This is a genomic window from Desulfobacula phenolica, assembly GCF_900105645.1.
Classification (GTDB): Bacteria; Desulfobacterota; Desulfobacteria; order Desulfobacterales; family Desulfobacteraceae; genus Desulfobacula; species Desulfobacula toluolica.
Window position 1 is genome coordinate 4,111 of record NZ_FNLL01000019.1, and the last position, 44,465, is coordinate 48,575.

Consider the following 44,465-nt stretch of genomic DNA (forward strand, 5'->3'; position numbering starts at 1 on the left):
ATGAAGAGCTATAAAAATGATAGAATCACTTAATATGCACAAAAATAAACTCATAACGCTTTCTTCTGATTCCTTCTAACGCTTGGGTAACGGGCGGCAAGGGTTGCCAAAAAAGTTAAATAAAAACACATCGCTTCAAAATTTTTTTAACCTTTAAAAAAAGGAGACCCTTGACGTCCGGTTCACCCGCTGGTTGGGTTTTTTATCTTATTTTTCTCTTGCTTCCAGAATTATAGAATAAACATCAGCCCCTGGTGGTGTTTCCAAAGGATGATTACTGTGAATAAAATTACCTAAATTTAACATTATATAAATTTTTTCGGTTGGTATTATTTTTTCATACCAATCATTTCGGTTTTCCTTTTTCTTATAATATGGGAATCGAAGTGTACCACTACCGTTTTCTGCGATAAATACATTCTCACTTGGAACACCGTAAAGTTGTCCAACTGTAGAAGATGTTCCTGAAACACCTACGTATCTGGAAATAGATAAAAGTTTATTTTGAAAACCACTCGATAATTCTATATCATCAACACAAATGGTAATAACAGGATTTCGTTTGTTTTCAGCGCTTTGTAATTTTTCTTTTAATGCTTGGTAATCCTTATAGCGAAGGCGACGCTGTATTACTTTCACAGGGTCTTCGTTGGAATATCGATCATAAAAATTTCTTGTTATTTTTAGATCAAAGCATTCCCATTTTTCAAGGCGACCATGGTATATCTGTGGTGTAAAATAATGTTCATTAAATTCTCTAACAGGTTCCGACTGAGTAATAGTAGGGGGGCGTAATAAATCAGAGAAAGCTCCAAAGACCTTCGTTGGGCATATTGTTGTGTATAGTGCTAAAATACCGGCAAAAACAGTTACAGCAACAGAAGCACTTTCAATTATTTGATAAATCGGGTTACTTCTATTTCTATAAGTGATAGTTTGATCAGCTGATTCTGGATTATTGATAGTAGCCTCAAAATGGTTGCGAGAAAACAAGCAATGAAGCAATCCAACTACAACCGACATAATCGCTGCAAAACAGATAATTTGTTTAACATCTATGCTATCACCCCACTTTATAAATTCTATCCAAATATCAATCATTTTTCGCCTCTTTTTTTAAACCCAACGCTTGGGTAACGGGCAGCAAGGGTTTCCAAAAAAGTTCATTGGAAGCACATCATTTAAAAGTTTTTTCAACCTTTAAAAAGAAGGAGACCCTTGCTGTCCGGTTCACCCGCCTGTTATCTGATCAGTTCTATTTTTATCAGATTATTATGTTTTCGGGTCAGTGACTTAATTTGGAACTTGCAAGACGATTTAGACTTACACCAGCTTCTGCTGCTTTGATAGCAAGAGTACGATGAACATCTGGCGGAACACGAACCATAAATTTACCGCTATAATTTTTAATAGCGATAGGTTCAGGAATTTTTTCTTTATTCCCCTTCATATCCGTTACCACATCGGCAACTAAATTTCGGATACCTTTCAAAGCGGCCTCAGGCGTTTCAGCCAACCAGCTTAAACTTGGAAACTCTGCACACAGACCAATATACTCATCATCATCGGCTGACCAAGTTACTCGGTATGTGTAGTGATCATTTTTTATTGCCATTCTCCACCTCCAAACGCTCAATGGCTTTTAGGACTTGCTTGACTTGGTAGGCCTTCGCTTTTCCTTTAGAGTTCTGGATATTAACACGAGGGTCTCCTCTCCAAGGGGTTTTGTATACTCTATGGCTTGAGCCTGATTGTCTCGCGTCACCAAAGTAAAAATCACAAACTTTGCATAAGTCTGAAAACTTGACATCTTTTGGACTGTTTTTAAACTGCTTCAGTTTTTCAGCTATGCTTTTCATGTATAAATGATACCACTATTGATATCAATGTCAAGTTTAAAATTTGTCGATCCTCATCACTGGAATACGGTTCTAAAAGATAACGTTTGGGTAACGGGCAGCAAGGGTTTCCAAAAAAGTTAATTGAAAGCACACCATTTAAAAGTTTTTTTAATCTTTAAAAAGAGGGAGACCCTTGCTGTCCGGTTCACCCGCTGGTTAAGCCCCTTCTATTTCTTCTTCACATTCAGAATCAGTTACTTTTTCCAGTAAAAACCTTATAGGTTTCGTCAACATCCGTTTAAGTTTTAATGCACGAGAAGTAAATGCGTCTAGCTTATCTATTAACTGACCAATCTTTTGAATTACTTCTTTGTTTTGTTCTGATTCCATTTTTAAATCTTCTTGGCTAACAACAACAGCTCCAATTGTGCCTTGGAGGGCTTCTTTTAAACCTTTAGCTCCTTTTATTTTATATATAACGATGGCGTTTCTTACTTTTTGCACTTCTTCCAAAAGTGTGAGCCTTAATATGTCTGAAAAAGAACTCTGATTCAATGCGTCGAAAAGGTTATCAGTTATTTCAATGATATCTTGAAGATCTTCTTCTTCAAGTGATTCTTCTGAATAAAATTTAGTCAATTCTTCAGCGCAAAATTGAAGCCTTGTCATTGCCTCGTCTGTTAGATGCCCTTTTGCGGTTTTCCACTCTGCGTTTAAGATCAAAGGGAAAAAAGTTTTATCAATGCGATTAAAAGATGAAAGGTATAAATCATGATTCAAGCTTTCATTCATTTTTATCAAAGATTGAATCTCTTGTGACAACGTGTATAGAGCAACGACACCCTTGGTTACTATCATATCATCATTTTCTAAGCCTACCGCTTCAGCCCAAACTTCTCTTACTTTTTTCCCATCAGCTTGGCGTTTGGCCATTGATAAAATTTTATGTAATCGTCCTGCAGGATTAGATTCGTCTATCATGGGTGTATTTTCCTTTTTGGCTTAACGGTTGGGTAACGGGCGGCAAGGGTTTCCAATAAAGTTAAATAAAAGCACATCGTTTCAAAGTTTTTTAACCTTTAAAAAAAATGAGACCCTTGGCGTCCGGTTCACCCGCTGGTTGGGAGACCGAGGATTCTAATTCTTTACAGTGGTAAATGTGCCTATATATCAGATGATTGCTGCTTCAAGTCGAAACGTCTTGTAAAATAAGCTTTTGGAAAAACTCAATTTTTGAAGCTTGCAGACTGTAGAGCTTTTCCTGCAAATTTATCTGAAACTGTTGACTAAAAATTGGTGAAGCTGGGTAGGGAACTATGGTCAGTTCTTTGAGAAATAACCCCGCTAAATTAACTACAAAATCAATGATCTCAGTTTAGTGATTAGACACGTTCCACAAACGATAAAAATTAATTTCAACAATCATACTGGCTGGTAGGTCTCTCAACAGTGTCAATAAGTGGAAATTTTCCATAATATTGACGGTAATAGATGTTAAATTTTTCCACTTATCGCGATATTGAGCCATGAAAAATAGAAAATTATGTCTTGTTAAAATATTTAACTGCTCTTTTTCCACTTATTGTGCTATTATCAGCCACATCATGGAAAATAAATCAAAATTCCGTCCAAATCCAAAATTAAAATTAATGGATCAGGTCCGGGAGGTCCTGAGGTATCACCATTACGCATATCGTACCGAGCAAACCTATACTCAGTGGATATTACGTTATGTCCGTTTTTTCGGTGCCAAAACGCATCCTCGTGATCTTGATGCCCGTGATATCGAACGTTTCCTGTCTGATTTAACGCTCACTCAAAAGGTATCGGCCTCAACCCAGCGTCAAGCCCTAAACGCCCTTGTTTTTCTTTACCGAGATGTACTGGATCTTCCCCTGGATGGAAAAATTCAGCCGGTTCGTTCAAAAAAAAAATTCAACTTGCCTACAGTACTCGGCAGAGAGGAAATTATCCGACTATTCAGGCATATAAATGGAACCCACGCTTTGATGGCCAAGATCCTGTATGGTTCAGGGCTGCGGCTTATGGAATGTGTTCGCCTGAGGATCAAGGACTTTGATTTTGACCGGAAGAGAATTCATGTACTCGGCAAGGGAAACAAGTGGCGAAGTACTATTCTGGCCGACCCAATTCTTTCTGAACTGCAAACCCATATTAAAAATGTCAAGGCTTTGCATCAATGCGATCTTGAACAGGGATTCGGTGAAGTATACATTCCAGAGGCTTTAGGCCGAAAATATAAAAAGGCTGCCATGGAAACCCAGTGGCAATACGTTTTCCCATCGAAAAAACGCTCCATAGATCCCCGATCAGGTCAAGAAAGAAGACATCACGTCATGGAGTCCGGTCTTCAAAAGGCGGTAAAGAGGGCATCAGGAATGGCCGGCATTGACAAACGTGTCACCTGCCATACATTGCGCCACAGCTTTGCCACCACCATGCTGGAGAACGGAATCAACATCCGCGTGTTGCAGGAAATCATGGGCCATGCAGATGTCAAGACTACAGAGCGATATACCCATGTGATGGACAAGGATATCTCCCGTATCAGCAGCCCTCTTGAAGGTCTGGATTTATGAAGGCAGGTCTTGGTATAAAAGCAATAAGAGTCAATGCATGAATTTTCATTTGATATGAACTTTGTGTCTGATTTATTGTGTAAAAAAATGTTGCGGACAGGCTTATAGGAGATATAGCTCCGCCCCTTCGATTACTTAATTGCTATCAGCGGCATCAAAGAGTAAATAGACAGTTTTGTACTATATAAGGGGTTTTTCAGAAAATCAATAGGTAAAAACCCCTAGTTTTTTAAAAAAAATATGAATTAGGCCAGTAGGAATACAACACTGGGAATCGGTTTTTCTTTGCCTTAAAGCATTTACACAAATCAAACCGCAACGTATAATACAGGCTCAATTTTTTTTGTTTTTTAGGAGTAAGTTTTATGAAAGGCTTTAAATTTGCCGGTATTCATGCCGGGATAAAAAAAAATGATCAAAAAGACTTGGGGCTGATATATTGTGAAAAACCTTCTGTTGCAGCAGCTTTGTTTACACGGAATAAAGTTATTGCCGCACCGGTAATTCTGGGAAAAGAAAAAATTAAAATCGGTGTCTGCCGTGCAGTCCTTGCAAACAGCGGCAATGCCAACTGCTTTACGGGAAACCAGGGAATTGAAGATGCCCGTGCCTGTTCAAAAATGGTCGCAGATTGCCTTGATATTGAAGAAGATCATGTGTTGGTGTCTTCAACCGGTGTGATTGGTGCTAATTTGCCAATGGATAAATTTAAAACCGGTGTTCCAGATGTTGTACAACAGCTTTCCGAAGATAATGTGGACCAGTTTGCCGATGCCATCCTTACAACCGACACCTGCCGGAAAATTGTGAATAGAAGCGCTACAATAGACAATAAAAAATTTTCAATCATGGGGATTGCAAAAGGATCCGGTATGATCCGACCTGATATGGCAACCATGCTGGCGTATATCTGTACGGATATCTGTATTTCAGCAGATGATTTAAACAAATGCCTGAGTGCCGCCAATGAAAAATCTTTTAACCGGATTACCGTTGATGGGGATACCAGCACCAATGATACGCTGATGGCCATGGCAAGCGGTACTTCAGAAGCACAAATAAATGATGCCGGGTCTAAAAAAATCTTTCAGGACATGTTGGATGACGTCTGTTTTGAACTTGCCAAAATGGTGGTCAAAGACGGGGAGGGTGCCACCAAGCTTGCCCAGATCATTATTAAAGGTGCCCAGACAAAAAAGGATGCATTCAAGGCTGCTGAAGCCATTGCCCATTCCAATCTGGTCAAGACGGCGATTTACGGTGAAGATCCCAACTGGGGAAGGATCACTGCTGCGGTCGGTCGTTCCGGTGCCCATGTTGTTCCTGAAAAAATTGATCTTTATTTTGATGACCAGGCCCTGGTTCTAAAGGGCGACTGGCAGGGAACCGAAGCTGAAAAAAAGACCGCTCAAATCATGAAAAACAGTGAAATTACCATTACCCTGGATCTGAACCTCGGGCAAGAGACCGACAGTTTCCTGTTTTGCGACTTTAGTGAAGATTATGTAAAGATTAATGCAGATTACAGGTCTTAACCATGCGGCTTCAAAAATATCTGGCCCATGCAGGGGTTTGTTCCAGGAGGAAAGCTGAAGAATACATATTACAGGGTCATGTAAAAGTAAACCATCAGGTGGTCACAGAACTTGGAACAAAGGTTGATTCTGAACAAGACCAGGTGTTTTTTGACAATAAAAAAGTGGTTTTAAAACAGCATGTTTCAAAAATTTATATTGCTGTGAACAAACCGGAAGGGGTTGTTACATCCTGTTCACAGCAGAAAACAAAAATCATTCTTGATCTGATCAATATTGATGAGCGGGTCTATCCTGTGGGTCGGCTGGATAAAGATTCCAAGGGATTGGTGCTGCTCACCAATGACGGAGAGCTTCACAATAAATTATCCCATCCGTCTTATAATCATGAAAAAGAGTATGTTGTCACCACTGGTCACTCAATATCCGATGCTGACTTAACCCATATGGCCCAGGGGATGGTGATTGATAAACTTAAAACCAGGCGGGCAAAGGTTAAGCGTCTTTCAAAAAATAAATTCAGTATTGTATTGAAACAGGGACGAAACCGCCAGATTAGAAAAATGGTGGGCAAAACCGGGAACAAGGTTGATATTTTACAGCGAATCCGCATGGCAAATATCAACCTTGGAAATTTAAAAGAAGGAAAATGGCGCTACTTGACCCAACAAGAAATCAAGCAGTTAACTCAATGACTCAATTCCGATGGCCTTTCTTATTTTTTCAAGAAAGGGGACGGAAAATTCTCTTGCTTTCATTGCACCCTTTTTAAGTATGGCATCAATATCCGATGGATTTTTTATCAGTTCTTCATACTGCTTTCTGGGTTCTGTTAAGATATTGTCAATATATTCGAACAATTCCTGTTTCATGGTTCCCCATGCGATTCCCTGTCTGTAGCGTTCTGCAATTTCCAGGGTTTCGGATTCAGATGCAAATGCCTTGTAGATTGAAAAAAGGGTGCAGGTATCCGGGTCTTTGGGCTCATCCGGACCCAGGGAATTGGTTTGAATTTTCATGATCATTTTTCTAAGTCGTTTTTGCGTATCAAACAGCGGAATATAATTGTTATAGCTTTTACTCATCTTGCGGCCGTCAAGACCTGAGAGAACCGAAGATGTTTCATCCACGACCACTTCGGGAAGGATAAACAGTTTTTTATAAACATGGTTAAATCTGGCAGCAATATCTCTTGTCATTTCAAGATGCTGGATCTGGTCCTTGCCCACGGGTACTTTTTTGGCGTTAAACATGAGAATATCGGCAGCCATGAGAACCGGATATGAAAAAAGTCCCATGGTAATGCCTTTATCCGGATCCTTATTTTCTTGTTCTTCATTTTCTGCAACCGCAGCCTTATAAGCATGGGCACGGTTCATTAATCCCTTGGCGGTAAGGCTGGTGAGAATCCAGGTCAATTCCGGTATTTCAGGAATATCCGACTGCCGGTAGAAAACACAATGGTTATAATCCAGGCCCAGAGCGATCCATGCAGCTGCAATTTCAAGTGCGGATTGTTTTCTCAATTTCGGGTCATAATTTTTTATCAAAGAATGGTAATCAGCAAGAAAATAATAGGATTCAAGATCCTTGTTTTTACTGGTTTCAACAGCCGGTCGTATGGCACCGACATAATTACCGAGGTGGGGGGTTCCGCTGGGTGTGATCCCGGTTAAAAAATCTGCATTTTTCATGTTCAATTATTCCTGAAATAAATTATTTTAAAATGAAAGGGAAGTAACAAAAAGCTATGATTTAATCAATAAATTTGTTTTTTCAGCATATGCTGCGGCAAACTGGATTTCTTCTTTTCTTGTTTTTAATTGCCCGTCCAGTTTGGCATTTAATACCTGTTTGATTATGGCACTGAAAACAGGACCGGGTTTTAAACCGAGTTTCAATAAATCCCTGCCCTTTATATAAGGTTTTATTCCTCTTTGATGCGTATAGAAATTTGAGATGGCTTTTTTTATTTCTTCATCTTTTACCAGGGCCATCATATATAAAATGTATTCTGTCTTAAAATTAATGAGAGTCCAGTACAACTCCTGTTTCGTATAAGTTGATGAACTTTCTATAAGATTGAGCTGCTTTTCAGCCTTGTATCTTTTTTCCAGAAGAATGCCGCGTTCTCTTAACGGTACGTTGAGCCGTGTGCATATTTGTTCACATACTTTATACGAACACCGGTTCAACATCGCCATAAAATAAACCGCCCATCTTGGGTATGGTTCATCCATATAAAGAAGATCATGCCAGGACAGTATTTTATTCACCGACTCCAGCAGTTGATATGTATTTGGGATAAGGGTCAGGTCTTTATGAAGAACCTTTTCAAGGCCGTAGCTTTCCATGGTTTTAATGGCGGGAATCGGGTTTTCCTCTTCAAAGATCTGCTTTAATTCGGATAATACCCGAAGACCGCTTAAATTTTTAAAGCAATCAATGGTAATTGCATTTTTAATTAAATTTGATGTGACTTTCCCTATTTTAAACCCAAACCGGTTTGAAAATTTAATAGCCCTGAAAATACGGGTGGGGTCTTCAACAAAGCTCAAATTGTGTATGGTTCTTATGGTTTTATCTTTCAGATCCCTGTTGGCACCGAAATAGTCGATCATTGTCCCGAAATTATCAGGGTTGAGACTTATGGCCAGGGTATTGATGGTGAAATCTCTTCGTGCAAGGTCAAGTTTTATGGAGCTTTTCTCTACAATGGGCAATGCTGCCGGTGTTTTATAATATTCCAGCCTGGCAGAGGCCACATCAATTTTAAAATTATCCGGATAAATAATGACGGCTGTACCAAATTTTTTATAGGTATTGATTCTGCAGCCTTCTTTTTTTGCGTATGTTTTGGCAAATTCAATACCATCTCCTTCAACAACAATATCGATATCATCAATTTGTCTGCTCAACAACAGATCCCTGACAAAGCCTCCGACAACAAACATATTGAACCCAAGTTCATTGCCGGTTTTACCGATATTTTGTAAAAGTTGTTTTATACGGTTGTCCAGTCGTTGATACAAAATATTTTCAATCTGTCTTTTCTTGGCATTTTTCTTTATCCCCAGTTCGGTTTCACTCCTTTTGATTTCTTTGCTGTGCTGAACCAGGTAGTTTAACAGATCCGTTCGGGTAATAACCCCTTTGATAAATCCATCGTCAATAACAGGAAGAATCCTGTGCTTTCCTTCAACAATAATATTTTCAATCTGGGAGACATCGGCATCGGAAGAAATAGAGCTGACTTCGGAGTTCATATACTCTTTCACCGGAAGATGGGACAGCTTATGGTATAATATCTTTTCTATGATCTGCCGGGTAATATATCCTTCATAAGAATTTTTTTGTTTATCGACAACCAGCAGGGTATTGATGTTGTATCGTGTCATCAGGCTGCCGGCTGTTTTACAGGTAACAAGAGGCTCAATGGTTATGGCAGGCGAGGTCATCATATTTTTTACAATTTGAATCTGCTTTACTTGTTTTTGAAGACGTTCGATGAGCATCATTTCAACCTGTGCCAAGGTGCGATTTTCAACTTTTGCAGAAGCGGCAGAAGGATGACCGCCGCCGCCAAATTCCGAAAGTATTTTGCCGACATCAACTTCGGGAATCAAATTCCTTGCAATGATATGTATTTTATTGCCCATTAAAACAATAGCAAAGAAGATATCAAGATTCTCCATCCTGACAATTTTTTGAACAATTGTCGCCAGATCCGTAATGTATGTGGAAGAAGAAATGACGGACATATGGATATCAACCCCGTTTATCCTGTGAATGGTCATTTCATTTAACAATTCATTTAACCATGTCACTTGTTCGGATTTGATTTCCTTGACCACAAAACCGGCAATGGTACTGAGGCTTGCACCACATGATAAAAGAAAGGCAGCCTGTTCAAAATCAGCTTTGGTTGTTGAAGAGTAGGTAAACAATCCGGTATCCTCATATATGCCTAAGGCCATAATCGTTGCTTCTTCAGGGGTGGGGAAAATTTTTTTTTCCTGTAATAGTGAACATAATATGGTTATTGTTGCACCTGTTTGCCGGGTGATTTCCACAGAACCTTTTAAATCGCCCTCCATGGCGGGATGGTGATCATAGATATCTATTTTAATATCTTTTTTGCTTAGCAAATCAGATACCTGGGGCAGTCTGCTTGTTTGTCTTGTATCAACAATTACAAGCCTTAAGGTTTGAGAAAAATCGATGGAACCTGGGTCTGCCATGTTAAACAGGTAACTTGTGGAACTGATAAAAAAGTCCCGTAAATTTTTTTCCTGGGAACCTGGAAAAACAATAATTGAATTTGGATACAATTTTTGAGCCGCCAGCATTGAAGCGATGGCATCAAAATCCGCATTAATATGACTTGTGATAATCGTTTCTGCTGTAATGGTTTTGTTTTTTTTGCTCAAAAAATAACTCCTGTTGTAATCAATTAATAAAATTTATATAGTATATCTATTTTGATTTTACAAATGATCTGATCCTGATACATTTAATTTTTGGTATATTTAATTTTATAACGGTGGTCTTAATTTGAAACATGACAATAAGGATTGATGATGGCAACTGTGTTTGAATGGAAGGGGAAAAACCCCAAAGGAAGAAAAGTTAAGGGAGAAATGGAGGCGGAAACTTCGGAACAAGTAGAACAAAGCCTCAAAAGACGAAAGATCACCCCGACCAAAGTCAAAAAAAAACCAAAAGATATTTTCGAGAATATAGGATTTCTTCAACCCAAAGTTAAAGAAAGTGACGTCATTATATTTTCCAGACAGTTTTCCACAATGATTGATGCCGGGTTGCCGCTTCTTCAATGCCTTGATATTCTCCAGTCACAACAGGAAAATCCAACGTTTAAAAAAAACTTAAAAAAAATCAAAGGCTCTGTTGAATCTGGTGAAACTTTTGCAGATGCTTTGAAAAAATTCCCAAAAGTATTTAATGAGCTGTTCATCAATATGGTTGCAGCCGGTGAGGCCGGTGGTATACTTGATGTTATTTTGAAGAGACTGTCTGCCTATATGGAAAAAATGGCCAAGTTAAAGCGACAGGTCAAGGGCGCTATGACCTATCCGATTATAACTCTTATTGTGGCAGCTATAGTTGTTGCGGTTATCCTTGTGTTTGTAATTCCAGTTTTTTCTGCCATGTTTGCCGATTTTGGTGCAACATTACCTGCACCGACTTTATTGGTGATAGCCATGAGTGAATTTGTCATTGGCAATATCGGATATATCATTGGAGGAATAATTGCTTTCTTGTTTTTTTTCAAACGGACCTATGCCAATAAGAAAGGCCGAATTTTAATGGATGACCTGTTTTTGAGACTCCCTGTCATTGGTGTTCTGATACGCAAAGTTGCTGTGGCAAAATTTACCAGAACGACCAGTACAATGCTTTCAAGCGGGGTATCAATTCTTGAGGTACTTGAAATTGTGGCCAAAACATCCGGAAATAAAATCGTGGAATTTGCAATCCAGGACGTTAAAGCAGGAATTGCAGAAGGCCGGTCAATGGCTGACCCATTGCTTGAATCCGGTGTTTTTCCTTCCATGGTCTGTTCAATGATCGCTGTTGGAGAATCAACAGGTGCGCTGGATACAATGATGGAAAAAATTGCTGATTTTTACGATGATGAAGTGGACCAGGCCGTTAAAAATCTGACGGATATGATAGAGCCATTTATGCTCGTTTTTCTTGGAGTGGTGATTGGCGGACTTGTTATTTCAATGTATCTGCCTATTTTTACCATGGCGGGTGCAATTTCATAGAAATATGAAAGACAATTCTGTTAAAGAATCGGCAAATTTATCTCTTCAAATCAAATGGATCATTCTGTCAAGGGTCATTTTTGCCGTTATTTTGATTGTCTCCTGCCTTGTTTTTTCATCAGGAGAACACTTGTCTTTTTTTTCACAGCCATTTTTAACCTTATATAATATTGCAGCAGCCATTCTGGTTCTTTCAATCCTTTATCTTATCTGGTTAAATAAATTTAAAAACAAACTTTTTCTGGCGTATTTTCAAACAATTACGGATACGTTTATCGTCACCGCCATTATTTTTGTTACCGGCAGTTATGACAGTATTTTCACCTTTCTTTACCTGGTTGTTATTATCTACACTTCCATGTTGCTGCTTCAAAAAGGCAGCTTGATTATTGCCACAATTTCATGTCTTCAATACGGCATATTGGTTGAACTGGAATACTATAAAATCATCACGCCCTTTATGGGTCAGTTGTATCTTTCCGGTACGATTGATGAAAGTTACATTATTTATAGAATTATCATCATCATCATGGCTTGTTTTGCCGTGGCAATCTTAAGCGGCCTTTTGGCGCGTCAGTTAAAAGGGGCTAAACAGGATTTAAAAATGGTAAGGGAACACTTGAAACGGGTTGAAAAAATGGCTGCCATGGATGAAATGATTTCAGGCATAGCTCATGAGGTCAAAAATCCTTTAGCGTCTTTATCAGGATCTATTCAATTACTTCAGGAAGATACAAAACCCGGTTCTTATGAAGATCGGCTGATGCAGATAATTTTACGGGAAACAGATCGGCTTAAAAATATTGTCAATAATATCCGTTTGTTTGCAAATCCCCGTACAGACAATGCCTGTGTGATTAAAATGGCACAAATAATTGAAGAGACGGTTGCGCTTTTTTTAAATGATCCTGAACGAAATGAAAATATCAATCTTACTATGAAGTTGAATAAAGATGCCAGTGTGTTTATTGATCCATTGCATTTTACCCAGATTCTATGGAATTTATTAAAAAATGCCGCACAATCCATAAACGGTCCGGGAGAGATTAAAATTCAACTCAGATCTTCAATAACCAACCGGGTTTATTTGATTATTGAAGATACGGGTATCGGGATTAGTCAAAAAGACGGCCGTGATATTTTTGATCCTTTTTATACAACCAAACCCGATGGAACCGGTCTTGGTCTTTCTATTATCCACAGGCTGATTGATACCTACGATGGTGTGATTGACTTTGAATCAACACCTGGAAAAGGTACGGTTTTTAATATTTTTTTTAATGGAGTTGCCTCAAAAGGCAAATAACAAAATCTTGACAATTTTATGCAAACTAGGCTATTTATTCTTTCTTTTATTAAAATCAAACGACTTGCAAAATGCACTTAAGAATATGAAAGTAACTATTTATGGACAAACAAAGTAAGCTGATACAACTTCGAAAAGAAAAAATCAATGAATTGAAAGATAATGGAATTAATCTTTACCCAAATGATTTTAAACCATCATGTTCCATCAATGCACTTAAAAAAATCACTGAAGAAAACCCTGACTCTTTAGGTGAAAAAGGTGATCAATTTTATATGGCAGGAAGAATGATGGCCATTAATAAAATGGGAAAATCATCTTTTATCCGATTTAAAGACGGATCTGATCAACTCCAGGTCTATTTACAACAAAACAGGGTAGGGGATGAAACCTATTCTCTGTTTAAGAAGCTTGATATTGGTGACTTTATTGGCGTTAAAGGTCCTTTGTTTAAAACACGAACCGGTGAGTGGACCCTTCTGGCTGATGAATTCAGGTTGTTATCCAAGGCGGTAAGACCGTTGCCGGAAAAATTTCACGGGATAAAAGACCCTGAAAAGCGATACCGCCAGCGATATCTTGATCTTGTAATGAACGAGGACACCCGGCAGATTTTCATAAAAAGAAGCCAGATTGTCGCTTCCATGAGACGATTTTTTGAAGAAAAAGGGTTCATGGAAGTTGAAACACCCATGATGCAGCCGTTAGCCGGTGGCGCTGAAGCCACTCCTTTTAAAACATGGCACAATGCACTTGGAATGGAGCTGTTTTTGAGAATTGCTCCTGAATTATACCTGAAACGACTGGTTGTCGGCGGATTTGAAAAGGTCTTTGAAATTAACAGGAACTTCAGAAACGAAGGAGTTTCAACCCGACACAATCCTGAATTTACAATGGTTGAGTTTTATCAGGCCTATGCAGACTATGAACAGTTAATGGATATGACTGAAGAGATGTTTGAATCCATTGCACAGCAGGTGTCAGGTTCAACAACAATTGAATACCAGGGGCAAGCCATTGATTTTAAAAAAGGATGGCAGCGAATTCCAATGATTGAGTCACTTACGAAAATCGGTGGAATTGATCCTGAAATCATAGAGGATACCCAGGCGTTGCTTAACTTTGCGCAGGAAAACAACATACAGATTACAAAAAAAGACCGGCATGGTAAAATTTTAACAAAACTGTTTGATATTTTGGTTGAACCCAAGTTAATCCAGCCCACATTTATCACCGGATACCCTGTGGAAGTTTCTCCCTTATCCAGAAAAAGCGAGGACAATCCTGAATTGACTGACCGGTTTGAATTGTTTATTGCGGGTCGGGAAATTGCCAATGGATTTTCTGAAATCAATGACCCCGAAGATCAGCATAGCCGCTTTTTAATGCAGGTACAACAAAGAGATGAAGGAAATTCAGAAGCCCATATAATGGATTCCGAATATGTGGAAGCACTTGAGTATGGTATGCCGCCAACTGCAGGAGAAGGCATTGGTATCGACAGGCTTGTGATGCTGCTGACCGATTCCGCCTCTATTCGAGAGGTCATTCTTTTTCCTCATATGAAAAAGAATGCCTGATTAGATGACTTTTGAATTATTCATAGCCGGTAAATACCTTAAAGCAAAAAGAAAAGAAGGGTTTATTTCCCTGATTACATTTCTTTCCGTGGCAGGTGTTACCGTCGGTGTGATGGCACTTGTTGTCGTTATTGCCGTTATGAGTGGTGCTGAAACTGATTTTCGAAAACGAATATTAGGGGTTGAACCACATATCCTTTTGATGAATTACGCAGGAAAGTTTGATACCTACTCTTCTATATTAACCGACCTTGATCAAAGAGAACAGATTAAAGGTTCTACGCCGATTTTATTTGCCCAGGCCATGATCCGGTCAAGTAATGCTTTTTCCGGTGTCATGGTTCGGGGAATCGACCCTGAAAAAGGGTTTAGCCTTGTAAAAGGATTGGGGCCGGAACAATTAAAAAAACTGCTGGGCACAAAACCGGAAAACGGGAACCTTCCAGGAATAATTTTAGGTCGGGAACTTGCAAACCTTGTCGGAGTTACAAAAGGAGACAAGGTGATTCTCATGACCCCCAACGGATTTATTTCTCCCATGGGCCATATTCCCTCGATGAAACGATTTGCCGTAACACAAACATTTGATTCCGGCATGTATGAATATGACAGTACGCTGGCCTATGTTCATTTAAAAGAAGCTCAAAAACTGTCCAATGCCAAAAACAAGATTTCTGCTATTGGTATCTGGATTGATGATGTATTTAATGTCAAACCGGTTAAAGAAAGCCTTTCAGATATTTCAACTTATCCTTTTTATCTTCGGGACTGGATGGAAATCAATAAAAGCCTTTTTTCAGCCTTAAAACTTGAAAAAACAGCCATGTTTATTATTCTGACGCTGATCATACTGGTTGCAGCGTTTAATATTGCCAGTGCCCTGATTATGATGGTAATGGAAAAAACAAAGGATATCGCTGTGTTAAAGGCAATGGGGGCAACAAACAAGACCATCAGAAAAATATTTATTCTCAAAGGCATGATCATCGGGCTTATGGGGACATGTATCGGTACTGTGTCAGGAGTGGCCATTTGTTTTATTTTAAAACGATATGACTTTATCCAATTGCCGGATGCATACCCTTTTTCCACACTTCCGGTGCAGCTTGAATTTCTTGATGTCATGGTTATCGCGATTTCTGCCATTATTATTTGTTTCTTCTCGACATTGTACCCCGCGTATAAAGCGTCAAAAATGGATCCGGTTGAGGCGTTAAGATATGGATAATTCACCCATACCATTGATGTCTCTTCAATCGGTTTCAAAAGGGTTTTATTCAAAATCATCAAAAATTGAAATTCTGAATACATCTTCTTTTAACATCTACAAAGGTGAAACCATAGCAATTGTTGGGGCATCCGGTATTGGCAAGTCTACAGTATTGAATATTATCGGCACCCTTGACAGGCCTGATTCCGGTAAAATTTTTTTCCATGAAAATGATTTGCTTTTATTGGGAGATGAAAAAATTGCCGGTTTCAGAAATTCAAAACTTGGCTTTGTATTTCAATTTCATTATTTGCTTCAAGGGTTTTCAGCATTGGAAAATGTTATGATGCCAGGTTTGATTGCCCATAAAAATAAAAAAACTATTGAAAAAAGTGCCTTAAATATGCTTGAAAGGGTAGGGCTTTTATCAAGGGTTTCACATAGGGTGGAAGATCTTTCAGGAGGGGAACAGCAAAGGGTGGCACTGGCAAGAGCATTGGTTATGAAACCAAAAATACTTTTGGCAGATGAACCAACCGGGAACCTTGATCAAAAAAACAGCCGCAGTGTCCATGCGTTAATTGATGAATTGAATAAAGAGATCGGCATGACCGTTATTGTGGTAACCCATAATGATGAACTTGCCAAGATGATGAACAGAACCGTTACCATAATGGATGGAAAAATAATTCCTGTTTAACGAAGATAAAAAACAAGAGACAATATCATGAATAAATCTATTTTAAGAAAAACAGCCATAGTTATTGTTTTATTTAATTTATTGTTCAGTGGTGATCTGCTCGCAGACACTGATATCAAACTGGCGATCCTTCCTTTTTCCATTGATACCGGACAACCCGATAATCAGCTTGACACAAAAATTCCATTAATGATTTCTAAAAATCTTGAGTTGGAAGGTGTTACCGTAATATTTTCAAAAATTCAATCAGAAACCCAACCAGACATACATCAGTGGACCTTTTCACAGTTTAGAAAACATGGGATTGAATTAGGGGTTGATTATATTTTAACCGGATCCGTTTTTATGGCTGGAGACAGTGTCAGCATTGACTCAAATCTTGTAAATATTTACAAGCAGGACAGTTCTTTTTCCCTATATGCTGATGCCGACACCCTTGAAAATCTGTTTTCTGCCGTCTCCCAGCTCAGCAAAGAAATAATCGGAGAACTTTACCATAAAAAAATCATAACTGATATTGCAGTTACAGGAAATAAAAGAGTTGAAACCGATGCCATTATGCGGATTATCGATTCCAGGGCCGGTGATATTATTAAGCCTGACAATATTTCTAAAGATTTGCAGAAAATTTATGAAATGGGCTATTTTGACAATGTGGTTGTTAAAAAACAGTCCCTTGACAATGGCGTCAAACTGGTCTTTGAACTCACTGAAAAACCCACTGTCCGGAAACTAAAATTCAAGGATAATACGGTTTATGAGGATGAGGAGCTTGCAGACAGTGTAGATACAAAAACAGGTTCGATTTTAAATATTCACAAACTTAATTCTGATGTGAATCGCATGCGCTTAATGTATACTGAAAAAAATTATCAAAATTGTTCCGTAACCTATGAAATAGTACAGCTTGAGCATTCTCAGGCAGACATTGTTTTTATTTTTGATGAAGGAAAAAAAATCAAAGTTGAAAAAATCACCTTTGAAGGAAATAATTATTTTTCTGATAAAAAAATAAAAAAAGCTATGGAAACGTCTGAAAAAGGCTTTTTCTCATTTTTTACCTCTTCAGGAGATCTTAACGAGACCGAGGTTCAAAATGATGTGATAAGGATTGAATCACTATATAAAAACAATGGTTTTATTGATACAAAAGTTTCAGATCCTATTATTGATATTGGCGAAAAATCAATTTCCATTTATTTCAAAATTGAAGAAGGCATTCAATATAAGATTAAAACAATTGATATTGCAGGAGATTTAATTGCAGCCAAAGAAGAACTTTTAGAAGATATTCAATCCAAAGAAACACAGCTGTACAACAGAGAGACGATTAGAAAAGATATTCTCACTATTTCCGATTATTATGCCAACAAAGGTTTTGCCAATGCTGATATCACTCCCCTTGTGGATAAAGACGATCAGAAAAAAATGATGAGTGTCACATTTTCCATAGACAAGGGAGAACCTGTTTTTTTTAACAGGATTAATATCAGTGGTAATTTGAAAACCCGTGATAAAGTTATCAGAAGAGAAATCAAAATCATTGAGCAGGATCTTTACAGCAAAGAGAATATTCAAAAAAGCTTTAAAAATTTAAACCGCCTGAATTATTTTGATGAGATTGATGTCAAGCCGGTAAAAACAGTCGATGAAAATAAAATGGATTTAGATGTCAGAGTTGTTGAAAAAGAAACCGGCACTTTTTCAATTGGCGGTGGTGTCAGCAGCACAGAAGGTGGTTTTCTGTCAGGTTCCATCCAGGAAAGAAATCTTTTTGGAAAAGGCCAAACCTTAAAAATAGGTGCCCAGCTTTCTGAAGAGTCCGTTCTTTATGATATCAGCTTTTTTGAACCTTATATTATGGATACGGCTGTTTCTGGCGGGGTCCAACTGTATAAAGAAGATAAAGAGTATGACTATTATGACAAGGAAGCATTAGGTATAACATTAAAGTTGGGATACCGGCTTTTTGACTATACTACAATCGGTATCAATTATAATATTGAAGATTTTGAAATAACAGATATTCAAGTTGCAGACACAAACATGACACCCGGCTCTTTTCTAACCAGCAGCATAAAACCTTTTTTGCAATATGACTCCAGGGATGATTTTTTCTTGCCCACGGAAGGATCAAAACATAAACTTTCAATTGAATATGCCGGAGAGTTTTTGGGTGGTGACATTGATTACACAAAATATCTTGTTGAAACAGGTATCTTTTTTCCTCTTTTCTGGAAATTTACAGGTGCTTTGCATGCGGAAGCAGGATATTTGGATGACCGAAGCAGCGATGACATTGATATTGATTTTACCAAATTTTACCTGGGAGGTATGAATTCCATCAGAGGATTTGATAAATTTGACATCAATGCTTCACAGGCGGGTGAAAAGGATAGGGGCGGAGAAAAATATCTTCAATTTAATGCAGAAATAACATTTCCTTTGACGGAAAAATATAAAGTTGCGGTTGTTTTCTTTTATGATCGCGGTGATGTATATAGAACCAGTGAAAATTTTGACCTTGGAGATCAATTCTCAAGTTTCGGTACTGGGATGCGATGGAATTCTCCGATAGGGCCATTAAGAGTTGAATATGCCTGGGTCATTGATGGTAAAAACATAAAAAACAGTGGCGACGGACAATTTGAATTTTCCGTTGGCGCATCTTTTTAAATTTAAAAATTCTGGGGGCTTTAATGAAAAGAGCAGTAATTATTTTAAGTATGATACTATTTTTTGGATTTATTCCTGAAGCTTTTTGTGCGGATATCGCAAAAATAGGTGTAGTCGATTTCCAAAAAATATTGAGTGAGTCCAGCGCTGGGAAAATAATCCAGAAACAAATAACTGGGAAAGGCGCTGAATTACAAAAAAAATTGCAGGATGAAAAAAATCAATTAGATGAAATGCAAAAAGCCTTTGAACGCGAATCCCTTGTCTTAAGTCCTGAAAAACAAAAAGAAAAACAACGGGAGTTTAGAATTCGCGTTAATGATTTTAAAAAGATGCAGGATGATTTTTCAAAAGAATTTAAGCGATTAGAAATGAACTCATTAAATAAAATTCAAAAAGAAGTTTTTGAAATTACAGATGAAATTGGAAAAGAAGAAGGCTATTTGCTAATTCTTGAAAAAAAGACGGCTGGTGTGATTTATCATCCAACACAACTTGATATTACGGATCAAGTTATTAAAAAATACAATTTAAAAATGTCTAAAACCAACTAAGTTCTTTTATGAAATTCTCTGTAAATGAAATTGCAAAGATTATTAAGGCTGAAATCATTGGTGATGCTTCCTTTATCGTTACCGGTGTTTCCTCTTTTGAAGATGCCCGGCCGGATGATATTACTTTTGCGTGTGATTCAAAGTTCTTAACCCGTCTTGATCAGACAAACGCCGGGGTGATCATCATTCCCGATACCTTTTCCATTGAAAAGGAAAGTGGATATCACGGTATTTTTCTAAAAACAAAAAACCCTAAGCTTTCATTTTTTAAACTGGTTTCAATGGTTCATCCGCAAAAAAAACTTGCCAGCCATGTCCATTCCAGTGCTACGATCGGGAAGGATGTGAAAATTGGAAAAAATACGGTCATTGAATCAGGTGTTTTTATTGGTAACCACGTAACATTGGGTGATCATGTACACTTGATGCCCAATGTTTTTATCGGGGACGATACCTGCATTGAAAGCCATACCGTTATCAAGCCCAATGTTTCCATAATGGAACGATCTATAATCGGCAGTTATGTTCTTATCCATTCAGGAACGGTTATTGGTTCGGATGGATTTGGTTTTACCCAATCGTCCGGTACGCATGAAAAGATAATCCATACCGGATATGTCCACATCAAAGATCATGTTGAAATTGGGGCATGTAATACCATTGATAGGGGAACACTTGGCATGACGGTTATCGGGACTGGCGTTAAAACAGATAACCTTGTCCATATTGCACACAATGTTAAAGTCGGGGATAATACATTGATTGTTGCCCAGGTTGGGATTGCCGGAAGCAGTATTGTCGGTAAAAATGTTATTATTGCTGGCAAAGCCGGTATTTCAGGACATATTAAGATTGGTGACGGTTCTATTGTCGGTCCCTATACAGGGGTTCACAGTGATGTAGGCGAGAATAAAATCGTATCCGGTATACCGCATATGCCGCATGGCCGTTGGCGCAAGGTTGTCAGCATCATATCCCGGTTGCCGGAAATGAGAAAAAAATTATTTTCTTTTGAAAAAAGATTGAAAGAGTTGGAAAATAAAAACGAATAAGCGGAGCAAATATGATTCACCCCACTGCCATTGTTGATCCTTTAGCTGAAATTGATTCCAATGTTACCATTGGCCCTTACGCACTTATCAAATCAGATGTTCACATTGGGTCAGGTACAACCATCGGCCCTTATACTACCATTGAACAATATACGACCATTGGAGAAAATTGCCGGATTTTTCAATATGCATCTGTTGGCGGTGCCCCTCAGGATCTAAAATTTCATGGTGAAAAAACCCATCTTAAAATAGGCAGAGGAACCATTATCCGGGAATTTGTGACAATTAACAGAGGAACCGAATCTGGGGGCGGCATTACAGAGGTGGGGGAAGAAAATTATTTAATGGCTTATACCCACATTGCCCATGATTGCAAGACCGGAAAACAGGTTATTTTAGCCAACAACTCTACACTTGCCGGTCATATCATTATTGGTGATAATGTCACGGTGGGTGGTCTGGTTGCCATACACCAATTTGTTAAAATAGGAGATTTTGCCTATATCGGTGGAAAATCAGCGGTTGTAAAGGATATACCGCCATATGTGATCGCATCCGGGGATCGCGCAACTCTCCATGGCTTGAACAATGTAGGCTTGAAGCGGCATAATTTTCCCAAAGCAACACTTCAGGAACTCAAAAAAGCCTATAGAATTTTTTTTAGAATCGGATTAACCGTAAAACAAGCTTCTGAACGGGTAAAAGCTGAAGTTGAACAACTTGCCGAAGTTAAAAATTTTGTGGAATTTATTATTGAATCAAACCGTGGGGTTACACGATAACCTGAAGGTCACACATAACCTGGAGGTCACGCGTAAATTAGAGATGAAAATCGGACTTATTGCCGGTGGTGGACAATTCCCCATTCTTTTTTCAAAAAAAGCGGTTAAAAAAGGATATACGGTTTTTGCAGCAGGATTTCACTCTGAAACGGATAAAATTCTTTTGAACCATGTTGAAGAGCTGAAATGGCTCTACCTTGGGCAGATTTCCAAACTGATCAAATATTTCAGACAACACCATATTACCGAAGCAGTCATGCTGGGCAGTATTAAAAAGACCAATATTTTCAAAGATATCCGCCCGGATTTTAAGGCGCTTTCCTTTATTGCCAAAACCGCCAAAACCCATGATGATTCAATTTTAACCTCTTTTGCAAATTTACTTGCCAAAGAAGGTATACAAATTTTGCCCTCCACTTTTCTTCTTCCTGAATTGATCAGCCCCAAAGGATGCTGGACAAAACGAAAGCCGGATAAAGCTGAAAAAAAAGATATTGTTCAAGGATGGAAAATAGCAAAAGAGATCGGAAAGCTGGATATAGGTCAATGTGTTGTGATCAGTAATGGAACGGTTCTTGCTGTTGAAGCCATTGATGGTACGGATGCCACTATTAAAAGAGGCGGTTTATTGTCCCACAAAAATGGTGCAGTGGTTGTTAAACTTTCCAAGCCGGCCCAGGATCTGCGGTTTGATCTGCCTTCCTCGGGCTGTCAAACCATTGAGAGGATGCATAAATTCGGGGTCGGGGTTCTTGTGCTTGAAGCTGAAAAATCCATTGCTTTTGACCGGGAAGAGATGATTGATCTTGCAAATAAATATCATATTTCCATAATTGGCTATACCGATGATGATATCTCACCTGAAGGCCTCACATAAGATGGATCTTCCTTCAAAATCAAGACACATTCTGATTCTTACAGGTGAACCTTCCGGTGATTTCCATGCAGGACATCTTGTTAAAGAAATCAGACAATCCAATAATAATATTTATTTTTCAGGTATTGGCGGACCTCATCTTAAAAATCAGAATGTAGACCTTTTCTATGACATTGCAAATCTTTCGGCAATGGGAATTACAGAAGTTCTGGCACAGTTGAGACAGATAAAAAAAGCCTTTGATTTATTCAAGGAGAAATTAAGGGTTAATAAACCGGATTTAATTATACTTGTGGATTATCCGGGATTTAATTTAAAAGCGGCCAGGTTCGCAAAAGACCATTACCAGTTAAAAATTTTATATTATATTACACCCAAAGTATGGGCATGGAAAAAATCCAGGCTTAAAAAGATCAAAAAATATGTGGATCATGCAGCATTAATCCTTCCTTTTGAAGAAAAAATATTTAAAAAAGCCGGCATTGCCTCCACTTATGTCGGCAACCCCCTTGTAGACGAGTATCCTGAAAATATATCAAAACCGTTTTTTGAAAAAAACTGTTTATCAGCAAAGCATATGGATTCCCTGATTATCGGTCTGCTTCCGGGGTCCAGACCGGCTGAGATAAAAAATATGCTTAAAATCATGATCAAAGCGGCTGTTATTATTCATGAAACCCATAACCTGAAGGTCACACGAAAAAAGATATGTTTTATTATTTCTCAAGCATCTTTAATTCATGAAAAAAACATAAAAGCTATTTTAAAAAAACATTCATTTGATCAGTTATTTGAAATCTATGATGGCCCGGTTAAAAATATATTTTTAAAATCAGACATAGTGATTGCTGCTTCCGGAACAGTTACTCTTGAGGCTGCTCTTTGTTGTGTTCCAACAATTCTTATATACAAGATGTCCGGTATCAGTTACAGGATCGCAAAATTGTTTGTTAAAATAAAATATGCCGGGCTGGCGAATTTAATTGTTAATGGCGAAGTGATGCCGGAACTTTTACAAAACGATGCAACCCCTGAAAAAATAAGTCAAAAAGCATTGTATATGCTTGATCATTTATCTTATTTTCAAGATCAGTTACAGATGGTCAGAAAATTACTTGGAAATAAAGGGGCTTCAAAAAGAACGGCAGGTATTGCAATGCATATGATCCCAAAAATCATACAATGATATTAAATTTGACAAACACATTTGAATATTATTAGAGTTAATTTATACAAAAAACAATTAATGGTGGGAACAGACTTGAAATCTGTCCTCTGTCCAAAGGATGCTATTCTGCTTTGATGACTTTTGAATTGATAGTACTTATAATATGTCTTTTTTTATCCGCTTTTTTTTCTTCTTCTGAAACAGCTCTTTTTTCAATCAGCAAAATCAAGGCACTCCATGTTGCCAAAGACGGTTCAAAAACCGGACAATTAATTTTGGACATGAAGGAGGATTCTCATACGCTTTTAACCACAATTTTGATTGGAAACAACCTGGTCAATATAGGTGCATCGTCCCTTGCCACAGCTCTTGCCATTTCATATTTTAAATCCAATGCCGTCGGCATTGCAACCGGTACAATGACCATACTTATTCTTATTTTTGGTGAAATTTTTCCAAAATCATTTGCCAATCACAATAATATTCTGGTTGCCAGGCTGGTCATTTATCCGCTTTTCTGGCTTTCAAAACTATTTTTTCCGTTGATCTATCTGTTGAATTTTATACCCAGGCTTCATGGAACAATTAACACTTCACATGAAACAGTGACCGAAGATGAACTCATGACAATGGTGGAAGTGGTGGAAGAAGATGGTGAAATCAAAGAAGAAGAAAAAGAATTCATTACCAACATATTTGAATTCGACGACACCTCCTGTTCTGAAATTATGACACCCAGGGCGGATATGTTCGTAATAGACGTTTCACAGGAGATGGATATTGAACAAATTCTTAAGACCGGATATTCAAGAATACCGGTTATCGAAGGCAGTATTGATAATATTATCGGAATCTTGCATGTAAAAGACTTGTTTGCAAGTTTTCAAAAAGCCTGCACATCTGATTTTGACACCCCTCTGGATGTCAAACAGATCATGAAGAAACCCTATTTTATACCGGAATCAAAAAAACTGGATTCCCTGTTACAGGATTTCAAGCAGAAAAAAAATCATATTGCAGTTGTTGTGGATGAGCATGGTGGTGTTTCAGGTATCACCACACTTGAAGATGTTGTAGAAGAGATCATTGGTGAAATAGTTGATGAAACCGACCGGCTTATACCCGATATTGTCAGACTTAAGGGAAATAAATGGCTGGTAACTGGAAAAATTGATATTGATGATCTAAATAAAAAAATCGAGCTTAAAATTCCGGAATCAAATACATACGATACATTTTCAGGATTTTTTCTATCACAGATTGGGCGAATTCCAGAGCCTGGTGAGTCTATCATTATTGATAAATGGACTGTAACGGTTAAAGATATGGATGGAAACAGAATACAAAGTTTTATTATTAAAAAAGATTAATCTTGACATATCCATACCTTGAGTATAATTTTTTAGGATTAAAAATTATATTAGGAAATGACAGCATGCAGACTACAGATATTTTTTTTACCTATTTTTGGTATTTTTTTTACAATACATCATAGTCTGTGGTGAGCTTATTAACATTCCAACAAATTAAAAAGCACTTAAAACCGCAGCAGATTAAACACCTGATGCGGTTTTTTTATTAATTATTAATGAAATGGTATGCCATAATGAATGAAAAAAACTCTGAACATGAATTAAACCGGCTAAGAAATCAAATAGACACCATTGATTCACAACTTTTGAGTTTGATTAACCAGCGACTTGAAATCGGTCAAAAGGTCGGGACAATCAAAAAGCAAACCGGCAGTCAAATCCTTGACCGGACACGGGAACGAAAGTTGATTGAAAGATTGTTTAAGCTGAACCGGGGACCGGCCGGTAAAGATTTATTACGATATGTTTTTAATGTCATCATTACCGCCACTCGGGAAATTCAAAAACCTAAAACCATATCATTTCTGGGACCTGAAGCAAGCTATACTCATGTTGCTGCACTGACTCACTTCAAGCATTCCGGCAAATTTGTCGAGCAGCCTAATTTATATGAAATTTTCAGGGAAGTTGAAAAAAATCAAAGTCATTTTGGTGTGGTGCCTGTTGAAAATTCAATTGAGGGGGCAGTAAATCATACCCTTGATCTGTTCGCAGACTTTGATCTGAATATTTGTGCGGAACACTATGAACCTGTCTCCCATGATTTGTTATCAATAACAGGTGAGGCAGAAGATGTTCAAAAAATTTACTCCCATCCCCAGGCATTGGCTCAATGTAAAACCTGGATAAAAAAAAAATTTGCTCATGCTGAAATATTTGAGACCACCAGCACCTCCAAAGCTGCTCTTCTGGCATCTGATGACAAAACCATTGCTGCCATTGCCGGCAAACAGGCAGCGCATCTGTATGAATTGCAGTCGATTGAATCAAAAATAGAAGACTATTCGGGAAATATTACAAGATTCCTTATTATTGGCAAAGAGATGCCTGAACCCACAGGACAGGATAAAACATCCATTATGTTTGCCACTTCCCATGTACCCGGCGCCCTGTTTAAAGCCCTTGAACCTGTTAACAAGGCGCAGCTTAATATGCTGAAACTTGAATCCAGGCCCACACGGCATCATGACTGGAGTTATTATTTTTTTCTTGATATTGAAGGACACAAGCTGGATAAGCGTGTTGCAGATACCATTGAAGATATCAAAAAATATTCTCTTTCATTGAAAATACTGGGGTCTTATCCAGTGTTTGCTAAAGAGGCGCATGAGGCATGATTGATTCTAAAACAAAACTTTACTGCATTTTTGGAAAACCAGTCACCCATTCCAAAAGCCCTTTAATTCATAATGCCTGTTTTCAAAAACATCATATGAATTCAGTCTACCTGGCCTTTGAAATTGATGAAATTTCAGAAGGCATAGCGACAATGAGAACCTTAAACATCAAAGGCGCTTCTGTTACCATACCTTTTAAGGAAAGCATCATGGCGTATCTTGACGAAATTGACGAGGAGGCGTTGAGTATTGGTGCGGTAAACACTGTAGTGAACAAGGATGGAAAACTTATAGGATATAACACAGACTATAAGGCTGCTGTTTCTCCTTTAAAACCCTTTGGCATAAAGAACAAAACAGTATGTATCATTGGAGCGGGCGGGGCTGCACAAGCTGTTGCCTATGGGATACACAAGGAAAAAGGCAAGCTTGTGATTATCAACAGAAACAAGGAGCGGGGTAAAAGACTGGCATCAAAATATAATGCCGAGTTTATTTCCATGGATAAAATGAATCAAACCGAAATAGATAAAGAAGCAATAAATAAAACAAATATTATTAATGCTGATATTATCATCAACACAACATCCATTGGCATGAGTCCTGATATTGAAACCTGTGCTTTTCCATTAACCCTTCTGGATTCTCGGATGGTTGTTATGGATATTGTGTATACTCCTTTGAAAACAAAATTATTGTCCATAGCCCAAAGCAAGGGATGTACAACCATTGACGGCCTGTCCATGTTTTTGCATCAGGGCGCTGCTCAATTTAAGCTGTGGACAGATATATTACCGGATATAAAACTTATGCGGCAAACCATAATAAAGGAAAACAATTAATTGAAAAAGATTATACCAAAAGATATTCAAGACCAGGCTGTCGTGATTCCTGGATCCAAAAGCATTTCCCATCGCATGATGATTTGTGCATCTCTTTCCAATGGAACGTCACATATTGAAAATCTTCTTCAAAGCGATGATATAAACCTCACCATGGGTGCGCTCAAACAGATGGGAGCAAATATTGAGTACCTTAAAGACCATCATTACAAGGTTTTGGGGTTTGGCGGAACCCCTCAAGCATGTGACAGTGATATTTATCTGGGCAATTCCGGCACATCCATGCGGCTTCTTGCAGGGATCGCAGCACTGGGAAATACTCGTTATACTCTTACAGGTGATCAGCGGATGTGTGAACGGCCCATGATAGAATTGCTTGAGGCATTAAATATGTTGGGAATTGATGCAACTTCACAAAACCCGAACGGCACGCCTCCTGTTTATATCCGGGGAGGCAGCAGGGAAGGGGGGGGTGTTAACATTGACTGTTCCAAAAGCAGCCAGTACCTGTCCTCTCTTTTAATGATGGGGGCATTGATGAAAAACGGGCTTGATATCAGCCTTGACAGTCCGCCTGTATCTTCTCCCTATATTGATTTGACCATTGATATCATGAAAAAATTCAATGTTAAAGCCCGCCAAATCGATACCACCCATTACAAGGTTGCAGGAGAACAGACCTATATTCCAGGCAATTTTTTTGTTGAGCCAGATCTTTCCAATGCCGGTTATTTCTGGGCCATTGGTGCGATTACAGGGAAAATGATATCGGTTGAAAATATCAGTGAAAATTCTTTGCAGGGGGATTTAAAGCAGATTAAGATTTTGGAACAGATGGGATGCACCCTGAAAATTGAAAATAACAGGATTGGTGTTTGTGGCGGCACTCTTAACGGCATTGATGTGGACATGGCAGATACACCTGATGCCGTCCCTGCTATTGCAATTGTTGCAAGTTTTGCCAAAGGGAAAACCAAAATCTGTAATATTGAACATTTAAGAGAAAAAGAGTGTGACAGGATTGACGCGGTTTCTTCACAACTGATAAAAATGGGGATATCCGTAACCCAGGGAAGCGATTATCTTGAAATCACCGGCGGAACTCCCAAAGGGGCAAGAATAGAAACTTTTAATGATCACAGAATTGCAATGGCGTTTTCCATTCCCGGACTGTTGGTTAACGGCATTGAAATTGAAAATGAAACCTGTGTTGAAAAATCATTTCCAAATTATTGGAATATTTTTGAAGCGTTATAGATATGAAACCAGAACTCAAACCAGACATGAAAATTTTTCTTACAGGATACAGGTGTACCGGAAAGACGACCATAGGCAAACTGCTTGCAGATCAACTTGAATTTGACTTTATGGATACTGACCGGTTCATTGAACAACAGACCGGATCAAGTATTTTAAAAATTGTTCAAACCCATGGATGGGAAAAATTCCGGCAAATTGAAAAAAAAACACTATTGAAAACAAAAAACATCAAAAATACTGTTGTTGCCACAGGCGGCGGTATTATTATGGATACTGAAAACCGGGAATTTATAAAAGCCAACGGGGTTTGCATCTGGCTTGATGCAGATATCAAGACAATTTTGCTCAGGTTGAACAGGGATGATAAAACTTGTGACTCCCGACCGGCGCTTACAACTGATGACCTTTTAAAAGAAACTGATGAATTGATACGACAAAGAAAGCCTTTCTATGAAAATACAGCTCATTTAAGGATTGATACCAGTGTCCATTCCCCCGAAGAAATAGTTAATATTATTGACAGGAGATTAAAAAATGTCAGGCAGTAGTTTTGGAAAAGCATTTAATATCACAACCTTTGGAGAATCACACGGCCAAGCAATCGGGGTTGTGATTCAAGGCTGTCCTCCGGGCCTTGCCATTGACGAGGCCTTGATACAAAAGGCTTTAGACAAAAGAAAACCTGGTCAGGGCATATCCGGTACAAAAAGAAAAGAACCTGATCACCCCATTATCATGTCTGGTACGTTTAATGGTCTTACCACGGGAACGCCCATTATGATTATGATTGAGAATAAAGATGCAAAATCAAAATCATATGACAATATCGCCTCTCTTTTCAGGCCCGGGCATGGGGATTATACTTATCAGGCCAAATACGGTATCCGGGATTTCAGGGGCGGCGGAAGAGCTTCTGCAAGGGAAACGGCAGCAAGGGTTGCAGCAGGGGCCGTTGCCCAACTTGTACTGGATCAGCAGGGTATTAAGATAAAAACCTACACGCTTGAAATTGGCGGTATCCGGGCCAACCGGATTGATGATATCTCCCAAAAAGAAAAAAACGACTTGCTATGTCCTGATTCCGAGGCTGTCCGTAAGATGGAATTAAAAATTGCAGAGGTGAAAAAACAAGGAGATTCTCTGGGAGGTGTAGTGCAGATCATTGCATCCAATGTACCTGCAGGCATTGGAGAGCCTGTTTTTGACAAACTTGATGCGGATATTGCCAAGGCACTGATGAGTATCGGTGCTGTCAAGGCAGTTGAGATAGGGGCAGGTACCTGTGCGTCTCAAATGACCGGTTTTGAGAACAATGACCAGATTTTACCGGATGGATTTCAAACAAATCATTCCGGCGGTATCCTGGCAGGAATTTCAAACGGAGATGATATCATTGCAAGGGTTCATGTCAAACCCATCCCTTCAATCTTAAAACCTCAAAAAACTATTGATGAAAATGGTAATTCAAGAGAAATTTCAACACAAGGGCGCCATGATATCTGTGCCATTCCAAGAATTAATATGGTCTGTGAAGCCATGATGGCGATTGTCCTCACAGACCATATATTACGCCAGAAAACCCTGGGTTGACGGATTTATTTTTTTATAATATCCGATTCAAGTTTATCTGCAATTTCAATGGCTGAACTTAAAGCATCATTGATCATGAACAATTGAATTTTCAATGTTTTCAATGATGCCGGGGTAGTTGAGATGACTTCTGAACCGGCAAGAAGGTTTGCCAATGCTTTTGATTTTTTTGCAAATTCAGTCAGTTTTTCACTGAAGTTTACAATTTCACCTGCCCATTTGTCTTTTTCCTCTTTGGAAATTTCAATATTTGCATTGCCGGTGCCGTTGATGAGATGATCAATCCGGTACTCTTCAGGGTTTGCAATTATTTCATACATGTAAAATTCTCCTTCAGGCTTGTTTTAAAAGAAAGGCAAGTAGATCGCCCTTGGTGTATAAAATTTTCAGCACGGAAAGATAGTATGTATACTTAGCATCCAAACTCCTTCTTTGAGCCGAAACCAACAGTGTATTTGCATCCATCATATCAATGCTGTCCGCCATTCCATATTTGAACTGCATTTGAACTGCATTAAAGTTTTCCCGGGCAAATTTAAGTTCATCTTGTAAATTCAACAATGCACTTTTTGCAGTTTTGTAATCCAGAAAAGAAATTTTTGAATCCAGAATGATCGCTTTTTCCTTCAGGGTCAATGCATCGGCAGCTTTTCTATGATCTGCAAGCGCCTGCCGGATTTCAGCTTTTCTTAAGCCACCGTCATACAGGGTAAACATAAGTTCCCCCGTGATATATGCGGCGTTTGTATCGTCTTCCACAGTCGTTGGGCCGGAATCATATTTGATGTCGGTTTCTTTGTATCCGGCCTCAAGTTCAAGTGTAGGCCAGTAATCACTTTTTTTGAATTTAATATTTTTTTTTGTGATCTCAAGATTTTTTTTCGCTTCTTTTATTTCTGATCTGTTGTTTAGGGCATCAATTTGAATATCACCAAGAGTGATATCATAATTTTCAATTTCTCCAATATCATTTTTTTGAAGAGTAAAATCATCTTCAATTTCAACAAGATTGCGTAAGGCAGCCTTGCTTTGAAGCATCCTGTTTTCTGCCCTTACCTGTTCGGTCAACGATTTAGATAGTTCTGCTTCAGCCCTGTATAAATCCGTTTTGGTTACATTTCCGACACTCAATTTTTCTTTTACAGCATCCCTGTGAGAACTCAGGCGGTTAACATCCGACAGAGCAATCTCAACAAACCGTTGTGCGCTTAAAATATTGTAATAGGCTTGTGACACCTGTAATAAATACTGTGAACGGATGCTTTCAAGTGAAAACTGCTTACCTTCAATAGCTGTTTTTGTGACATCCAAGGCAATCAGCTCTTTTCCATTCAAAGTAAATGACTGTGTCAATTTGACACCCAGTGTCAGGGTGTCAGGGACAGAAATATCATCGTTTTTATATTCAGTCATCCTGCCATAGGTTGTGACTCTTGGAATCAAAACGGACAAAGCCCTGGCCTTGTCCTGATTCGCTATATACACATCTTCTTGTGCCATTTTAATGGTCTCACTATGTTTATTGGCAAGTTGTGTCAAGTCATAAAGGGAATAAATTGTCTGGCAATATGCAGGGATCTGGAAGAAAACGACAAAGAAGAACATGCTGAAAAATAATAGAATTGGTGGTTTATTCATTTGATAACCTCGTTTTTTTTGAAAATCAAAATACCATCAACAATAATATCATTTAGCAACCCGCGTCAAGTTTACAGAACATTAAAATCAAATAATTGTAAATTATTTTTGCTTTGTTTTTAATTTAAAAGATGAATTTAGAAAGTCTGCATATGGATAAATATTAAATTTTATGATATTAATCACCTCAAATCAAACAATATAAATTGTAATAAAATAAGGAGATTGAGATGGCATCCATTCCTAAGACTCAATTTGATGATTTGTCATTGGTCAGGCAGGGTAAGGTCAGGGATATATTTGATACGGGTGAATCCCTGTTGATGGTTACCACTGACAGGCTTTCCGCTTTTGATGTGGTTTTGCCGGACATTATCCCTGACAAGGGAAAAGTATTGAACCAGATATCTGTATTCTGGTTTAAACAAATGGAAAGCATTGTTAAAAACCATATTATCACTACCAATGTCAATGATTATCCCGAGGAGTTCAAACCTCATTTAAAAGCTTTGGACAAACGAAGCATGCTTGTTAAAAAAGCCGACCCTCTGCCGGTTGAATGCATTGTAAGAGGCTATATTTCAGGCTCAGGCTGGAGTTCATATCAAAAAGAGGGTCATGTCTGCGGAATTCAGTTGCCCAAAGGACTCAAAGAATCTGATAAACTTGAACAGCCTCTTTTTACACCATCTTCCAAAGCTGAAGTCGGTGATCATGATATCAATATCAGCTTTGAAGAGGCTGTTAAGCTGATAGGCAGAAAAAAAGCTGAAAAGCTAAGGGATTTAAGCCTTGCAATATATAAAAAAGGCGCTGAATATGCCCTTACAAAAGGTATTATCATTGCCGATACAAAATTTGAATTTGGTGAGTTGGACGGAGAAATCATCCTGATTGATGAAATTCTCACACCGGATTCCTCCAGGTTCTGGCCATTAAACGATTATGAACCGGGAAGAGGGCAAAACAGCTTTGACAAGCAATATGTAAGAGACTGGCTCATTGCATCAGGATGGGATAAGACCCCGCCAGGACCCAACCTTCCACAGGATGTTATTGACAGGACCTCCAAGACATATAAAGATATTTATACACGGTTGACCGGTGACAATGTCTGATATCCTTTGTGAAGTGAAGTTGTCTGACATTGATTTAACAGATGAACGGTATAAAATTTCGTTTTCTGATCATGATATCATCTTTCTGGCACAGTCCATTAAAGAAGCAGGCCTGACATATCCCCCCATTGTCAGGCCTGCGGGCAAAAAATTTATTATTATTTCAGGGTTTAACAGAGTAAAAGCTCAGATTTATAATAAAAAAACAAAAATAGTTGCATATCAAACAAAACCGGATGCAGGTGATTATCAATGTCTTTTAAAATCCATAACAGCCCTTGCATTTCAACGGCCTTTAACCCATTGTGAACTCATCATCTGTACCAGGCGCTTGTCTTCCTTTCTGGATAAGGAACAGATCGCGGAAAAATCACCTGCCATATTCAACACAAAACTCAATATTCGGTTTGTAGAGGATTTATTAACAATCGGGACTTTGCCTGATAAGGCTTTGGAATTAATCCATATGGGTAATCTGTCTTTAAAGTCTGCTCAAAGAATCTCTTCTTTTGAAAAAGCGACCATGGAGATTTTTTTGAATATTTTTTCAAAAATCAAAGCCTCTAGCAGCAAGCAATTTGAAATCATACAGCATATCATGGAAATTACAGCCAGAGAGACCATTAACCCCACAGACTTTTTCAAAACTAAAGCAATCCGGGCAATTATTTTGGATGCAAACAAAGAGCCAGGATTAAAAACCACACAGTTGCGGGCTTATCTCTTTGAACGGCGATTTCCAGCCATTTTCCAAACACATCAACTGGTCCGGGAAAAAACAGCCGCCCTTAAACTGGGTGGTAATATTAAATTGTTGCCGCCGGAAAACTTTGAGGGCCAATATTATTCCATCTCCTTTAAAGTCAAAAATTATGACGAATTTAAGACACATAGTCATCACCTGGCCGCAGCTTTAGAAAAAAATGAACTAAAAGAAATTTTCAACCTATGAAAATCGACACGCTCTTTATTGATAAAACCATACCCCTGGATATGGAACTTGATTATCTGATGTCACAAATTAACGCAGATCCTCAATGGGTAGATGACTCAAAAACAGTCTATGATTTTATCAATGAGGCGGATGATCCCGTCTTAAAGGCAAAATCAACGCTCTATGTTACGAAGAACAAGGGGGCTGTCGTCAAGGAATGCCCTGGAACCAGTTATTATACCTGTTGTGATTATACCATCCTTCATACTGGCACTTTCTGTACCATGGATTGCTCATATTGCATTCTTCAGGCTTATTTCCATCCGCCTGTGCTGCAATATTTTGCCGGACTTGAAACCCTTGATCACGCTCTTGAAAAAACGTTCCACCAGAACAAAATATTCAGGATCGGTACAGGTGAATATACGGACTCTCTTATCTGGGAAAAAGTCAGCCTTGTGCCTAAATTTCTGGTTGAAAAATTTGCCCGGCAGAATAATTGTCTTTTGGAACTTAAAACCAAAACCGTTAATATTGACTCGTTGCTTCCGCTTGATCACAACGGCAAAACCGTTCTTGCCTGGTCATTGAACACGCCGGATATTATTAGTTCCGAAGAAAAAGGAACCGCATCTCTTAAAGCACGTTTTGAAGCAGCCAGGCAAGCCGAATCAAAAGGATACAGGCTTGCATTTCATTTTGATCCCCTGGTGATTTATCCTGGCTGTGAAATTGAGTATAAAAAAGTCATTCAACAGATTTTTGAATATGTAAGCAGCCAAAGCATTGTATGGATCAGTATTGGAACATTTCGTTTCATGCCCAAATTAAAGCAGGTCATTGAAACCAGATTCAAGCAGTCAACCATCTGTTACGGAGAATTTATCCTTGGCCTGGATAATAAAATGCGATATTTTAAACCATTGAGAATAAAACTGTACAAAGAAATTATTTCATGCATAAAGGAATATGCGCCTGATCTGCTGGTCTATTTTTGCATGGAAGATGAAGAAGTATGGGAAAAATGTATGGGATTCTTTCCTGCAAAAGAAGGGGAACTTGGCCATATGCTGGATAAAAGTGCGGTCTCACATTGTGATTTAAATTACAATCTTTTATAAAAAAAGGGCGTTATGAAAGTTGCTTTAATCGCAAACCCGTATGCCGGCGGGAAAAAAGTTGGAAAACTGCTGCCTGTTATTGAAAAAAAGCTGGCAGCAAACCGTATTGATTATCAGACTCATCTATCTTGTTATCATGGACATATACTCAAAATAGCCTCGGCCCTTAACATAAAACAATATGATGCCATTGCTGCCGTGGGTGGCGATGGAAGCAATTTTCACATTTTAAACGGTCTTCTTTCCAGATTTAAACCTGAAGAAATTCCACCCATTGCCGTTATTCCGGTCGGCACCGGGAATTCTTTTGCCAGGGATCTGAATATACATACGTTTGAAGATGGCATCAGATCCCTTGTGAAAAATAATCCAAGATGGGTTGATGTCTGCTCTTTTACACAAGGCACAAAAAAAAAATATTTTGTCAACATACTTGGGTTGGGGTTTGCCACTGACGTGGCAAAAACAGCTCAGAAATTTAAATTCTTAAAGAATTTTTCTTACCTTATCGGCGTCTTTTACAGGGCTGCAAGGCTTTCTTGCCACCATATGGAACTTGAAATTGACGGAAAACCATTGTCGCAGGAAAATTGTTTTGTTGAGTTCTGCAATTCACGGTTTACCGGCGGGAACATGCTCATAGCTCCTGATGCTGAAATTGATGATGGTTTTATGGATATCATTATTGCAGAAAAAGTATCCCGAACCACTCTTTTGACAACCTTGCCCCAAATTTATACCGGTACCCATATCCGGCATCCTGCCGTAAAACATATCAAGGCTCAAAAAGCAACCATCAAAACATGGCCCGGTAAGACCTTATCACCGGACGGTGAGATAATTGGAGTTACACCGACAACCATAAGCGTACACCATAAAATGATACGGTATCTGAGGTGAAAAAGATAATTTCAACAGGGTTATGGATTGTTGGTGGTATCTTTTTTTTGGTTTCAGCTTTTATTCTTGTTTTATGCCTGTTTACACTGTCTCGGGAAACAACATTCACTATGGCCAGACGCCTGTTCAAAATTTTAATTAAGGTTATGGGAATAAGACTCATTGTAACCGGTAAAGACCACATAATTCCTGGTCGGCCTTATTTAATCATGGGAAATCACCAAAGTCTGTTTGATATTTTCGTCATTCCGGCGGCCATTCCCCTGTGCTTTGTCGGAGTAGAAGCTTCATATCATTTTTCTTTGCCGGTGTGGGGATATTTGATTCGAAAATGGGGCTGCATTCCCATCAAAAGAGACAATCTTAAAAATGCCATCTTAAGCCTTGAAACGGCAAAAAAGGCACTCTTGTCCGGGATTAGTATTGGTATATTACCGGAAGGCCACAGAACCCTGACCGGAGAAATGAAACCATTTAAAAAAGGGCCTTTTCACCTGGCCAAAGATGCCCATACAGATATTCTGCCGTTTGGAATAAAGGGTTTGTTTGATTATAATCGGAAAGGAAGTTTAATTTTAAATCCGGGAGTGGTAATGGTAAATATCGGTAAACCAATTTCCCATGAAGAGTTTAAAAAGTTATCCATAGAAGAATTACAGCAGACTCTTTTTGAGACGATCTATAAATTAAGCAAATCCTAAAAATAAACAATAAAAAAAACCGAACAGGTAAGATGTAATTCTTAACTGTCCGGTTTGATTGTCTTAATCACAATGATGCAATGTGTTTATTTGTTTTCTTCTTTTTCAGCGTTTACCTTGTCAATAACTTTTTGAGAAAGATCACCCGGAACCACGTCATATTGTTCAAATTCCATGGTAAATGTTCCTCTGCCACCTGTCATTGAACTTAAATCAGGTGCATAGCGCAGTATTTCAGCCATGGGAACCAGGGCATTGATGATCTGTTTGTCATCCTCTGAATCCATTCCCAAAACTCTGCCTCGCCTGGAATTAAGATCTCCCATAATATCACCGGTACTGTCTTCGGGTACTTTTACGGCAATCTTCATGATCGGTTCAAGCAGGGTCGCTTTTGCATCTTTTGCAGCATTTTTAAAGGCAAGGGTTCCTGCCATTTTAAAAGCCATCTCGGAAGAGTCCACAGAATGATAAGATCCAAAGTCAACTGTTACCCTGAAATCCACGCAGGGAAATCCCGCCAGGATACCGGTTTGAGAGGCTTCTCTTACACCGGCTTCAACGGCTGGAATATAATTTTTCGGGATAACACCACCGACAATCTTATCTACAAATTCAAATCCAGAACCACTGGGAAGCGGTTCAAGAACTATCCAGCAGTCACCATACTGACCATGTCCGCCAGACTGTTTTTTATGTTTACCCTGAACACGAATCTTTTTCTTGAAGGTCTCACGATAGGCAACCTTTGGTGTCTCAATATCCATGCCCACATTAAATTTTCTTTGAATTTTTTCGGCAGTCACTTCGATATGAACAAGGCCTCTGCCTGAAAGAACGGTCTGTTTGGTTTCTTCGTTTCTGTTCAACAAAAGGCCTGTATCTTCTTCAAGAATTTTTCTGACGGCTTCATGAATCTTATCCTCATCACTTTTTGCTTTGGGGGATATGGCAAAGGATATAACTGGCGGCATGGGCTTGGGCGCGGGAATTTGAATTTCTTTTCCACCTGTCAAAGTATCCCCGGTCAAGGTGTCTTTTAATTTAGCCACAGCCACAATAGATCCAGGAATCGCTCTGGTAATGTTTTTTTGCTCTTTGCCGGCAATCTCAAGAAGTTGTGAAAACCGCTCTTTTTTGTCTTTTGTCGTATTAAAAACATTGCCTTCTTTTCCAAGAGTTCCTGAAATCACTCTGAAAAGGGAGAGTCGGCCTGCATAGGGATCAACAATAGTATTGAAAACAAATCCGCAAAATTCCGCATCCGGATCAGGAGAAACAATAATATCTTCACCATTGGCATCTTTGGCAGTCCAGTCACCTCTGTCAAGGGGAGACGGCATATAATCATTGATAATATCGGAAATAACATCAATGCCAATCATTTTTGTAGCTGAAGAACAGATAGCCGGATAAAATTGGGCATCCAGAATACCCTGCCGAAATGCTGCCTTGAGTTTATCTTCTGTGATTTCTTCACCTTCAAGGTATTTTTCAAGAAGCTCATCATCAAGTTCAGCCACATTCTCAACAAATTCTTCTTTTGCCAGCTCAATATCATCCAACATATCCGCAGGCACATCAATTTTACTTGATTTTCCATCAGCGTCATATTCAAAAGCCTGGCCTGAAATAATATTTACATACCCTTTAAAGTCATCTTCAGAACCGATGGGATAAAATATGGGAAGGATCTTTTTTTTAAGTGCGGTTTTACAGGCTTCAATACAGGTTGAAAAATCCGATCTTTCACGATCCAGTTTATTCACAATCACAAAACCGGGCAGATTATATTCCAATGCACTGGCTGCGGCTTCTTCGGTCATGGCGGACGGTCCGCCGACTCCGTCAATCACAAATGCCATACAGTCTGCAACAGGAAAGCATGTTTTAGCAGAAGAGAAAAAATTCTGATCACCAGGAGTATCTATTAAAGTAATTGTATGCTTATTATGGGTATACTTAATAAATGATGTGTTAATACTCTGCTGTTTCCTGGTTTCTTCCGGTTGAAAGTCCATTACGGTATTGCCCTCTTCAACCTTCCCAAGACGGTTGGTAACTCCGGCTTTAAATAGCATAGCCTCAGCAAGAGTTGTCTTGCCTGCACCCCCATGGCCAGCCAGAGCCACATTTCTCATGGTTTTAATTTCTTCGCTCATTACTGCTCCTTATAAACAATTAATAAAAAGTTACATTTAAATAATAAAATTTAAATAAAATTAACAGTGTTATTTTAAATTTTCTTTAAAAGTTAAGGATATAATATACTCTTTATTTCCTTTCGGACCTGAAATAGGGGAAGGGACTACCTGGTTTATCTGATATCCCTTTTCTTTGAAAAAGACTTTCAAGTCTTTAATCACTTGTTTCCTGACTTCAGGGTCCTTTACAACACCACCCTTGCCTACATTCTGCCTTCCTGCTTCAAATTGTGGTTTAATCAGTGCCAAAACCATTGTATCTTTTTTCATGAATTTTTCAGCAGAAGGTATCACAACCTTAAGAGAAATAAATGATGTGTCTGCTACAACCACATCAACTTTTTCATTAATAACTTCAAAAGGCATATGCCGGATATTGGTTCTTTCAATAACCACAACCCTCTTGTTTTGTCTTAAAGACCAGTCAAATTGGCCATATCCCACATCAACGGCATAAACTTTACCTGCCCCATGCTGAAGCAGACAATCTGTAAAACCGCCGGTTGAAGCACCAATATCAAGGCAGGTCAAATTCTTTACCGAGACCGGGATTGTTTTCAATGCCTTTTCAAGTTTTAAGCCTCCCCGGCTGACAAACGGGTTGTCATCCTGTTTTACGATCACCTTTGCATCATCGGCAATCAAGCTTCCGGGTTTATCCACAGGCATGTCATTTACAAAAACTTTACCCGCCATAATTAAAGCCTTTGCTCGCTGCCTGGATTTAACCAGTTCTTTTTCAACAATAAAGAGATCAAGCCTGGTTTTATTTTTTGTCCCTTTATTCAATTGTTTTGCCATAAATTTTCATTGCTGCGTCTGCAATAGCTGAATAGTCTATTTCATAATCTTTTCTTAAAATATCCTGAGGGCCATGTTCAACAAATCTGTTTTTAATGCCAATCCGCTTAAGGGAACACTCCGTAACACCTTGATCCGATAACATTTCCAAGACAGCAGACCCGAATCCGCCATCAAGAACATGCTCTTCAACCGTGATGATTTTCTTGATTTTTACTGCATATTCCATTATCAAATCCGTATCAAGAGGCTTTACAAACCGTGCATTAATCACTGTTGTATAAATACCCTGCTCCTCCAGGCACTTGCTTGCTTTTACAGCCTCGTTAACAGAATTTCCTATGGCAATGATCAACAAGTCATCACCTTTACTTATGACCTTGGCTTTCCCTATTTTTATCGGCGTAGGATTATTTTCAACTTGTACGCCTTCTCCTGTTCCCCGGGGGTATCGAACAGCCACAGGCCCAGTGTGCTGAACTGCTGTAACCAGCATTCTTACCAGTTCATTTTCATCCTTTGGTGCCATAATGGTCATATTGGGCATACACCTAAGATATGAATAATCAAAAAGGCCATGGTGCGTGGGGCCGTCTTCTCCAACAACACCTCCCCGGTCAATGGCAAACACAACAGGATGTGAATCAATGCAGACATCATGCAGAATCTGATCAAAAGCTCGTTGTAAAAATGTTGAATAAATGGCAACAACAGGCTTTAACCCCTTTGATGCCAGACCGGCTGAAAATGTTACTGCGTGTTGTTCTGCAATTCCCACATCAAAAAACCGGTCAGGGTATTGTTTGGAAAACTCAATCAGCCCGGTCCCTTCAGGCATGGCAGCCGTCACTGCAACTATTTTTTCATTGTTTTCAGCAAGGTTGATCATGTAAGAGCCGAACACCTGTGTATAGGTGGGAATCCCGTTGGGTATTTTTTTGCTTTTACCCGTATCAACCGCAAAAGAGCCTACCCCATGAAAATAAACCGGATTTTTTTCAGCGGGTTCATAACCCTTGCCTTTTACAGTTGTAACATGCAGAAGGACTGGATCTTTAGGGTTTTTGATGTTTTTCAGGATATCGATCAAATGATCCAGGTTATGGCCGTCAATAGGGCCGAAATAATCAAAATTAAAGGCTTCAAATAACATCCCCGGTGTCATGAATGTTTTAAAAGACTCTTCAGACCGTTTAGCAATTTTATAAATGTCATCACCAATTTTCGGCAAAGACTTTAAAAAAGACCCAAATCTGTTTCTCATGGCCTGAAGATATCTGGCTGAAAACGTACGGCTTAAAAAAGAAGACAAAGCACCAACATTGGGAGAAATGGACATATCATTGTCGTTCAGGATGACAATCAAATTTCGTTTTTTCAATTCTCCGGCCTGGTTCAGCCCTTCATAGGCCATCCCTGCAGTGAGAGAACCATCTCCGATAACCGAAATAACATCGGAATCATCCTTGTTTAAATAGTTGCCATAACACACCCCCAGCCCAGCTGAAATCGAGGTTGAAGAATGCCCCACAGTGAAACCGTCATAGGGACTTTCCTTGATTTTAGAAAATCCTGATATGCCTTTATACCGGCGAAGTGTGTCAAAGGTGTCATTTCTTCCTGTTATCAGTTTGTGTGCATAGGACTGATGGCCAACATCCCATATCAATGTATCGGTTGGCAGATCAAACACATAATGGATGGCCAGAGTTAATTCCACGGCTCCCAGGCTTGAGGCCAGATGTCCACCGTTTTTTGAAACCACGTCGATAATTCGGCTTCGAATATCCTTGGCCAGAAGTTTGAGTTCTTTTCTGGTGAGTTGTTTTATGTCTTTGGATGTTTTTATTTGTTCAAGCAAACTCAAAATGTATCAACCTCAATTCAATTAATGGTTCCTGTTAATAATATAATTGGCAATGGCCCTCAAAGGTGCTGCGGTTTCATCAAAGTTTGAAATCTCATCAATAGCATTTTCAACAAGCATTTTTGCGTATTTTTTTGACTCATCCAGGCCAATAATTGCAGGAAACGTCATTTTATCATTTTGCTCATCAGACCCGGCAGATTTGCCCATGATTTCAGGATCTCCTTCTATGTTTAAAATATCATCCGCCACCTGAAATGCCAGGCCGATTTGATCTGCATAACACTTTAATTTTACAATAGTTTTTAAATCGGCTCCAACACTTACTGCACCTGATTCAACACTGGCGGTGATCAATTTGCCGGTTTTAAGTGCATGTATCTTCTTCAGGTGGGCTAACCTGTTATTTTGCCCGGGTTGATAGGACTGAATATCCAGCATCTGGCCTTCAACCATCCCCTGGATACCGGCTGCGGCAGAAAAGATTGAAATCAATTGAAGTCTTGTGTCATTGTCCGGATAAATTTCAAAAAAGGGTTGAGGATTGGAAAGGACATTAAATGCGTGAGTCAATAATGCATCTCCTGCCAGGATGGCGGTGGCTTCGGAAAATTTTTTATGGCAGGTGGGCAACCCTCGTCGCAAATCATCATCATCCATGGCTGGCAAATCATCATGAATCAAAGAATAGGTGTGGATAATTTCCATGGCACAGCAAGCGGGCAGGGCAAGCAGGAAATCTTTTCCACAGGCCTGGGCAGCAGCCATTGACAGGATAGGGCGCAGCCTTTTTCCCCCGGCCATAAGTGAATGATCCATGGCCATAATAAGCTCACGCGTCTGGTCATAAGGCTGAAAAATAAGTTTCAGATATTGGTTTACCAGTTTTCTTTTTTCTTTTAGATAATACTGTAAATTAAAGTTTATATTATTCATCATTATATACTATTCATCTTCAAATGGTTCTTCTTTTACATTACCATCAAGGTCTTTAGTCAGAAGTGATATTTTTTTCTCGGTTTTATCTAAAAGATCCAGACAAAATTTGGATTGTTTCATTCCTGATTCATATTTTTTAACCGCATCTTCAAGTGGCAAATCACCTGATTCCATTTGTCTTACAATATCTTCAAGTTCTTTTAACGCTTCTTCAAATGTTTTTTTCTTAGCCATTTTTTATCTTTTCCACCCTTGTAATCAATTGTCCTTTAGAAAGAATTACCTCAATTTGATCATTTTTTTTCACATCACTTGAATTAGTGATCAACTTTTTGTCGGACACAAATCTTGAGATACTGTACCCTCTGTCTAAAACTGCTTTTGGATTAAGCGCCTGAAGTTTAGAGGTCAGTTCCAAATGATCTGTTTTCATCTGCTGAATTTTTTTTTGAAAATTATGTGTGAACTCGTTGGAAAGTCTTTTAACCTGCCGCTGGTGGTCAAAAATTTTTTTAAGGGGCTGCCTGGAATGAAGCGAATTTGACAACCAGCTAAGTTTTTCTTTTTTATACTGTACATACTGCGTCATCATATTAATTAATCTTGATTTATAATCCTCAAGCTTGAATCGAAAATCATAAATAATTGTTCTGGGACTTTTTAATCTTGAAATCAAATAAGAAACAGTCTGGTGGTGTACAATAATTTTCTTTTTTACGGATATGGTTAAACTTTCCTGCAATTTTAAAACTGTTTGCACCAGACTGTTTTTGTCTGGCAGAGCCAATTCCGCCGCCGCAGAAGGTGTAGGAGCCCTTAAATCTGCTACAAAATCAGCAATAGTGTAATCGGTTTCATGACCGACACCGGTAATAATTGGTATAGAGGAAGCAAAAATGGCATTGGCAACGGTTTCTGAATTAAATGCGGCCAGATCTTCCAATGATCCGCCACCCCGGGCAAGAATTATGATGTCCGATATTTTGTGATCCATACTTTGATGTTGATTTACAAGGTTAATGGCATCACTAATTTCATTTTCTGATCCATCTCCCTGTACTTTAACCGAAATAATTTCAATGTGGCAGTTTAAAAACCGTCTTTGAGCGACATTGATGATATCTTTGACAGCAGCTCCTGTACCGGAAGTTATCACGCTTATTTTTGAAGGTAAAAACGGGATGGCTTTTTTATATTTGTCATCAAAAAAACCTTTATTGGATAATTTTTTTTTTAGTTGTTCAAAAGCAACCTGCATAGAACCTGCGCCTTCCGGTTCCAAATATTCAAAAATAAGCTGATAAGCACCCCGGGGTTCATAAAGTGTAAGCCTTGCCAGTCCATTAATCTTCATACCGTTTTCAGGTTTAAATTTTAATGTCCGTTTTTGATTCTTAAACATTACGGCACTGATAACTGCTTGTTGATCTTTTAAGGAAAAATAAGAATGACCGGAAGCAGGTACTGCATAGTTAGAAATTTCACCTGTTACCCATACAAATGGATAGGTTTCTTCTAAAAGAGATTTGATTTCTTTTGTTAATTTTGAGACAGTATAAGGCTGTCCAGTCTTTTTTCCTGTTATTATCATTGTTTAACCATATTGAACCATGTAAAATGCAAAATTTATATTTATAAAACAAAGGGAATATTTTAACAATAAAATTATTATTTTAAAATAAATATAAATTCTGTATCAAAACGCTATATGTGCAATATATGTAAAAATAGCATGTTTCCTTGGCGTCTGATAATATATATTATGTAAACTTTTTATAATATATATTTAAACAAGCAACAAACCTTGTAACCCTGGGGAAAAATCATCTGAATCACAAAACGCAAAAAGCCCTGACCATTGCAATAATGATCAGGGCTTTTTAAAGAATAATCCGGCGGCGTTCTACTCTCCCACACAGTCTCCCATGCAGTACCATCGACGCTAAAGAGCTTAACTTCCGTGTTCGAGATGGGTACGGGTGTGACCTCTTTGCCATAGCCACCGGATTAAGATGGCTGGATCCCGGACGTTTGAATATTTTTTAATGGGGTTACATGTCCGATAAATCCTTAAATTTATAATAAGTTGCAGTAAATTTTAATATGTTTGCATTAAAGCGTTCAAAGTTATCTGTGGAAAAAGTGGCTAAGCCTCACGACCTATTAG

The 44,465-nt window shown here is 38.6% G+C and carries 39 protein-coding genes and 1 rRNA gene; 25 read left to right on the forward strand and 15 right to left on the reverse strand.

Annotated features, from left to right (window positions below; genetic code table 11):
• Positions 1 to 207: 207 nt before the first annotated feature.
• The 4 genes from BLT94_RS20140 to BLT94_RS20155 form a co-directional block, all read right to left on the reverse strand.
• A complete protein-coding gene (locus BLT94_RS20140; RefSeq protein ID WP_092238191.1) occupies positions 208 to 1,101 on the reverse strand; it encodes a hypothetical protein in 894 nt (297 codons plus the stop codon).
• Positions 1,102 to 1,285: 184 nt separating this feature from the next.
• A complete protein-coding gene (locus BLT94_RS20145; protein WP_092238193.1) occupies positions 1,286 to 1,615 on the reverse strand; it encodes a type II toxin-antitoxin system HicB family antitoxin in 330 nt (109 codons plus the stop codon).
• Positions 1,599 to 1,859 carry a toxin HicA gene (locus BLT94_RS20150; protein WP_092238196.1) on the reverse strand — a complete coding sequence of 87 codons (261 nt, stop codon included), beginning with the start codon at positions 1,857 to 1,859 and terminating at the stop codon, positions 1,599 to 1,601. The genes BLT94_RS20145 and BLT94_RS20150 overlap by 17 nt, the downstream gene beginning before the upstream one ends.
• A gap of 198 nt (positions 1,860 to 2,057) precedes the next feature.
• Positions 2,058 to 2,822, reverse strand: a complete 765-nt coding sequence (locus tag BLT94_RS20155; RefSeq protein WP_092238199.1) for a hypothetical protein — start codon at positions 2,820 to 2,822, stop codon at positions 2,058 to 2,060.
• Between the two features lie 545 nt (positions 2,823 to 3,367).
• Between BLT94_RS20155 and BLT94_RS20160 the strand changes: the two genes are divergently transcribed.
• The 3 genes from BLT94_RS20160 to BLT94_RS20170 all read left to right on the forward strand — a co-directional run bounded on the left by BLT94_RS20160 (position 3,368) and on the right by BLT94_RS20170 (position 6,671).
• Entirely contained in the window at positions 3,368 to 4,441 is a 1,074-nt protein-coding gene (locus BLT94_RS20160; protein ID WP_092238201.1) for an integron integrase, read from the forward strand.
• A 365-nt stretch (positions 4,442 to 4,806) separates the two neighbouring features.
• Positions 4,807 to 5,976, forward strand: coding sequence for a bifunctional glutamate N-acetyltransferase/amino-acid acetyltransferase ArgJ (gene argJ / locus BLT94_RS20165; RefSeq protein ID WP_092238205.1), 1,170 nt, complete (start codon positions 4,807 to 4,809; stop codon positions 5,974 to 5,976).
• 2 nt (positions 5,977 to 5,978) lie between these two features.
• Positions 5,979 to 6,671: a pseudouridine synthase gene (locus tag BLT94_RS20170; RefSeq protein ID WP_092238208.1), complete on the forward strand. Its 693-nt coding sequence runs from the start codon at positions 5,979 to 5,981 to the stop codon at positions 6,669 to 6,671.
• Here the strand turns inward: BLT94_RS20170 and trpS are convergent.
• Positions 6,660 to 7,670, reverse strand: a complete 1,011-nt coding sequence (trpS, locus tag BLT94_RS20175; protein WP_092238210.1) for a tryptophan--tRNA ligase — start codon at positions 7,668 to 7,670, stop codon at positions 6,660 to 6,662. The two genes, BLT94_RS20170 and trpS, sit on opposite strands and share 12 nt — an antisense overlap.
• Before the next feature lie 54 nt (positions 7,671 to 7,724).
• Entirely contained in the window at positions 7,725 to 10,406 is a 2,682-nt protein-coding gene (locus BLT94_RS20180; protein WP_092238214.1) for a CBS domain-containing protein, read from the reverse strand.
• 150 nt (positions 10,407 to 10,556) lie between these two features.
• On the opposite strand from BLT94_RS20180, the gene BLT94_RS20185 reads away from it, so the two are divergent.
• From BLT94_RS20185 to aroC, 17 genes are all read left to right on the forward strand, one after another.
• Positions 10,557 to 11,768, forward strand: a complete 1,212-nt coding sequence (locus BLT94_RS20185) for a type II secretion system F family protein (RefSeq protein ID WP_092238217.1) — start codon at positions 10,557 to 10,559, stop codon at positions 11,766 to 11,768.
• Between the two features lie 4 nt (positions 11,769 to 11,772).
• On the forward strand, positions 11,773 to 13,074 hold the full coding sequence (locus BLT94_RS20190; RefSeq protein ID WP_092238220.1) for a two-component system sensor histidine kinase NtrB: 1,302 nt from the start codon (positions 11,773 to 11,775) through the stop codon (positions 13,072 to 13,074).
• A 101-nt stretch (positions 13,075 to 13,175) separates the two neighbouring features.
• Entirely contained in the window at positions 13,176 to 14,654 is a 1,479-nt protein-coding gene (gene lysS, locus BLT94_RS20195; protein ID WP_092238224.1) for a lysine--tRNA ligase, read from the forward strand.
• Positions 14,655 to 14,658: 4 nt separating this feature from the next.
• Complete coding sequence (locus tag BLT94_RS20200; protein WP_092238227.1) at positions 14,659 to 15,882, forward strand: lipoprotein-releasing ABC transporter permease subunit; 1,224 nt, start codon at positions 14,659 to 14,661, stop codon at positions 15,880 to 15,882.
• The gene (locus BLT94_RS20205) at positions 15,875 to 16,564 is read left to right on the forward strand and encodes an ABC transporter ATP-binding protein (RefSeq protein ID WP_092238230.1); all 690 of its coding nucleotides are present in this window, start codon (positions 15,875 to 15,877) and stop codon (positions 16,562 to 16,564) included. Before BLT94_RS20200 ends, BLT94_RS20205 begins: the two co-directional genes overlap by 8 nt.
• A gap of 27 nt (positions 16,565 to 16,591) precedes the next feature.
• Entirely contained in the window at positions 16,592 to 19,240 is a 2,649-nt protein-coding gene (gene bamA, locus BLT94_RS20210) for an outer membrane protein assembly factor BamA (protein WP_092238233.1), read from the forward strand.
• Positions 19,241 to 19,263: 23 nt separating this feature from the next.
• Complete coding sequence (locus BLT94_RS20215; RefSeq protein ID WP_092238236.1) at positions 19,264 to 19,794, forward strand: OmpH family outer membrane protein; 531 nt, start codon at positions 19,264 to 19,266, stop codon at positions 19,792 to 19,794.
• Positions 19,795 to 19,802: 8 nt separating this feature from the next.
• A complete protein-coding gene (lpxD, locus tag BLT94_RS20220) occupies positions 19,803 to 20,846 on the forward strand; it encodes a UDP-3-O-(3-hydroxymyristoyl)glucosamine N-acyltransferase (protein ID WP_092238239.1) in 1,044 nt (347 codons plus the stop codon).
• A gap of 11 nt (positions 20,847 to 20,857) precedes the next feature.
• Positions 20,858 to 21,628, forward strand: a complete 771-nt coding sequence (gene lpxA, locus BLT94_RS20225; RefSeq protein ID WP_092238242.1) for an acyl-ACP--UDP-N-acetylglucosamine O-acyltransferase — start codon at positions 20,858 to 20,860, stop codon at positions 21,626 to 21,628.
• Entirely contained in the window at positions 21,600 to 22,505 is a 906-nt protein-coding gene (locus BLT94_RS20230; RefSeq protein ID WP_245743199.1) for an LpxI family protein, read from the forward strand. Before lpxA ends, BLT94_RS20230 begins: the two co-directional genes overlap by 29 nt.
• Position 22,506: 1 nt before the next feature.
• On the forward strand, positions 22,507 to 23,691 hold the full coding sequence (gene lpxB / locus BLT94_RS20235) for a lipid-A-disaccharide synthase (RefSeq protein ID WP_092238248.1): 1,185 nt from the start codon (positions 22,507 to 22,509) through the stop codon (positions 23,689 to 23,691).
• Between the two features lie 116 nt (positions 23,692 to 23,807).
• Positions 23,808 to 25,043, forward strand: coding sequence for a hemolysin family protein (locus BLT94_RS20240; protein WP_092238251.1), 1,236 nt, complete (start codon positions 23,808 to 23,810; stop codon positions 25,041 to 25,043).
• Between the two features lie 236 nt (positions 25,044 to 25,279).
• Positions 25,280 to 26,383: a prephenate dehydratase gene (pheA, locus tag BLT94_RS20245; protein WP_092238253.1), complete on the forward strand. Its 1,104-nt coding sequence runs from the start codon at positions 25,280 to 25,282 to the stop codon at positions 26,381 to 26,383.
• Positions 26,380 to 27,225 (forward strand): shikimate dehydrogenase, encoded by an 846-nt coding sequence (gene aroE / locus BLT94_RS20250; RefSeq protein WP_092238256.1) that lies wholly within the window; start codon positions 26,380 to 26,382, stop codon positions 27,223 to 27,225. Before pheA ends, aroE begins: the two co-directional genes overlap by 4 nt.
• On the forward strand, positions 27,226 to 28,482 hold the full coding sequence (gene aroA, locus BLT94_RS20255; RefSeq protein WP_092238259.1) for a 3-phosphoshikimate 1-carboxyvinyltransferase: 1,257 nt from the start codon (positions 27,226 to 27,228) through the stop codon (positions 28,480 to 28,482).
• Between the two features lie 2 nt (positions 28,483 to 28,484).
• Positions 28,485 to 29,033 carry a shikimate kinase AroL gene (gene aroL, locus BLT94_RS20260; protein WP_092238262.1) on the forward strand — a complete coding sequence of 183 codons (549 nt, stop codon included), beginning with the start codon at positions 28,485 to 28,487 and terminating at the stop codon, positions 29,031 to 29,033.
• Positions 29,020 to 30,075 carry a chorismate synthase gene (aroC, locus tag BLT94_RS20265; protein WP_092238266.1) on the forward strand — a complete coding sequence of 352 codons (1,056 nt, stop codon included), beginning with the start codon at positions 29,020 to 29,022 and terminating at the stop codon, positions 30,073 to 30,075. The genes aroL and aroC overlap by 14 nt, the downstream gene beginning before the upstream one ends.
• A gap of 5 nt (positions 30,076 to 30,080) precedes the next feature.
• Here the strand turns inward: aroC and BLT94_RS20270 are convergent, their stop codons facing one another.
• Complete coding sequence (locus tag BLT94_RS20270) at positions 30,081 to 30,395, reverse strand: hypothetical protein (protein ID WP_014957484.1); 315 nt, start codon at positions 30,393 to 30,395, stop codon at positions 30,081 to 30,083.
• Positions 30,396 to 30,408: 13 nt separating this feature from the next.
• Positions 30,409 to 31,713 carry a TolC family protein gene (locus tag BLT94_RS20275; RefSeq protein WP_092238269.1) on the reverse strand — a complete coding sequence of 435 codons (1,305 nt, stop codon included), beginning with the start codon at positions 31,711 to 31,713 and terminating at the stop codon, positions 30,409 to 30,411.
• Positions 31,714 to 31,943: 230 nt separating this feature from the next.
• On the opposite strand from BLT94_RS20275, the gene BLT94_RS20280 reads away from it, so the two are divergent.
• Genes BLT94_RS20280 through BLT94_RS20300 form a run of 5 tightly spaced genes read left to right on the forward strand, consistent with a single transcriptional unit; the run spans position 31,944 to position 36,487 of the window.
• Positions 31,944 to 32,831 carry a phosphoribosylaminoimidazolesuccinocarboxamide synthase gene (locus tag BLT94_RS20280; protein WP_092238272.1) on the forward strand — a complete coding sequence of 296 codons (888 nt, stop codon included), beginning with the start codon at positions 31,944 to 31,946 and terminating at the stop codon, positions 32,829 to 32,831.
• Positions 32,824 to 33,783, forward strand: coding sequence for a ParB N-terminal domain-containing protein (locus BLT94_RS20285; RefSeq protein WP_092238275.1), 960 nt, complete (start codon positions 32,824 to 32,826; stop codon positions 33,781 to 33,783). The genes BLT94_RS20280 and BLT94_RS20285 overlap by 8 nt, the downstream gene beginning before the upstream one ends.
• Positions 33,780 to 34,886, forward strand: coding sequence for an SPL family radical SAM protein (locus BLT94_RS20290; protein WP_092238278.1), 1,107 nt, complete (start codon positions 33,780 to 33,782; stop codon positions 34,884 to 34,886). The genes BLT94_RS20285 and BLT94_RS20290 overlap by 4 nt, the downstream gene beginning before the upstream one ends.
• Before the next feature lie 12 nt (positions 34,887 to 34,898).
• Positions 34,899 to 35,786 carry a diacylglycerol/lipid kinase family protein gene (locus BLT94_RS20295; RefSeq protein WP_092238281.1) on the forward strand — a complete coding sequence of 296 codons (888 nt, stop codon included), beginning with the start codon at positions 34,899 to 34,901 and terminating at the stop codon, positions 35,784 to 35,786.
• The gene (locus BLT94_RS20300) at positions 35,783 to 36,487 is read left to right on the forward strand and encodes a lysophospholipid acyltransferase family protein (RefSeq protein WP_092238284.1); all 705 of its coding nucleotides are present in this window, start codon (positions 35,783 to 35,785) and stop codon (positions 36,485 to 36,487) included. Before BLT94_RS20295 ends, BLT94_RS20300 begins: the two co-directional genes overlap by 4 nt.
• Before the next feature lie 86 nt (positions 36,488 to 36,573).
• Here the strand turns inward: BLT94_RS20300 and fusA are convergent, their stop codons facing one another.
• The 7 genes from fusA to rrf all read right to left on the reverse strand — a co-directional run bounded on the left by fusA (position 36,574) and on the right by rrf (position 44,305).
• Complete coding sequence (fusA, locus tag BLT94_RS20305) at positions 36,574 to 38,649, reverse strand: elongation factor G (RefSeq protein WP_092238287.1); 2,076 nt, start codon at positions 38,647 to 38,649, stop codon at positions 36,574 to 36,576.
• Positions 38,650 to 38,718: 69 nt separating this feature from the next.
• Positions 38,719 to 39,492 (reverse strand): TlyA family RNA methyltransferase, encoded by a 774-nt coding sequence (locus BLT94_RS20310; protein WP_092238290.1) that lies wholly within the window; start codon positions 39,490 to 39,492, stop codon positions 38,719 to 38,721.
• Positions 39,473 to 41,359 carry a 1-deoxy-D-xylulose-5-phosphate synthase gene (dxs, locus tag BLT94_RS20315; protein ID WP_092238293.1) on the reverse strand — a complete coding sequence of 629 codons (1,887 nt, stop codon included), beginning with the start codon at positions 41,357 to 41,359 and terminating at the stop codon, positions 39,473 to 39,475. The genes BLT94_RS20310 and dxs overlap by 20 nt, the downstream gene beginning before the upstream one ends.
• Before the next feature lie 21 nt (positions 41,360 to 41,380).
• Complete coding sequence (locus BLT94_RS20320) at positions 41,381 to 42,298, reverse strand: polyprenyl synthetase family protein (protein ID WP_092238296.1); 918 nt, start codon at positions 42,296 to 42,298, stop codon at positions 41,381 to 41,383.
• 6 nt (positions 42,299 to 42,304) lie between these two features.
• Positions 42,305 to 42,532: an exodeoxyribonuclease VII small subunit gene (xseB, locus tag BLT94_RS20325; protein ID WP_092238299.1), complete on the reverse strand. Its 228-nt coding sequence runs from the start codon at positions 42,530 to 42,532 to the stop codon at positions 42,305 to 42,307.
• Positions 42,525 to 43,889, reverse strand: coding sequence for an exodeoxyribonuclease VII large subunit (xseA, locus tag BLT94_RS20330; RefSeq protein WP_092238302.1), 1,365 nt, complete (start codon positions 43,887 to 43,889; stop codon positions 42,525 to 42,527). The genes xseB and xseA overlap by 8 nt, the downstream gene beginning before the upstream one ends.
• 299 nt (positions 43,890 to 44,188) lie before the next feature.
• Positions 44,189 to 44,305 (reverse strand): 5S ribosomal RNA (rrf, locus tag BLT94_RS20335).
• Between the last annotated feature and the right edge of the window lie 160 nt (positions 44,306 to 44,465).

Coding starts and splice junctions, on each gene's coding strand:
- BLT94_RS20205 (WP_092238230.1), top strand. CDS start 15,875: ATGGATAATTCACCCATACCATTGATGTCTCTTCAATCGGTTTCAAAA.
- BLT94_RS20150 (WP_092238196.1), bottom strand. CDS start 1,859: ATGAAAAGCATAGCTGAAAAACTGAAGCAGTTTAAAAACAGTCCAAAA.
- BLT94_RS20190 (WP_092238220.1), top strand. CDS start 11,773: ATGAAAGACAATTCTGTTAAAGAATCGGCAAATTTATCTCTTCAAATC.
- pheA (WP_092238253.1), top strand. CDS start 25,280: ATGAATGAAAAAAACTCTGAACATGAATTAAACCGGCTAAGAAATCAA.
- lysS (WP_092238224.1), top strand. CDS start 13,176: ATGGACAAACAAAGTAAGCTGATACAACTTCGAAAAGAAAAAATCAAT.
- BLT94_RS20270 (WP_014957484.1), bottom strand. CDS start 30,395: ATGTATGAAATAATTGCAAACCCTGAAGAGTACCGGATTGATCATCTC.
- BLT94_RS20295 (WP_092238281.1), top strand. CDS start 34,899: ATGAAAGTTGCTTTAATCGCAAACCCGTATGCCGGCGGGAAAAAAGTT.
- BLT94_RS20285 (WP_092238275.1), top strand. CDS start 32,824: ATGTCTGATATCCTTTGTGAAGTGAAGTTGTCTGACATTGATTTAACA.
- BLT94_RS20290 (WP_092238278.1), top strand. CDS start 33,780: ATGAAAATCGACACGCTCTTTATTGATAAAACCATACCCCTGGATATG.
- lpxB (WP_092238248.1), top strand. CDS start 22,507: ATGGATCTTCCTTCAAAATCAAGACACATTCTGATTCTTACAGGTGAA.
- BLT94_RS20200 (WP_092238227.1), top strand. CDS start 14,659: ATGACTTTTGAATTATTCATAGCCGGTAAATACCTTAAAGCAAAAAGA.
- BLT94_RS20140 (WP_092238191.1), bottom strand. CDS start 1,101: ATGATTGATATTTGGATAGAATTTATAAAGTGGGGTGATAGCATAGAT.
- aroE (WP_092238256.1), top strand. CDS start 26,380: ATGATTGATTCTAAAACAAAACTTTACTGCATTTTTGGAAAACCAGTC.
- BLT94_RS20160 (WP_092238201.1), top strand. CDS start 3,368: ATGAAAAATAGAAAATTATGTCTTGTTAAAATATTTAACTGCTCTTTT.
- BLT94_RS20240 (WP_092238251.1), top strand. CDS start 23,808: ATGACTTTTGAATTGATAGTACTTATAATATGTCTTTTTTTATCCGCT.
- fusA (WP_092238287.1), bottom strand. CDS start 38,649: ATGAGCGAAGAAATTAAAACCATGAGAAATGTGGCTCTGGCTGGCCAT.
- BLT94_RS20145 (WP_092238193.1), bottom strand. CDS start 1,615: ATGGCAATAAAAAATGATCACTACACATACCGAGTAACTTGGTCAGCC.
- BLT94_RS20310 (WP_092238290.1), bottom strand. CDS start 39,492: ATGGCAAAACAATTGAATAAAGGGACAAAAAATAAAACCAGGCTTGAT.
- BLT94_RS20280 (WP_092238272.1), top strand. CDS start 31,944: ATGGCATCCATTCCTAAGACTCAATTTGATGATTTGTCATTGGTCAGG.
- aroC (WP_092238266.1), top strand. CDS start 29,020: ATGTCAGGCAGTAGTTTTGGAAAAGCATTTAATATCACAACCTTTGGA.
- xseB (WP_092238299.1), bottom strand. CDS start 42,532: ATGGCTAAGAAAAAAACATTTGAAGAAGCGTTAAAAGAACTTGAAGAT.
- aroL (WP_092238262.1), top strand. CDS start 28,485: ATGAAACCAGAACTCAAACCAGACATGAAAATTTTTCTTACAGGATAC.
- BLT94_RS20185 (WP_092238217.1), top strand. CDS start 10,557: ATGGCAACTGTGTTTGAATGGAAGGGGAAAAACCCCAAAGGAAGAAAA.
- lpxD (WP_092238239.1), top strand. CDS start 19,803: ATGAAATTCTCTGTAAATGAAATTGCAAAGATTATTAAGGCTGAAATC.
- BLT94_RS20320 (WP_092238296.1), bottom strand. CDS start 42,298: ATGATGAATAATATAAACTTTAATTTACAGTATTATCTAAAAGAAAAA.
- BLT94_RS20155 (WP_092238199.1), bottom strand. CDS start 2,822: ATGATAGACGAATCTAATCCTGCAGGACGATTACATAAAATTTTATCA.
- BLT94_RS20170 (WP_092238208.1), top strand. CDS start 5,979: ATGCGGCTTCAAAAATATCTGGCCCATGCAGGGGTTTGTTCCAGGAGG.
- bamA (WP_092238233.1), top strand. CDS start 16,592: ATGAATAAATCTATTTTAAGAAAAACAGCCATAGTTATTGTTTTATTT.
- lpxA (WP_092238242.1), top strand. CDS start 20,858: ATGATTCACCCCACTGCCATTGTTGATCCTTTAGCTGAAATTGATTCC.
- trpS (WP_092238210.1), bottom strand. CDS start 7,670: ATGAAAAATGCAGATTTTTTAACCGGGATCACACCCAGCGGAACCCCC.
- BLT94_RS20215 (WP_092238236.1), top strand. CDS start 19,264: ATGAAAAGAGCAGTAATTATTTTAAGTATGATACTATTTTTTGGATTT.
- argJ (WP_092238205.1), top strand. CDS start 4,807: ATGAAAGGCTTTAAATTTGCCGGTATTCATGCCGGGATAAAAAAAAAT.
- BLT94_RS20275 (WP_092238269.1), bottom strand. CDS start 31,713: ATGAATAAACCACCAATTCTATTATTTTTCAGCATGTTCTTCTTTGTC.
- xseA (WP_092238302.1), bottom strand. CDS start 43,889: ATGATAATAACAGGAAAAAAGACTGGACAGCCTTATACTGTCTCAAAA.